This is a genomic window from Bacillota bacterium (genome assembly GCA_040754315.1).
Lineage (GTDB): Bacteria > Bacillota > Sulfobacillia > DUSP01 > JBFMCS01 > JBFMCS01.
Genome location: JBFMCS010000001.1, coordinates 1 through 52,532, shown reverse-complemented (window position 1 = coordinate 52,532; position 52,532 = coordinate 1). Strand labels below are relative to the sequence as shown.

The 52,532-nt window shown below is 59.3% G+C and carries 50 protein-coding genes, 1 tRNA gene and 2 pseudogenes; 47 read left to right on the top strand and 6 right to left on the bottom strand.

Annotation, left to right across the window (positions count from 1 at the left end; all coding sequences use genetic code 11):
• Nucleotides 1-230, top strand: a 230-nt coding sequence (locus tag AB1576_00265; protein ID MEW6080230.1) for a zinc ribbon domain-containing protein, incomplete at its 5' end; no start/stop codon positions are given.
• A 25-nt stretch (nucleotides 231-255) separates the two neighbouring features.
• The gene (locus tag AB1576_00260) at nucleotides 256-1,233 is read left to right on the top strand and encodes an MBL fold metallo-hydrolase (protein MEW6080229.1); all 978 of its coding nucleotides are present in this window, start codon (nucleotides 256-258) and stop codon (nucleotides 1,231-1,233) included.
• 425 nt (nucleotides 1,234-1,658) lie between these two features.
• Here the strand turns inward: AB1576_00260 and AB1576_00255 are convergent, their stop codons facing one another.
• Entirely contained in the window at nucleotides 1,659-3,209 is a 1,551-nt protein-coding gene (locus tag AB1576_00255; protein MEW6080228.1) for an amidohydrolase, read from the bottom strand.
• A gap of 332 nt (nucleotides 3,210-3,541) precedes the next feature.
• On the opposite strand from AB1576_00255, the gene AB1576_00250 reads away from it, so the two are divergent.
• The 9 genes and pseudogenes from AB1576_00250 (at nucleotide 3,542) to AB1576_00210 (ending at nucleotide 16,230) form a co-directional block, all read left to right on the top strand.
• Entirely contained in the window at nucleotides 3,542-6,409 is a 2,868-nt protein-coding gene (locus AB1576_00250; protein MEW6080227.1) for a diguanylate cyclase, read from the top strand.
• 812 nt (nucleotides 6,410-7,221) lie between these two features.
• Nucleotides 7,222-7,680: a hypothetical protein gene (locus tag AB1576_00245; protein ID MEW6080226.1), complete on the top strand. Its 459-nt coding sequence runs from the start codon at nucleotides 7,222-7,224 to the stop codon at nucleotides 7,678-7,680.
• 148 nt (nucleotides 7,681-7,828) lie between these two features.
• Nucleotides 7,829-7,927 (top strand): annotated as a pseudogene (locus tag AB1576_00240) (transposase).
• 528 nt (nucleotides 7,928-8,455) lie between these two features.
• On the top strand, nucleotides 8,456-9,196 hold the full coding sequence (locus AB1576_00235; GenBank protein ID MEW6080225.1) for a M23 family metallopeptidase: 741 nt from the start codon (nucleotides 8,456-8,458) through the stop codon (nucleotides 9,194-9,196).
• 7 nt (nucleotides 9,197-9,203) lie between these two features.
• On the top strand, nucleotides 9,204-10,079 hold the full coding sequence (locus AB1576_00230; GenBank protein MEW6080224.1) for a M50 family metallopeptidase: 876 nt from the start codon (nucleotides 9,204-9,206) through the stop codon (nucleotides 10,077-10,079).
• A 455-nt stretch (nucleotides 10,080-10,534) separates the two neighbouring features.
• Complete coding sequence (locus AB1576_00225) at nucleotides 10,535-11,329, top strand: IclR family transcriptional regulator (protein MEW6080223.1); 795 nt, start codon at nucleotides 10,535-10,537, stop codon at nucleotides 11,327-11,329.
• Nucleotides 11,330-11,939: 610 nt separating this feature from the next.
• The gene (locus AB1576_00220) at nucleotides 11,940-13,838 is read left to right on the top strand and encodes a TIGR03960 family B12-binding radical SAM protein (GenBank protein MEW6080222.1); all 1,899 of its coding nucleotides are present in this window, start codon (nucleotides 11,940-11,942) and stop codon (nucleotides 13,836-13,838) included.
• Nucleotides 13,798-14,532, top strand: a complete 735-nt coding sequence (locus AB1576_00215; protein MEW6080221.1) for a TIGR03936 family radical SAM-associated protein — start codon at nucleotides 13,798-13,800, stop codon at nucleotides 14,530-14,532. The genes AB1576_00220 and AB1576_00215 overlap by 41 nt, the downstream gene beginning before the upstream one ends.
• A 3-nt stretch (nucleotides 14,533-14,535) precedes the next feature.
• Nucleotides 14,536-16,230 carry an Rne/Rng family ribonuclease gene (locus tag AB1576_00210; protein MEW6080220.1) on the top strand — a complete coding sequence of 565 codons (1,695 nt, stop codon included), beginning with the start codon at nucleotides 14,536-14,538 and terminating at the stop codon, nucleotides 16,228-16,230.
• 7 nt (nucleotides 16,231-16,237) lie between these two features.
• Here AB1576_00210 and AB1576_00205 read toward each other — a convergent pair whose 3' ends face one another.
• Complete coding sequence (locus AB1576_00205; GenBank protein ID MEW6080219.1) at nucleotides 16,238-17,596, bottom strand: amidohydrolase; 1,359 nt, start codon at nucleotides 17,594-17,596, stop codon at nucleotides 16,238-16,240.
• 692 nt (nucleotides 17,597-18,288) lie between these two features.
• Between AB1576_00205 and rplU the strand changes: the two genes are divergently transcribed.
• The 19 genes from rplU to AB1576_00110 all read left to right on the top strand — a co-directional run bounded on the left by rplU (nucleotide 18,289) and on the right by AB1576_00110 (nucleotide 34,623).
• A complete protein-coding gene (rplU, locus tag AB1576_00200) occupies nucleotides 18,289-18,603 on the top strand; it encodes a 50S ribosomal protein L21 (protein MEW6080218.1) in 315 nt (104 codons plus the stop codon).
• A 2-nt stretch (nucleotides 18,604-18,605) separates the two neighbouring features.
• Nucleotides 18,606-18,935, top strand: coding sequence for a ribosomal-processing cysteine protease Prp (locus tag AB1576_00195; protein ID MEW6080217.1), 330 nt, complete (start codon nucleotides 18,606-18,608; stop codon nucleotides 18,933-18,935).
• Between the two features lie 4 nt (nucleotides 18,936-18,939).
• Nucleotides 18,940-19,221: a 50S ribosomal protein L27 gene (gene rpmA / locus AB1576_00190; protein MEW6080216.1), complete on the top strand. Its 282-nt coding sequence runs from the start codon at nucleotides 18,940-18,942 to the stop codon at nucleotides 19,219-19,221.
• Nucleotides 19,222-19,276: 55 nt separating this feature from the next.
• Entirely contained in the window at nucleotides 19,277-20,002 is a 726-nt protein-coding gene (locus tag AB1576_00185; GenBank protein ID MEW6080215.1) for a Spo0B domain-containing protein, read from the top strand.
• Nucleotides 19,989-20,987 carry a GTPase ObgE gene (gene obgE / locus AB1576_00180; protein ID MEW6080214.1) on the top strand — a complete coding sequence of 333 codons (999 nt, stop codon included), beginning with the start codon at nucleotides 19,989-19,991 and terminating at the stop codon, nucleotides 20,985-20,987. The genes AB1576_00185 and obgE overlap by 14 nt, the downstream gene beginning before the upstream one ends.
• Nucleotides 20,988-21,332: 345 nt before the next feature.
• A complete protein-coding gene (locus AB1576_00175) occupies nucleotides 21,333-22,526 on the top strand; it encodes a saccharopine dehydrogenase C-terminal domain-containing protein (GenBank protein ID MEW6080213.1) in 1,194 nt (397 codons plus the stop codon).
• A 107-nt stretch (nucleotides 22,527-22,633) separates the two neighbouring features.
• Nucleotides 22,634-24,139 (top strand): sodium:solute symporter family protein, encoded by a 1,506-nt coding sequence (locus AB1576_00170; GenBank protein MEW6080212.1) that lies wholly within the window; start codon nucleotides 22,634-22,636, stop codon nucleotides 24,137-24,139.
• Nucleotides 24,139-24,621, top strand: a complete 483-nt coding sequence (locus AB1576_00165; protein MEW6080211.1) for a hypothetical protein — start codon at nucleotides 24,139-24,141, stop codon at nucleotides 24,619-24,621. Before AB1576_00170 ends, AB1576_00165 begins: the two co-directional genes overlap by 1 nt.
• The gene (locus AB1576_00160; GenBank protein ID MEW6080210.1) at nucleotides 24,618-25,943 is read left to right on the top strand and encodes a hypothetical protein; all 1,326 of its coding nucleotides are present in this window, start codon (nucleotides 24,618-24,620) and stop codon (nucleotides 25,941-25,943) included. Before AB1576_00165 ends, AB1576_00160 begins: the two co-directional genes overlap by 4 nt.
• A gap of 87 nt (nucleotides 25,944-26,030) precedes the next feature.
• On the top strand, nucleotides 26,031-27,461 hold the full coding sequence (locus AB1576_00155; GenBank protein ID MEW6080209.1) for a trimethylamine methyltransferase family protein: 1,431 nt from the start codon (nucleotides 26,031-26,033) through the stop codon (nucleotides 27,459-27,461).
• 23 nt (nucleotides 27,462-27,484) lie between these two features.
• Nucleotides 27,485-28,159: a hypothetical protein gene (locus AB1576_00150; GenBank protein MEW6080208.1), complete on the top strand. Its 675-nt coding sequence runs from the start codon at nucleotides 27,485-27,487 to the stop codon at nucleotides 28,157-28,159.
• A 227-nt stretch (nucleotides 28,160-28,386) separates the two neighbouring features.
• Nucleotides 28,387-30,060, top strand: coding sequence for a long-chain fatty acid--CoA ligase (locus tag AB1576_00145; protein ID MEW6080207.1), 1,674 nt, complete (start codon nucleotides 28,387-28,389; stop codon nucleotides 30,058-30,060).
• Between the two features lie 128 nt (nucleotides 30,061-30,188).
• Nucleotides 30,189-30,854, top strand: a complete 666-nt coding sequence (gene nadD / locus AB1576_00140; protein ID MEW6080206.1) for a nicotinate-nucleotide adenylyltransferase — start codon at nucleotides 30,189-30,191, stop codon at nucleotides 30,852-30,854.
• 35 nt (nucleotides 30,855-30,889) lie between these two features.
• Nucleotides 30,890-31,147 (top strand): RNA-binding protein, encoded by a 258-nt coding sequence (locus tag AB1576_00135; protein MEW6080205.1) that lies wholly within the window; start codon nucleotides 30,890-30,892, stop codon nucleotides 31,145-31,147.
• Nucleotides 31,148-31,298: 151 nt separating this feature from the next.
• The gene (gene yqeK, locus AB1576_00130) at nucleotides 31,299-31,901 is read left to right on the top strand and encodes a bis(5'-nucleosyl)-tetraphosphatase (symmetrical) YqeK (GenBank protein ID MEW6080204.1); all 603 of its coding nucleotides are present in this window, start codon (nucleotides 31,299-31,301) and stop codon (nucleotides 31,899-31,901) included.
• 1 nt (nucleotide 31,902) lies between these two features.
• Nucleotides 31,903-33,201 carry an LCP family protein gene (locus AB1576_00125; GenBank protein ID MEW6080203.1) on the top strand — a complete coding sequence of 433 codons (1,299 nt, stop codon included), beginning with the start codon at nucleotides 31,903-31,905 and terminating at the stop codon, nucleotides 33,199-33,201.
• 3 nt (nucleotides 33,202-33,204) lie between these two features.
• Entirely contained in the window at nucleotides 33,205-33,561 is a 357-nt protein-coding gene (gene rsfS / locus AB1576_00120) for a ribosome silencing factor (GenBank protein MEW6080202.1), read from the top strand.
• A gap of 88 nt (nucleotides 33,562-33,649) precedes the next feature.
• Nucleotides 33,650-33,835 carry a DUF1540 domain-containing protein gene (locus tag AB1576_00115; GenBank protein MEW6080201.1) on the top strand — a complete coding sequence of 62 codons (186 nt, stop codon included), beginning with the start codon at nucleotides 33,650-33,652 and terminating at the stop codon, nucleotides 33,833-33,835.
• Between the two features lie 86 nt (nucleotides 33,836-33,921).
• Complete coding sequence (locus AB1576_00110; protein MEW6080200.1) at nucleotides 33,922-34,623, top strand: phenylalanine--tRNA ligase beta subunit-related protein; 702 nt, start codon at nucleotides 33,922-33,924, stop codon at nucleotides 34,621-34,623.
• Between the two features lie 6 nt (nucleotides 34,624-34,629).
• On the opposite strand, the gene AB1576_00105 is transcribed toward AB1576_00110, so the two are convergent.
• The gene (locus AB1576_00105; protein ID MEW6080199.1) at nucleotides 34,630-35,868 is read right to left on the bottom strand and encodes a DUF401 family protein; all 1,239 of its coding nucleotides are present in this window, start codon (nucleotides 35,866-35,868) and stop codon (nucleotides 34,630-34,632) included.
• A 134-nt stretch (nucleotides 35,869-36,002) separates the two neighbouring features.
• Between AB1576_00105 and AB1576_00100 the strand changes: the two genes are divergently transcribed.
• From AB1576_00100 to AB1576_00040, 13 genes and pseudogenes are all read left to right on the top strand, one after another.
• Entirely contained in the window at nucleotides 36,003-36,611 is a 609-nt protein-coding gene (locus AB1576_00100; GenBank protein MEW6080198.1) for an N-acetylmuramoyl-L-alanine amidase, read from the top strand.
• Nucleotides 36,612-36,839: 228 nt separating this feature from the next.
• Entirely contained in the window at nucleotides 36,840-37,661 is an 822-nt protein-coding gene (pheA, locus tag AB1576_00095; GenBank protein MEW6080197.1) for a prephenate dehydratase, read from the top strand.
• Entirely contained in the window at nucleotides 37,658-38,290 is a 633-nt protein-coding gene (locus tag AB1576_00090) for a spermine/spermidine synthase (GenBank protein MEW6080196.1), read from the top strand. The genes pheA and AB1576_00090 overlap by 4 nt, the downstream gene beginning before the upstream one ends.
• A gap of 31 nt (nucleotides 38,291-38,321) precedes the next feature.
• The gene (locus AB1576_00085; GenBank protein MEW6080195.1) at nucleotides 38,322-38,804 is read left to right on the top strand and encodes an adenosine-specific kinase; all 483 of its coding nucleotides are present in this window, start codon (nucleotides 38,322-38,324) and stop codon (nucleotides 38,802-38,804) included.
• 238 nt (nucleotides 38,805-39,042) lie between these two features.
• The gene (locus tag AB1576_00080) at nucleotides 39,043-39,867 is read left to right on the top strand and encodes a cell wall hydrolase (GenBank protein ID MEW6080194.1); all 825 of its coding nucleotides are present in this window, start codon (nucleotides 39,043-39,045) and stop codon (nucleotides 39,865-39,867) included.
• A gap of 29 nt (nucleotides 39,868-39,896) precedes the next feature.
• Nucleotides 39,897-40,925: a hypothetical protein gene (locus tag AB1576_00075; GenBank protein ID MEW6080193.1), complete on the top strand. Its 1,029-nt coding sequence runs from the start codon at nucleotides 39,897-39,899 to the stop codon at nucleotides 40,923-40,925.
• Between the two features lie 29 nt (nucleotides 40,926-40,954).
• Entirely contained in the window at nucleotides 40,955-41,698 is a 744-nt protein-coding gene (locus tag AB1576_00070; GenBank protein MEW6080192.1) for an SIMPL domain-containing protein, read from the top strand.
• A 115-nt stretch (nucleotides 41,699-41,813) separates the two neighbouring features.
• Nucleotides 41,814-41,889: transfer RNA gene (locus AB1576_00065), tRNA-Ala, on the top strand.
• Nucleotides 41,890-41,999: 110 nt separating this feature from the next.
• Nucleotides 42,000-42,185, top strand: a pseudogene (locus tag AB1576_00060) (arsenical-resistance protein).
• Between the two features lie 473 nt (nucleotides 42,186-42,658).
• Complete coding sequence (locus tag AB1576_00055; GenBank protein MEW6080191.1) at nucleotides 42,659-42,958, top strand: type II toxin-antitoxin system RelB/DinJ family antitoxin; 300 nt, start codon at nucleotides 42,659-42,661, stop codon at nucleotides 42,956-42,958.
• 3 nt (nucleotides 42,959-42,961) lie between these two features.
• Nucleotides 42,962-43,300, top strand: a complete 339-nt coding sequence (locus AB1576_00050; protein MEW6080190.1) for a type II toxin-antitoxin system RelE/ParE family toxin — start codon at nucleotides 42,962-42,964, stop codon at nucleotides 43,298-43,300.
• A gap of 89 nt (nucleotides 43,301-43,389) precedes the next feature.
• Nucleotides 43,390-44,058, top strand: a complete 669-nt coding sequence (locus tag AB1576_00045) for an AbgT family transporter (GenBank protein MEW6080189.1) — start codon at nucleotides 43,390-43,392, stop codon at nucleotides 44,056-44,058.
• Nucleotides 44,059-44,169: 111 nt separating this feature from the next.
• Nucleotides 44,170-45,369: a M20 family metallopeptidase gene (locus AB1576_00040; GenBank protein MEW6080188.1), complete on the top strand. Its 1,200-nt coding sequence runs from the start codon at nucleotides 44,170-44,172 to the stop codon at nucleotides 45,367-45,369.
• Between the two features lie 142 nt (nucleotides 45,370-45,511).
• Here AB1576_00040 and AB1576_00035 read toward each other — a convergent pair whose 3' ends face one another.
• The gene (locus tag AB1576_00035; GenBank protein MEW6080187.1) at nucleotides 45,512-46,282 is read right to left on the bottom strand and encodes a Gmad2 immunoglobulin-like domain-containing protein; all 771 of its coding nucleotides are present in this window, start codon (nucleotides 46,280-46,282) and stop codon (nucleotides 45,512-45,514) included.
• Between the two features lie 248 nt (nucleotides 46,283-46,530).
• Here AB1576_00035 and AB1576_00030 point away from each other — a divergent pair, with 248 nt between their 5' ends.
• From AB1576_00030 to AB1576_00020, 3 genes are all read left to right on the top strand, one after another.
• Entirely contained in the window at nucleotides 46,531-47,901 is a 1,371-nt protein-coding gene (locus AB1576_00030) for a pyridoxal phosphate-dependent aminotransferase (protein MEW6080186.1), read from the top strand.
• A 197-nt stretch (nucleotides 47,902-48,098) separates the two neighbouring features.
• Complete coding sequence (locus AB1576_00025) at nucleotides 48,099-48,329, top strand: hypothetical protein (GenBank protein MEW6080185.1); 231 nt, start codon at nucleotides 48,099-48,101, stop codon at nucleotides 48,327-48,329.
• Nucleotides 48,330-48,491: 162 nt separating this feature from the next.
• Complete coding sequence (locus AB1576_00020; GenBank protein ID MEW6080184.1) at nucleotides 48,492-48,665, top strand: ATP-binding protein; 174 nt, start codon at nucleotides 48,492-48,494, stop codon at nucleotides 48,663-48,665.
• 236 nt (nucleotides 48,666-48,901) lie between these two features.
• On the opposite strand, the gene AB1576_00015 is transcribed toward AB1576_00020, so the two are convergent.
• On the bottom strand, nucleotides 48,902-49,759 hold the full coding sequence (locus AB1576_00015; protein MEW6080183.1) for a carbon-nitrogen hydrolase: 858 nt from the start codon (nucleotides 49,757-49,759) through the stop codon (nucleotides 48,902-48,904).
• A 435-nt stretch (nucleotides 49,760-50,194) separates the two neighbouring features.
• On the opposite strand from AB1576_00015, the gene AB1576_00010 reads away from it, so the two are divergent.
• Nucleotides 50,195-51,574, top strand: coding sequence for an amidohydrolase family protein (locus AB1576_00010; protein ID MEW6080182.1), 1,380 nt, complete (start codon nucleotides 50,195-50,197; stop codon nucleotides 51,572-51,574).
• Between the two features lie 98 nt (nucleotides 51,575-51,672).
• Here AB1576_00010 and AB1576_00005 read toward each other — a convergent pair whose 3' ends face one another.
• Entirely contained in the window at nucleotides 51,673-52,302 is a 630-nt protein-coding gene (locus AB1576_00005) for a carbon-nitrogen hydrolase family protein (protein MEW6080181.1), read from the bottom strand.
• Nucleotides 52,303-52,532: the final 230 nt, after the last annotated feature.

Below are 52,532 nucleotides of genomic sequence, written 5' to 3'. Positions count from 1 at the left end.
ACTTGACGCTGAATGACCGAACATTTGTTTGTGAGTGCGGTTACACCGCAGGCAGAGATTGGAATGCCGCCTTTAACATTGAGGCGGAAGCGTTAAGAATCCATACTGGCCGGAGTGGGTTCACGGACAGTCTAAACGGGCGTGGACAGGATGTAAGACTTTTCGGAGCAATCCTGGATGAAGCGTCAAAATTGGCCGAAGAGAGGCGGCCTTCCAAACTTGCGATTTAGGTGGGTTTGGTAAACCAGGCTCCCCATGCGGCATACCTCGTACGGATGCGTGACGGTTCTCTACGGTTACCCCGACAGCAAGTTCCCCAGGTGCACCTCCCTCTTGGTGGCGGGGAAGTACCCTGCCCTGATAGATCCTGGCGCGGGTGTCGAGGTACTGGGGCACCTGGCGTCAAGGGTTGCCACTTTGCTCAATACCCACTGCCACTACGACCACCTGCGCTATAACTACCTGTTCCGGCACGCAGAGCTCCTGACAAACCCCCAGGAGTTCAAGAGGACCAATTCCCTGGAGGACCTCGCAGGCGTGCTCGGAGTTGACCGCTACTTCGGCCCGGGCGCCGCGCGATCCTGGGCCCGGAGGGCCGCCCTGGGAAGCCTGCCGCCCTCCCCCTTCTCATCGGCGGGGCGATACGAGTGGGGCCTGTCAACAGGGTGGGCCAGTGGTGAGTATCCTATGGATGTCGAGTTCAGCCTTGGTGACACCACGGTCATCATGGTGCACGCCCCTGGGCACTCCGCAGGCTTCTGCTGCCCTTACTTCCCCCGGGAGGGAGTGGTCTACACGGCTGACTTCGATCTCACGGCCTTCGGGCCGTGGTATGCCACGGCAGACGGGGACCCGGAGGAGTTCGCCGCCAGCGCGCGCCGGATCGCGGGCATAGATGCGAAGGTGTTCGTGACGGGGCACCAAGAGGGCGCCGTCGGGGCGGCAGAGTTCCGCCGGAGACTCAAAGGGTATCTCTCCGTCATCGACCAGCGGGATGACAAGGTGATACGCTTCCTGGAAGATGGCTTGGGCCCAGAGGAAATGGCCTGCCGGGGGCTGGTCTACGCGCTGAAGTACCAGGAGAGGGATCCCTGGGTGAGAATGTACGAGCGCCTCATGATAGACAGGCACCTCGAAAGGGTGGCGAGATTGAGGCCGGATCTATTGAGCCAGGATGCTTTGGCCCGGATGCTCAAGTCCCATGGGGACCATGGGTCTAATCCCTGGCTCTAGCCGGTGACCTGCCGCCCGGGCTCGCGTACGCTAGTATCCTGTGATCCTTACGGGCCCTGAGCCCGGATTCACGGCCTTTGCCTCCTGGTCTCAAGAACCCGCAGGCGAGCCCTGAGGGATGCCTCTTCCCCCTCCTCGGTCAAGGCGGGGTCCATGAAGCACCTAGAGGTCTCACAGGGGAGTCCCTCACACCAGCCCGAGTGTCAAAACCCCTTCTGGTTTAGACAGCAATCGTACACTGGGCACACGCTGACCCCGGCTTCCGCGGTCCAGTAAGGGTTTCCCTGCACCCTGGTGCAGCCTGGGCTCCTTGTCCATGGCCTCGCAACTGCCACAGTCAAGACCTCACGCGGCGGCGAGGTCTTCATCACTTTTTGGCCTTCACTCCAGGATTCCATTCTCAGGGCCTCCAGCCCGGCAGGGTTTCACCTCTTTCCGGGAAAACCCGGGCTTTGCCATACGAAGTCGCCCCTCCTAATGGTAGCCGCCACCTTGATGTCCTTGATCCTTGCGGGGTCAGCCTTGTGGATGTCCTGGGAGAGTATGGCGACGTCTGCCTGTTTCCCCTGCCTTATGCTTCCCTTTACACTTTCCTCAAAGCCTATGTAGGCAGACCCTATGGTGTAAATGGCGATGGCTTCATGAAGCCCGATCCGGGACTCTCTCACGCTGTGGTTCAGGCAGGAGTGGATGCCCAGCAAGGGGTCTATGGGGGTCACAAAGCTGTCAGAGCCTGCTCCGATGATGAGTCCCTGGTCCAGCAGCCGGCGAAAGGGGTTCTTCCTCAAGGCCCTCTCCTGCCCCAGTTGCCGCTCGTAGGCTTTGTAGTCCCAGAAGTGGTCGAAGGCGGGCTGCATGGCCAGTACCACCCCTAGATCACAAGCCTTCTGGGCCAAGGCGTGGTCGGGGATCTCGAAGTGCTCTATACGGTGGCGCCTGTCATGGCCTGGTGTGTCTCGCAAGGCAGTCTCGTAAGAGCTAAGGGCCTGTTCTATGGCGGCATCCCCCACACAGTGGAGCGCCACCTGCAGGTCAGCCCTGTGCGCCTCCGCCACAAAGGCATCCAGTTCCTCCTGGCGGAAGTAGAGGACCCCATGGGTGCTGGGGTCATCGGCGTAGGGTTCCCTCAGCGCGGCGGTATGGGGTGTGAAGTCGCCGTCCACGAACACGCATCCCCCGATCCGGGGCAGTCCCAGATCGGTAACGGCCTTCACCGACGTGGTCTGGTAGTACACAACAATATCCAGGGGAAGGTGCTCCTTCATCTCGAGCAGGGAGGTTACCTCCGGGTCCCACGGTTGCCTCCGGCCCTCCAAGGCGTGGACAGTGGTCACCCCGTTCATGACACACTTCCTCGTGACCTCCTGGATGGCCCTCTCGCGTTGCTGGGGGGTGAGGAGTCTTGACGCCAGGTCCTGGGCTACATCGTTAGCCTCTCCCCTGATGAACCCCGTCTTCAGGTCCTGGGCAAATAGGGACACGCCGCGACTTGACGCCTCGGATACCACCCGTCCTAGTCCCAGGGAGTTCACCAGGGTGCCGTGGCCCGTGGAATAGATGCAGAACAGGGGTGTACACGGTACAGCCCTGTCCAGTTCCTCCAGGGTGGGCAGGCGGCCTTCCCTCAGGCGAATCTCGTCAATCCCCCAGGTAACCAGCGGCTCTCCCGTGTCCAGGCATTCGCGCTCACAAGATAGTGCCTCCAGGCACTCCTTCACGGATGAGCAGTGCTCCACACTGGGGCGGACCAGGTGGTGTCCTGTCCAGGTGAAGTGGCAGTGGGAATCCACGAAACCCGGCAGGGCGGTTTTACCCTCAAGATCAATGTAGGCAGCCTCGGGGAAAGCCTCCTTAGCCTGGCTAGTGCTGCCCACCAGCGCAAAGTGGCCACCCTTGATGGCCACGGCCTCCGCCTTGGGGCATTCCGGGTCCATGGTAATGATGCTTCCGTTGTACAGGACCAGCGGGTGCTTCAAAGGGCATCTCTCCCCGGAAAGGTAGTTGAAGGGCAACGAAGATGGATGTAGTACTTATGGTGTTCGCCGCATTTTCGCCGGGGACCTTTGCCCGGCACCGTCGCCTGTCTTTTTTCACTTTTTTTACCCCAAGGCGTACTGCCGCCAGCAACGCTAACAGGGAGTGGTTGTGCCTTCCAGGGATTGCCTGCCTGCGATGGGTAAAGCCCAGCTAGTGACCGCTCGATTTACCATAGTAGAGAGTACCAGATCTCCCGGCGCCCAGCTGCAGCAAAGATACCTGGATAGCCGCCGCGACCAGACCCGCGATCAAACTGAAGGGCGGGTTCCTGTTGGAACATGCCGGTTTTTCACGTCCCTTGGCAATCTGGGTTGATGACGACCAGGGGAAGATGGAGTTCTTCAAAGAAGTGCTGGCACAGGGGGTTTGTTTCCCGGGCCAGTGTCTTGTTGTTTCCTGTCACCCCGAAGAGGTCAAGGCCTACCTGTCGGCAAATAACCAGGCCCCCCTGGTTATTCCCTGGCCCGGCCCCCCTTCCGGAGACCGGGCAGTCAAGGATTTCATCCGTGAGAGGTGCCAGGGATCCTGCCCGGGCGAGGTATTCCATGCCTTCTTTGATATGGATGTTGCGCTGGAGAGGTATGGGCCAGGAGGTGCCTTTGACTGGAAAACCCAGGTGGACGGCGCAATGTCGGAGGGTGCCCGGGTCTGGTGCATCTACGATGCCCGCAAGGCCTCCGAGTTCGCCCCTGGGCCCTCCAGCTGGCCCGGTGCCTCGGCGCTGCGCTGGGGGGGAGACCCCAGCCTCAACCCTCCCCTTGTCGCTCTCTTGGGCATCCCAGGCCTCCTCACCAGGGCGGTTACCCTCCTGGGGGGCGATGCGGGGGGTGTCTACCACACGCAGCGAGACCAGTTACGACTGGTGGCAGCTCATGGCTTGCATCCCTCCGAGATAGCCGGCTTCACCGTAGGCCTGCCCGGCGAATCGGATTGCGGGTTTTGGGATACCGCCAGCACTACCTGGCAAGGGGTGGGGGGTGGGGCTATTTGGGTCGGCGCCCGCCGCTCATCACTGGAACCCGGGGCACATAACCTCCTGGAGTACGCAGGAGAAGGCATAGTACACCACTGGAAGAGTGATCCCCTCGGTGGCTTTCACAGGGCAGTGAGAAGCATCGTTGCGCTCCGCCCTGAAGAGGAGATACCCAGCCTGGTGGCCGAGGCTCTGGCTGGGGTCATGGGGGCGGACGCCGCTGAGCTCTACCTTATCGGGGGTGAGGGAAGCCTCATAACCGGGGCCTACCCCGCCGATCTCAAGTGGTCAGGCTCGTGTTTCGTTGACGCTTCTGGCTTGATGCCGTCCTGCTACGTTCTGGGCCTTCCCTTCATCGCAGGAGATACCAAGGAGGCCCCCCCCCGGGCCCCTGCGCTAAATGGCTTGAGCTCCCCGGGCTACCGCTCGTGCATGGCTGTGGCGGTCCGCCATGAGGGCAGGCCCGTGGGGGCCATTCACTGCCACTCCAAGCGAGTGAACCACTGGGGGCCGGAAGACCTGGGCGTTGCCGAGGCCCTGGCGGACATCGTCTCAATGGTCTTGGAGAACTCTAGGCTCCATGCCAGGGTGAAGAAGGAATTCGAAGCCAGTATGCGCCTGCTCGGCACCACAATCGATACCAGGGACCAGTGGCTGGCTGCTCACTCCAGCGTTGTGGCAGGCTACGCGGTGGCCATTGCCCAGGAGATGAACCTGGATGCCGAGGATGTGCGGAGGCTGGAAATGGCCGCCCTGCTCCATGACATAGGAAAGGTGGGCATCCCCGATACCATACTGAAGAAGCCGGGCAGGCTGAAGCCAGAGGAACAGGCAATGCTCATGTCCCATGCTGAGACAGGGGCAGCCATCCTTGAGGAGTCCGGGTCCCCGTTTAACGATGTCTCTGATCTGGTCCTCCACCATCACGAGTGGTACAACGGGCACGGTTACCCGGCGGGTATCACCAAGCCGTCTCGGCTTGTCTCCATCCTGGCCCTGGCCAACGCCTTGGCTGCAATGACTTCACCAAGGCGTCACCGCAGGACCCTCAGCTCCCAGGAGGCCCTGCGGGAGGTTCACCTGGCATCGGGGACCCAGTTCGATCCTGAGGCAGTCGCCGCCTTGCTTAGGCTGGCCGAGAGGGGAGAGATCCCCAGGGTTGACACTGGTGAGAAGGACGGCATGGAGAAACCCCAGGCAGTGGCGGTCAGGGCCGTTCTTAGGGCTCGCGAGATGGGCGCCCTGATGAGCGTGGCGGAGATCCGGACACGCCTAAATGAGCCTGATGAGATCGTGGACGCCATCATGGACACCTTTCACAGGACCCTGGGATACCAGCACTGTTACCTCTACCTGCTGACCCCCTACGGTGCGGTCGTGCGTTCAGCAAGGGGATCGCTGAGCCCCCCCGTGGGACTTATGGTGGATAGGAGTGTTCTTAGGCCAATCCTGGAACCCGGGGGGATAACGCTGGGCCCTGGGCACACCGAAGGAGCCAGGTCCTGCGCCAGCTGCGTCTTGAAGGGGGCCGGTGGCGACTTGGGTGTGCTGTGCCTAGCCAGTGAGGACGACAATGGGTTCAATGAAGCGGATGTGAGCCTCCTTCGCACCGTATCAGGGCATGTAGCCTCGGCCATCGAGACAGCGCAGCTGGTCATCAAGCTGGAGATGGCAGCGGACACCGACTTCCTCACCGGAGCCCACAATCGCCGGTACCTGTCAAAGCGCCTGAGCAAGGAAATATCAAGGGCAAGGAGGCACGGGGGCCACGTCACCCTGGTCTTCATGGACATTGATGACCTGAAGGGGATCAACGACACCCACGGGCACGTTTCCGGTGACCGGGTGCTGCAGGCGATGGCTGCCACCGTGAGGTCTGTCATCAGGGACGAGGATATATTCGCTCGCTTCGGAGGGGACGAGTTCGTGCTGGTGCTCCCGGACACGGACCCCCAGGGTGCCGCCGAGCTCATAGAGCGGATTAGGGCCGCGATATCGGCCACCGTCGTGGATACCCCCGGGGCTAGGTTGCCGCTGCCCACGTTCTCCAGTGGCACCTCAGCCTATCCCACTGAGGTGTCCACTGCCGAGGAGCTGATCCAGGCAGCGGACGCCTGGATGTACCGCAAGAGGCTCATGTCCCGGAGGAGGGTCAAGAACGGCTGACAGGCGAGTCACCTCGGAAAGAGCCAGCCAGGTGCCCAAGCCTACCGGATCATCTCCTTTTTTCCCCGCGCCGGGTGGAGACAGATGGGTGTGGCTCAACGTACTACCTGTCTGCCGGAGTTGGGCAAGCGTTGGGCAACCGCAAGCCCCCCTTAAGTCCCATAATGGAATATGGCACTGCTACTTGTATGCGAGAGCCTTCTCTTCAGCATCAGCACTTCGGTTTGACCGGACTCGCGGCATAACCCCCCTCTTCCCAAGGTCGTAGGTTGGACTCTTCTTCGAGTACCCACAGCCCGTACACAATTCCATCTTCAGATAGGGATCTCGATAAACAACACTACGGCACTTGGGACAGAATTTCACCGGCCTCACCTTCCTTCAAATAATCAAAAATACCCGTTATGCGTTACGCCTTCAGAAGACCTTTCAGCCACGCTCTTGCCTTTGAGTAGTTTGTTCTGATAGTAGAACACCCACTGCCAAAATGGACCCTGTTAAGCCGAGGACAATTCTATGCAAGCAACTTCTCAAGAAGGAGATTGACTATTAGTGCGTGTAGAATATGAAGTTCTTTCTTTCCCAGGAATGGCTGGATTTGCCTGCAAAATCGAAGCATGATCATCTCCGAAGGGAGGGCAAAGCGCTCTGTAATGCGGGGGAGCATTTAGGTTCACATTCAATCGAATTGCCCAGGGCATTTTGGCGAAGGTGTCCCTAGCAGGACTAAGCCCACGCCCAGAGCGATAGCTAGCATTCCTGCAAATTTCGCCGGGAACCCAATGGCTTCGGCAATCTGAACCAGGCCCCGCTTGATAGCCGCCCAAAACGATGGGGATGATCTGCCTGCCTTCAAGCGTCAGGATGGACACGCGGTTAAGGCCCCTCCAGGACAGCACCCGCTGGTCGTAGACAATGGCACCGTGGGGTCTGAACGTGGGCTTCTTGGATTTGTCCCGCTTGTAGGCCTCAGCGGTTTTGCTGATGACACGGATCGCCATCTGGGCGGGGAGCCCGAACTGCTCCCGGATGTCGTAATAGACGAGTTCCTGAAGGCGGATCTTATTGGCCGAATGCTCCCGGAAGGCTGCTTCTGCACTGCGTTGCAGGCGGCGTTGAACCTCTCCATTGCCTCCAGGAGGGCGGCGGACTGTTCGGGCGTGGGCTGGAGTTTGACAAAGAACGCCAGGTTCATGGTTCCAGATGCGGGAAGGGGGGCCGCATTCCTCCCAGGGTCAAAGACCCTGGGCTTCCTGCGGCCGTATCCGTGATTCCAGGGTACTGTACGGTCTTGTTAAGGTGCCGCTAATAGCAGGTAGCCAACGGTAGTCCTGATCGATACGGGCAAGCGTTCAACCCATTGTGCCATCCGCTGCAGAGCACCAATCAGCTTCTCCGCCTTATCCATAGCCACCGAAGCTGATCGCGGCGAGCGCGGAGGATGTGGCCCTCCTTTACGGAGCGCGATGGAGCATCGAACTTGTATTCAAGGAAGCAAAACGCGTCTATGGTCTGGACGTTATCCATAGCGGAAAGAGAGGTCGTAGATGCCCTGGTGCTGGTGGCCATGCTCTCACCTTGGCGGTGAGTCGCCGCATACTGAACTTCTTACGCGAAGTTGCTCCCGATAAAGCCTGTCCCCTCACAAACGGGCGATGGGTGGAACTACTCCACTTCACCGCTGGTCGGTTGCTAGAAAATACCCTGAAGCGCTCAGGAATCACAGAAGACCCGGCCCACCAGCTCCTTTTTCACCTGTCCCGGCGGATCCGGTTCGTCCACTTCCACCAACTCGCGTTCCGGCTGAGGCGGAGTTATGGATGCCACCTGCGTAATCTCCTCGAACGTTTCCGGAGAGTACAGGGCTTACTTCAAGGGCGTTGACGTAAGGTCGTGTTGCCAGATGCACGAATGTCTAACCCTGGGCCATCTGGAATCGGTGGCAAAGGCGCTCTTCGTTCCCTAGATGCCTTGCCCGAGGTGGTATACCGGGGCCCCCCGTCCCATATACATCTTCAGAGACACACCTGAGAGGATGGTAGGGACATGGGTCACGCGAGCCGGAGGGTAAGGCGCTCCCTCAGGAAGGGCCTCAGGCGGTGGGGAAGGGCTCCCTACGATCTTGGCGACAGAACGGGAAGCTCCCGGTTTCTCAAGCAGACCGTTGTGTCCCTGGTGCTGTTAGCCTTGGTCCTGGCTATCCAGGAGTTGCCCCCCAGTGTGGCAGGGGAAACCCGGGATGCGGTGAGGTGGGTGGTCACCCGGGATACGAACTTGGTGACAGCGCTGCGGAGGCTGCCTACCGCGGAGACCCTGGCCCGGGGGGATAAGCCCCTCTTACCCTTCCTCTCTCCCCTTTTAGAGGAAGAGAAGGAACCGGAGACCCAAACCATGAAATGGCCCATGGAGGGCCGCATAATCTCCGGTTTCGGCTGGCGGTCAGACCTGGATACGGGGAAGGATCACTTCCATGAAGGCCTTGATATTGAAGCCCCCCTGGGCACCCCGGTCATGGCAGTCATGGATGGGCAGGTATCAGGGGTGGTGGAGAGCCCGACCTACGGGAACCTTGTCACCGTGCTTCATGGAGCAGGACTGGAGACAGCCTACGCCCACCTCTCTGAGGTACTGGTGCGGAGCCCTCAGCCGGTCAAACAAGGGGACATCATAGGGAGGGTTGGGCAGACAGGGAACGCCCTCACTCCCCACCTGCACTTTGAGGTGCGGGAAGAGGGGGTCCCAGTAGATCCTGCCGCCTACCTGGGCAAGGGCGAGCAAGGGCCGTAGACCGGCCGTGTACATCGGGGAGGTATGTGGGGTAAGGGTCAGGATCAACGGGGCCTTCCTGGTCCTGGCGCTTGGCTTCGTCCTGGCCGGCTTGGGCTCTCACGCCCTGGCGCTGCTACTCTCTATAGCGGGTCATGAGATGGCCCATTTTCTTGTGGCCTCAGGGTTTGGCCACAGGCCCACGGAGGTAGACCTCTACCCCTTCGGGGGTGCCCTGCGCTTTGAGGATGACTGGGGGGATACCGCCGTTGAGGCCGTGGTCGCCTTGGCCGGACCCCTTCACAACCTGGCAGTGTCGGCCTTGGCCTGGTGGCTTTCGGGCATCCCGATCTGGCGGCCTGGCTCCCTCACCTTGTTCATCGAGACCAACCTGGCCATCGGCCTCTTCAACCTGTTTCCTGTGCTGCCCCTGGACGGGGGCCGGGTGCTCAGGGCGATGCTTACCCCCCGCCTGGGCTACCGGGAGGCCACAAAGGTCCTGACTGGCCACGGCCGCTGGATTGCTGCAACCCTGGTGGCCCTGGGCGCCGGGATGGTGTGGACGGGCCAGATGGCTGGGGTCAACCTGGCGGTTGCCGGGGCCTTTCTCTTCATGGCCGCCGGCAAGGAGAGGCGTTCGGCGGCCTTTCTCATCCTCCTGGATGTAGCCAGGAAGAAAGAGGTCTTGCTGAAGAAGGGACAGATGCCTGTAAGGCAGATCATCGCGCACCGGGATGCCCTGGTGGAGGAGGTGGCCAGGGGTTTCTCGCCGGGTTGCTACCACCTGGTGGTTGTGGCTGACGATGACCTAGCGCCGCTGGGGCGCCTATCTGAACTCCAGATCCTCGATGCAATGCTTAACATGGGTGGAGGGGTGTCCCTGGGCCGCCTGCTGGGGCGCTAGTCGCCCAAGAAGAGATTGAGGGCCGCCGGTGGCCGCCGGGCGGCCTGTCAGGCTCTCACGGCACACCTGTGGGACGGGACCGGAAGACCTGAGGCAGCCTTTTTCACTTCCCCACGTTAAGGGCCTGGGGGCATGCCCACCTGCCCTGCCTCCAGGTCCTGGCGTTCCTCCCTAGGGCCTATTCACAGCCGTTCCAGCTCAGCCAGGGCGGGTTCGTAGATACACTTCCCACAGGGATGTCCAGTCGTTCAGGGCGGAAACAGGCTCGCCACAGGCCAGCATCTTTCCCTTCCTATCAGCGATCCTACCCGATGTGCTACGGGCTCGGCTTCAGCCCCGGCGGTCTTTGGACACCTGTTCTGTTTGCTCTTTATCGATAATGGAAGGATTCGTTGTGGCCGGGACAGAAGAATGAAAAGGCCTTCTGCGTGGCGAAAACGGGTCTGCGGGAGGGGATGGGGCTGAGCCAGAAGAATACCGTTCGTTCCGTGGAGCGCGCGCTTGACATAGTCTCCGCCATGACCGAGGTGCCGTCCGGTCAGAGCCTTACGGATCTCTCAAGGAAGACAGGGCTTTCTGTCGCCACCGTCTTCCGGCTGGTCAATACCCTCATGGCCAAGGGCTTTGCGGACCAGGATTGGGTGACGGGCAAGTACCGGTTGGGCTTCAGGATCATAGAAATAGCCGCGGCCCTGCTGGATAGCCTGGATGTTGTCCGGGTGGCCACTCCCTACGCGGAGGAGTTGGCCAGGGTGTCAAAGGAAAACGTCAATCTGAGCGTGATAGACCACGACGAAGCCCTCTGCCTGGTCTCTAAGGAGACGCCCAGCAACTTTCAGGTCAGGATAGCGCTGGGGGAGAGGGTGGCCCTGCATGTGGGCGCGCTGTCCAAGGCGCTCATGGCCTTCCTGCCTGAAAGGGAGATGGACAGGATCATCCAGGAGAAGGGACTTGAAGCCTATACACCAAACACCATCACTGACCCGAGGGCTTTGAAACCCGAAATGGCAAAGATACGCCAGCAGGGCTATGCCTTCTCAGATGGTGAGGGCGTAGTGGGCGCCAGGTCGGTAGCAGCGCCCATCCGTAACCACAACGGACAGGTTATTGCCGCCATAGCCATACTCGCCCCCGCCACCCGGATGGACGATAGGGCTACCCAGGAGTTCACGGAACTCATATTGAAGTATTCGAATGCCATCTCCAGGGAGATGGGTTATCCGGAAGCCCGGGGCCTCCGGGGTTCCTAGGGTGCCCGACGGGCTCCCTGGTAGGAGCCCTGCTCTAAGACTGCCTGGCCTTCTGGTGCCTCGGCAATGAGGCAAGTGTCACCAGCGCCTAGAGGCATGCGCCCTGAAGGTTGTCGCCGCCCCCAGCCGGTTCACTTCCGGACTGGGCTCGGCGAGGTGAGATGCTCGCCCAGGTTTCCCAATGGTTTTGAGTGATCCGGGCTGGGAGTATTGGGGGCCATGGCTGGCAACATGCCCGTGTCCTCCGGGGGAGCCCCGGATCCTCTAGTGTCATGTGGGCTTGACCCCCGGCTGGTTACAGCGCCGGGACCGCATAGCCCTCCTCACTCAGAACCCTTTCCAAAACCTCATCCTCCAGTAGTTCACCCCCCGTCATTTCACCAAAGGCAGGGTTAGGGATGGTGTTTGACGCGCAGGGTCCCGTGGCCAGCCTAGACCCACAGGGCACTCACGTAGCCCGGGGGCCTCCACAGCCTATAGGTTCTTGGGGTGCACCGGAACCGGGGCAGGCGCCGCCAGCCCGCCTCCGTGGTCAATACCAGGAAAATGGGTTATAATCGTACAAGAAGATGACTGGCAGAGGGGGCACAGCGGCACACCGCGCTCTGACATGGTTATACAGGGCCACGACCGGGACAGGCTTCTTCTGTCCGTCACCAAGCCCACTCGCTACCTGGGAAACGAACTCAACTCGGTCCACAAGGACCCCGCTAGCGTTCAGGTGAGGTTCGCCTTGGCATTCCCCGATGTGTACGAGGTTGCCATGTCTCACCTGGGCACCCACATTCTCTACCACGTGCTGAACTCCAGGCCCGATGTCTACGCCGAAAGGGTCTTCGCGCCTTGGGTGGACATGGAGGAGAGGATGAGGGAGGCATCCATCCCCCTGTTCTCACTGGAGAGCTGGACGAAGGCTAGGGAGTTTGACGTGATCGGTTTTAGCCTCCAGTACGAGATGGGCTACGCCAATGTCCTGAACATGCTGGATCTCGCAGGTATTCCATTGCTTGCGTCCGAGAGGGCCAACACCGACCCCTTGATCCTTGCGGGAGGCCCGTGCACCCTCAACGGGGAACCTATGGTGCCCTTCTTTGATGCCATGGCCCTGGGAGAGGGGGAGGGCCTGGTCTTGGACTTGGTTGACGCCTACCTCTCCTGGAAACAGTCAGGGCGCCCCGGTGGCCGCAGGGGGCTCCTTAGTGACCTAGCAGCAATTGATGGGGTGTACGTCCCCTCAATGTACAGGGTCGGGTACTGCAAGGACGGTCGCGTGTCCTCCATTGAACCCGGGGAGGGGCTGCCGCGTACAGTGAGGAAGAGGGTGGTGGAGGACCTGGACATTGCCCCATTCCCCCTATACCCCATCGTGCCCAATATGGACGTGGTACACGATCGAGTGGTACTGGAGGTATTCCGGGGGTGCACCAGGGGCTGCCGGTTCTGTCACGCCGGCTTTACCTGCAGGCCTGTGAGGGAACGCTCACCAGAGACCCTCTTGGACCAGGCCAGGCGTATCCTGGCTGCCACGGGACATGATGAGATATCCCTGTCCTCCCTTTCCAGCACGGACTACTCGGGAATCAAGACCCTTCTTGACCTCCTGGGGGAGTTTGAGGCCAAGGGTGTAGGGGTATCGCTTCCCTCCATCAGGGCGGACGCGTTCTCGCTGTCCTTGGCCGAGCAGGTCCGGAGGGTTCGCAAGTCCGGCCTTACCCTGGCGCCGGAGGCAGGAAGCCAGAGGCTCAGGGATGTCATAAACAAGGATGTTGTCGAGGCGGACTTCCTGGAAGCCGTGGCCCAGGCTTTCCAGTCGGGTTGGAACAGCCTGAAGCTCTACTTCATGGTGGGGTTGCCCACGGAGACAGGTGAAGACTTGGATGCCATGGTGGACTTGGTCAAGAGGGTGCGGGAGATCCACAGGGCCCAAGGGCAAAAGGACCGGCTCCGGCTGACTGTGAGTGCCAGCGTGTTCGTTCCCAAGGCCCATACCCCATTTCAATGGGAGGGGCAGATCCCCCTGGACGAGGTGAAGCGCCGGCAGGAGCACCTGGCCAGGCGGCTGAGAATGCCTGGGGTCAAGTTCTCATGGCACGATGCGGAGGTGAGCTTCCTGGAGGCCGCCCTTTCCAGGGGAGACCGGAGGGTTGCCCGGGCCGTGGAGGGGGCGTGGAGGAGGGGTGCCCGCTTCGATGCCTGGACCGAGCATTTCCGGCTAGACCGCTGGCTGGAGGGCTTCGAGGAGGCTGGGCTTGATCCCGCGTTCTTCGCAAACCGGCCAAGACACTACGACGAGGTGTTCCCCTGGGACCACATAGATGTGGGGTTATCCGAGGAATTCCTCATGAGGGAACACCGCAGGGCTATGGAGGGCCAGAAGACCTCAGACTGCAGGGAGGAGCCGTGCAAAAGCTGCGGGGTGTGTCTGGAGCTAGGGGTTCCCATGGATATCAAGGGAGGAGAGAGCACCGGTGGCTCAGCGCATCAGGGCCCGGCTGAGGAAACTCCATGATGCCCGTTTCATGTCCCACCTGGACCTGAGGAGGGCCCTAGAACGGGCGCTCAGAAGGGCGGGCATCCCTGTGGCCTTGACCCAGGGCTTTAACCCTCACCCCAGGTTCTCCCTGGCCACCGCGTTGCCTGTCGGTGCTGGCAGCGACGCCGAGTACGCTGAGTTCTTCCTCGAAGGGCGACTGGGACCGCTGGAGTTCGCCAAGGCACTCTCGGGATCGCTGCCTCCGGGGATCGAGGTAGCCGAGGTTATGGAGGTGCCCGAGATGGGACCTTCCCTGGAGGCACAGGTTAGGGCTGCCTCGTACAGGGTAAGTGCCCGGTGCGATGAGACGCTGGCGCCTGTGGCTCTCGAGAAGGCCATAGAGGACTTGCTTTCTATGGATACGATTCCGGTGAGGAAGAGAGGGAAGGAGGGTAGGACTCACGATGCTAGGCCTCTTATGCATTCCCTGGAGGTGCTTTCTCTGGATGGAGGCGAGGTGACCATCAGGATGGTCCTGGGGGTGGGGCCACAGGGCACCCTCAGGCCCAAAGAGGTTATGAGTCTCCTGTCCTCCCGGCTGGAGGACAGGATAGACCTGGGTCACATTGATGTGCATCGCGAGGACCTATTGCTGAAGGGCAGCCCTTGTAAGAGCCAGCGAAGTTTTTGTTCTAAACCGCATCTAATGGATGCTTATGAGGAGAGATGAAGTTTGGAAAAGGAGATCTTGGTCAGCGTCGAGCATGATGAGACCAAGGTAGCGGTTCTCGAAGACGGCTCTCTCGTGGAGTACTACATTGAACGCCCCGTTACCCAGAGGGTGGTTGGGAACATCTACAAGGGAAAGGTCGACAATGTGCTCCCTGGGATGCAGGCAGCCTTCGTGGATATCGGCCTTGACCGGAATTCCTTCCTCTATGTCGATGACGCCCTCATGCCCAAGAACGAGGATGATGAGGAAGACATCGGGGAGGATCTCAAGAACCTCACCATCAAGGATATCCTCCATGTGGGCCAGGAGATCATGGTGCAGGTCGTTAAGGAACCCATAGGCTCCAAGGGCGCCAGGGTGAGCCGGCATATCACCCTCCCGGGAAGATACCTAGTGTTCATGCCCAGCGTGGATTATGTGGGGGTGTCCCGGAGGATACAGGAAGACAAGGAGAGAGACCGGCTCCGCAAGATGACGGAAGGCATCCGTCCTTCCGGGGTGGGGCTGATCGTGAGGACGGTCGCCGAGGGGAAGTCCCGGAAGGAACTGGAGAGCGACATGAGTTTCCTCAAGCGCCTGTGGAACAGGGTTCAGCAGCGCTCCAAGAACAGCAAGGCGCCAGCGCTCCTGCACAGGGATATTGGACTCGTCTACCGGATCATTCGCGACCTGTTCACTGAGGATGTGGAGCGCCTCTACGTTGACGACCGGAACGAGAGGGACAGGATACTGGACCTTCTCGATTACATATCCCCCGCCCTTAAGGAACGGGTGCAGCTGTTCAGCCAGAAGGAGCGTAGCCTCTTTGACTTCTACGGGCTCGGGTCCGAAGTGGAGCAAGCGCTGAAGAAGAGGGTCTGGCTGAAGTCCGGGGGCTACCTGGTGATTGACCAGATGGAGGCACTCACAGCCATCGATGTGAACACCGGGAAGTACGTGGGCACAACCAATCTTGCGGATACCGTGTTCAAGACCAATATGGAGGCAGCCAAGGAGATCGCCCGCCAGCTGAGGCTTAGAGACATAGGCGGGATCATAATCATTGACTTCATAGACATGGAGAAGGCGGAGCACCGCCAAGAGGTGCTAAAGGTCCTGGACGAATGCCTCAAGCGAGATAGGACCAAGGCCCACATTCTCGGGCTTACCCAGCTGGGTCTGGTGGAGATGACCAGGAAGAAGGTAAGGCAGGGACTTGAGGCTTCGATGCTGCGGCCCTGCCCCTATTGCCAGGGAAAGGGAAAGGTGCTATCTGAGGAGACCATGGCACGGAAGGTCCGCGAGGAACTCAAGTCCATCCTCAAGCGTTCCGAGAGTGAGGCAGTTCTTATTGAGGTGAACCCTGCCGTGGCCTCCCTGCTGATAGGAGCGGGCGGTTCGAACCTCCGGGAGCTGGAGAAGGAAACGGGGCGCTGCGTCTACATCAAGGGGTCGGATGAGGTGCATATGGAGAGCATTAATCTCAGGGCGCTGGGGACTCGCAAGGAGGTTGAGGAGAAGGCCTTTCCTGTACATGAGGGACAGGTCCTGGAGTTGAAGGTTGAGGAGCCCCACGTATCCAATCCCTGGGACGGCATCGCCCGGGTTGAGGGCTATGTCATCGACATCGAAGGAGGGGGCAAGATGGTGGGGGACCGGGTAAAGGTTGAGGTGACCCGGGCCTTCCGGACCTATGCCAAGGCGAGACTAGTATAGGGTTGACTCAACGCTCGCCCAAGAGTGCACGGTATAGTGCCGGCGCTCTTGCGCTTGCCCTTTTGGCGAGGCGGCGGCAGGTGGACGCTCCCCTGGCAAGCACCTCTTCCTCGTCAATGGTGAGGAGCCTCCCGTCCTTGACTACCTGGATGCCGTCGACCCAGACTGCCTCCACCTGGGCCTCGCTGGCGCACAGGGCCACCAGTGAGGCGCCTGTCCCGGCGTGCAGCGGTGTCATCCTGGGTGCACGGGCGTCCAGCAGCAGGATGTCACCGCGCTTGCCTGGCTCCAGGCTCCCGGTGATCTTGTCAAGCGCTAGGGCCGATGCGCCCCCGGACGTGGCCATTTCTACCGCCTTCGCAATGGGAATGGCCCAGGCTTGCCTCTCCAGGGTGTTCTGGCAGAAGATGGCTGTCCTCATCTCCTCAAGCATGTCCATGTCATCGTTGAAGGCAGGGCAGTCTGTGCCAAGGCAGACCGGGATACCCTGGCGTATCATATGGGCGGCGGGAGCGGCATGACCGGTGGAGGCATGGGATGAGGGGCAGTAGGCCACGCTGCAGCCGGAGGTGGCCAGGAGGTGGAGGTCGCCTTCCTTAAGGTGATTGGCATGGGCCGCCAGGGTCCTGGGGCCTAGTCCTCCCATTTCCCAGAGGTAACCCACGGGGGTCTTGCCGTGGGCTTTCTCTATGACACCTACCTCCTCGTCCGATTGGGACAGGTGCATGTGGATGAGGAGCTCCTCGTCTCGTGAGAGCTTGATGGCTTGCCTAAGCAGGCTGGGAGATACGGTGTCAGTGGCGTGGGGAGCTACGGCCAGGGTGATCCTGGACGTCCTTCCGGTCCAGGTCTCCAGGAAGTCCAGGGTTTTCTCCCAGGTGCTCTCCGAGGGCAAGGGACCACCCTGGTCAATCAGGGTTGATCCCAGTACCGCCCGGATGCCCGAGTCCAGGCAGGCTTGGGCGATGTGGCTCGCGTGAAAGTAGTGGTCAGCTATTGTGGTGGAGCCACTCTTGAGGCACTCGGCGATCCCAAGAAGGGCCAAGGGGTAGATGTCTTCAGGCGCGAGGAGCTGCTCCAGTGGCCACGCCACATCGTAGAGGGCATCCAGGTTAGGAAGATGACCGAGCCCTCTTGTGAAGGCCATCGCCACATGGGTGTGACTGTTTATGAGCCCGGGCATGATAATGCGGCCCTGGACATCCAAGACCTCGCGCGGCTTCCACCTGGCGTCCACCTTGGGCGAGGGACCGACATCCATTATCTGCCCGGCTGTCATCACCAGCGAACCAGGGGCGTGTACCTGTGTCGAGGCGTTCATGGTAATCACGAGCCCTCCGGTTAGGAGGAGGTCAGCAGGTTTCAAGTCCGCTCGGCTCCCTTCCCATCTTGGCGGTTCAGAGGACCTGGCCTGCTATAGTATACGTCTTGTGTCATGGCCTTTCCTCCCAGGGGATGTGTGTCAGGCCGCAAGCCGTCATGGACCACACTGGAGCGCCATCGCTTGGTCCCGTAGTGGTGTCCAAGGCGGGGGTTGCCAGGCTATTGTACTTGCCTGGCAGGCACCAGTTATCCGCCACAGCCGTGAGAGGCAACTACTCATGCGCGTAGACAGCCATCTAGAAGCGGCACGTGCACGCCGAAGCCTTGATCGCAGGTCGCATTAGGTTGAACGGCGCCTTTGGATTTAAGAGGTCACCGGCTTGTCTCGTTCCACTACGCAGACAGGCCAACGTACACATGCAAGTGCTGGTGACGGCCATCGCCTATAATACCGGTTACCTGGGGAAAACAGTTGACCTGCGGGGCCCAATCTAAGCGCCGGCACTAAAACCTCGTTGAGCTAAGGCTCGCCACATTGCCCGTTATCCATGTCCGTGTATCCGGTGCGTCTTTGGCAACTGTCCCCAGGCCAGCGACAACGGCCGTCCCCTTTCGTTGACTTCGGGTGTTCCCCATGCTAAAATGCGAGATGTAGAACCGCTCGGGATGGGTCAGCGAAAAAGGGGAGAGAAGCCCCTTACCCGATCCGGCGAGTCCCTTCAAGGGGTGATCTGGATGTATGCCGTGGTGGAGACCGGAGGAAAGCAGTACAAGGTCACTATAGGAAACGTCATCTGGGTGGAGAAGATCGAGGCTGAAATTGGAGCCAGCGTGGACCTGGAGAACGTCTTGACAGTGGTCAAGGACGATGGGCAGGTCCTCATCGGAACCCCACGGGTTTTCGGGGCTAAGGTCAAGGCAACCATAGTCAATCACGGGCGTGGTCCAAAGATACTGGTGTTCAAGTACAAGTCCAAGACCAACTACAGGAAGCGCCAGGGCCACAGGCAGCCCTTCACCAGCCTGAAGATCGAAGCTATAGAGGCTTGACAATGATTAGCGTGACGGTTCACCGGGATGAGGAGGGCAACATCTCCTCTTTCTGTGTGGATGGCCACTCCGGGTACGCTGACCCAGGTGAGGACATTGTCTGCGCCGCTGTGTCCGCCCTCAGCCAGACCGCAGTCCTGGGGCTGGAGACCGTCCTGGGACTCAAACCTGATGTGAAAAAGAGGGACGGATACCTGGCGGTGGCGGTGGACCAGCCCAAGTGCTGCAGGGTCTTACTGGAAGCCATGGTGCTGGGCCTGAAGGATGTAGCCGGAACCTATCCCCGTCATGTGAAGGTCTTAGACGAAGGTCCGCCTAAGGATAGGGGGTGAACTCATGAACCTGCAACTATTCGCTCATAAGAAGGGTATGGGGAGTTCCAGGAACGGGAGGGACTCCAACGCTAAGAGGCTGGGCGTGAAGTGCCATGATGGGCACCGCGTCAAGGCTGGCAGTATCCTGCTGCGCCAGCGCGGCACCCGTATCCACCCGGGCACCAACGTGGGCATCGGGCGGGACGACACGCTCTACGCCTTGGTTGATGGCGTGGTATCCTACGCGCCAAAGGGCAAGGAAAAGACAAGAGTAAGCGTGATGAAGCTGGAAGCGATCCAGTAGCACATCCAAGGCCATGACTGGTAGGGCTGGCGTTCCCGCTCGGCCTGGGAGGTAGATGTCACTGCTGGGGAAGATGCCCTTCTCGTCACTGGTAGGCCGCCTGTGGGCGGCCTTGGTGATCTTGGTTCTCCTTCTTGCTCCATTGCCCGGGTGGGCCAGGTGGCTAGTGGCCATACCTGGCCTGGCCTGGCTTGGAGGCGAGATCCTCTCCGTGTCCCGGGGGCGTTTTCCGGGGCCTAGGCCTAGACCCATGGTCATGGTCATGGCCAGGTCCATGCGACACTCATTTATGAACCACCTCCAAGTGATATCGGGCTGGCTCCAGATGAACAGGCCTGATAGGGCGGCTTCATACCTGGTTACCGCTTCGGAGAGGATCACAGAGGAGGGAAAGGTCTTCTCCCTCTCGGACCAGCGGGCTGCCGAGGTGGTGCTCGAGGGGCTCTACGCTTTGGCCTGGAAGGGTGTCTCCTACCGGGTACGGGTCAAGGAGGAGGGATTCTTGGGCTGGCCGCTGGAGGCCCTCACCTTTGCCTTGAAGACCGTGGCCGACAAGGCGCTACCTGGCCAGGACATCCTGCTGGAATTGGACGAGGCATCCAGGACGGCTGTGGTGGTGTGCCAGGGCATGGAAATGACCCTCGAGGACAGGAACATGAAAGAGGCCGCTGGCCAGGCGCTGGCTGGGTGGCGGTGGCACTTCCTGGTAAGCAAGGGTGGCGACCCGGAAATCACCCTACGCAAGACGAAGGGCCGGTGGTGGCGCGGTGTTCGTAGATAGAGCGAGGATCCAGGTGAAGGCTGGAGACGGCGGGAATGGCGCTGTATCCTTCAGGAGAGAGAAGTTCGTTCCCCGGGGGGGCCCTGACGGCGGTGACGGCGGGCGCGGGGGCAGTGTCATTCTCGTGGTGGATTCCCGGCTGAAGACCCTGCTGGATTTCCGGAGACGGCAGCACTTCAAGGCTGGCCGGGGCCAGGACGGCGCGGGCAAGAACCGTTCAGGGAAAGACGGGGAGGACCTTATAGTCAGGGTGCCTCCAGGCACTGCAGTGAGGGATGCGGAAACCGGAGAGGAAGTCGGGGATATGGTCCAGGAGGATCAACGCCTTGTGATTGCCCAGGGGGGTAAGGGGGGCCGGGGCAACGCACGCTACGCCACGCCCACACGCCGGGCGCCTCGAACGGCAGGGCCGGGCAAGCCCGGAGAGGAGCGGGTACTCAGCCTGGAACTGAAGATAATCGCCGACGTGGGACTGGTGGGGCTGCCCAACGCGGGGAAGTCCACCCTCCTGCGCCAGGTCACCGCTGCTGATCCCAAGATCGCGCCCTATCCCTTCACCACCCTGAGCCCAAACCTGGGGGTGTTTGGTGAGGGGGAGGAAGCCTTCGTCATCGCCGACATCCCAGGCCTTATTGAAGGGGCTCACAAGGGAAAGGGGCTGGGTCACGAGTTCCTCAGGCACGTGGAGAGGACCCGGGTGCTTCTCCATGTGGTGGATGCCAGTTCCGCCAACCCCGTGGGCGACTACAACACTGTGGAGAGAGAGATCGCTTTGTACAGCCCGGGTCTCCTGGAGAAACCCAGGCTGGTCGCAGCGAACAAGGCGGACCTGCCCGGATCCAGCGAGGGCACAATGAGGCTCCAAGAGGAGCTGGAACACCGGGGCATCCCGGTTCTTCCCATATCCGCACTGACGGGGGAGGGCGTATTCCCCCTCGTGAATGGGCTCAAGCGGCTCCTTGACCAGGACACCCGAAAGGGCTAGGTCGTACGGCTCCGTACCCGGAATGGATGTGCTCTTCAGGGAATTCGAGAGGGTGCCATCCCACTATTGGGACATGGGCGCCTGGCAGCACCAGCGAGGTCTCATGACTGGGACAATTCGCACAACTGAGACGAGCGGGATTCCCCTGCACCCACCTGCCTAAACCCCTATTGAATGGGGGTTTTGCCTTTTCCTCTAGGAATTCGTTCCAAGGCTGGCTTATCGAATATGATAAGACCCTCCGGCCCGAGCAGGCGTGGAGGCACTCACGGGTAATGGCACATTTTTTGCTCTCCTGTTTCGAGGGCAAGAGGCAGACCGTTAGGAGGTAATAGCGTGAGAGTCATGGTGCTAGGCGTCGGAGGAGTAGGTACTGTCATAGCCAAGAAGATGGCAGAGCGTGACGTATTTGAGAGGATTGTCTTGGCGGATCTAGACACGACCTGGGCCGAGCGCCTCGGGGCTCAGATCAACGACACCAGATTTGAGGTGGCCAGGGTCAACGCCGCTGGCGTGGAGGAGATGGCCCAAGCCTTCGCAGGGGTGGACATGGTCATAAACGCTGTGGTGCCCAGGTTCAACCTTCATATCATGGAGGCCGCCCTGAGGGCCCGGGTGCACTACCTGGACATGGCCTCTGACGGGCTGGTGGAACTCCCAGGGAACGTCCACATTGGCAAGCAGTTCTTGTACGATGCCAGGTTCAGGGAGATCGATCGCATGGCGATTCTCTCCATGGGGGTGGATCCTGGCTGCACAAACGTATTCGCGCGTTACGCAGCCGACAGGCTCGACCGGGTGGATGAGATCCTTGTCAGGGACGGTGACAACGGCGAGGTTCAGGGTTACAGGTTCGCCCTCTACTTCTCCCCTGAAGTTGCCATTGATGAGTGCATAGTCCAACCCCCCATGACCTTCAAGGACGGGGAGTTCATCCTGGGTGTTCCCCTGGAGACCGGCATCGAGGAGTTCACCTTTCCTGATCCCATAGGGGCCCTCAAGGTTTACACGGTAGCCCACGAGGAAGTAGAAATGCTCCCTCGAAATATTGGGAAGGGGCTTCGCTACTGTGACTTTAAGTATGCGCTGGATGACCAGCTGGTCCAGGTTCTGAAGACCCTTAACCTTCTGGGCTTGGATAGGACGGAGCCCGTGGAAGTGAAGGGTGTCAGGGTGGTCCCCAGGGATGTCGTCACGGCCCTCCTGCCTAAGCCGGTGGAACTCAGCGGCAAGATCCATGGCTGGTCATGCGTGGGCACCCTCGTCCGCGGGGCGAGGAACGGTGAGGAAAAGGAGTTCTACCTGTACACCATGAACAGCCACGAGGAGGCATTCCAGCGGCTGGGAGTCACCTGCACGGTGTACCAGACCGGTATTCCGCCTGTTGCCACGGCCGAGATGATAGCCGATGGCACTATCAAGGGCTCTGGCGTTGTGTGCCCGGAACAGCTGGACCCGGATCCCTTCTTGGAACGCCTGGCAGAAATGGGACTGGCCATATACATAAGGGAGAGCACTCTAAGGAAGAAGGGGGCATGAGACAGTGACAAAAAGAAGCTACTGAGACCCAAGAGGGGGAGTCGATACCCGCACTTCCATTGTTCGCCCAGGTCTCCTGGCAAATCCAGAAAAGGGGAGGTTAGACCGTGGGCATAGGCACAAGCACCGCTCACATAGTGGACTGGATCATCATAGCCATTTACCTCGCAGGCATGGTCTACGTGGGGGCAGTATGGTCCAAGAGGATCGATGACTTCGAGGACTACATGCTGGCGGGGCGCATGATGACATTGCCCCTTCTGGTTGGAACGCTGATGGCCTCGTATTTCGGCGGGGTCTACATGTATGCGGATGCTGGCTTCTTCTACGCGGAGGGGCTGATAGCTCAGATAGCGTACTACCCACCCTACGACTTCGCTGCCATCTTCCTCGTATTCTTCCTTGTGGCTCGCCTGAGGATACTTGGGGATCTCACGCTGCCGGATGTGCTGGGAAGGTTCTACGGCAACGTGGCCCGGTTCTTCGCTGCTTTGAGCAGCATCTTCTACTGCCTGCCCATCCCGCATCTCATGGCCCTGGGTGTCACCTTTGATGTGTGGCTGGGCTGGCCCATGTGGTTGGGCGCCCTGGTGGGGGGCCTGGTGGTACTAGCCTACACCCTCATGGGTGGCCTCTGGGCGGTGGCCGTCACCGACATGGTCCAGTTCACTGTGATGTGGCTGGGCATGATCGTCGCCCTGCCCATCGCCCTCTACAAGATGGGCGGCTGGAGCCACATACTGGCCATGAACCCTGAGTGGCACCTGGACCCATCGGGAGGCTCGCTCTCCTGGGTAATCATGGCTGTCTACGCCACCATGGGCCTCACTGTCATAGTGGAGCCCGTATTCTACCAGAGGTTCTTTGCTGCGCGGGATCACAAGACAGCGGTCAGGGGTTTCGTTGCCCTGATCACCATCTGGATCCTCATTGACAAGGTCCTGGTGGCCTTCGGGCTGGTGGGCTGGGCTGCCTTCCCCGGGTTCCAGATAAAGCAGGACTACGCCCTCATCACTACGGTATTGACGTTCCTTCCCTACGGGCTTCAGGGCCTGTTCCTTGCGGGGGCGCTGGCGGCCATCATGTCCACCATCGACTCGTACCTACTGGTATCCGCGGCCAACCTGTCCCACGACATCGTGAGAAAGATCTTCCGGCCTACCATGAGTGACAAGTCGGTCCTCAAGCTTACCAAGTGGTGCCTGGTGGGGATGTTCGTGGTCTCGTTCTTCATGATGTTCGTGTTTCCCAGGATACTGCTGGTAGAGGTCCTGAAGTGCGCCGTGCTCACCTCTGTCTGCCTGATACCCATCCTGGGGGCCTTCTTCTGGCCCTTCAGGAAAAGCATGGTGGGCGGGGCCATGGCAGCCCTGGTAGGGTTCGTGTCTGCCTGCGTATACATATTCCTGGTGTTTGCCAAGGGCAGCCTGCTGGAGGGCTGGGACACCTACATCTGGACGGTCCAGGTATTCGGAGCCGAGGTGAACCTGTGGGCTGAGATGGCCATCTACTTCTCCTTCCCCCTGGCGCTCCTGGCCTACCTCATAGGCAACATGTTCGGCAAGCCCATAGACACCAAGGCCCTGGCCCAACGGAAGGAGGTTGCCAGCTGATGGGAACCGCTGACTGGGACTTCAAGGACTACCTGACCGTTGGCGGAGTAGCCTTCATCTTCCTTGTGGTTATGTTCTTCTTCGCGTGGTTCATATACGACCTGAGGACGAAGGTCCTAGATAAGAAGGGCCACGCGGCCCCTGTCCAGGACCCCAGCATTGACCAGGGAGCCACCTGGTTTGACCGGGAGCTCTTCATCCTGGCATTCCTGGGGCCCTTCTTCTGGTACGGGGTGTACTTCATCCTGTACTGGTCCTGCCGGGTGTACAACCAACCCTTCATCGGCGTTGCCTACTGGTGCCTCATCGGCATATATGGTGTGTTGTTCATCATCTACATCACGGTGTCAGAGTGGCAGCACGTAGAGACCGTGTACGACCAGCCCAGCTTCTACCAGGCCATCTTTGGGCACCCCTTGACCGAGCGGCTCAGGCGGGCGAATAACAAGGCCAGCCACGAGGAAGGGGGTGGGCAGCCGTGAAACGGTTAACCGTTGCTCTCCTTTTCCTGTTCGTGGCGGCTGTACCCCTGGCTGCCGCTGCCACCGGTGCCCGCCAGGTAACCTTCGAGTTCCAGGAGATCTGGCTGGACCCCGAGGACATCTATGAGGAGGATGGCACCGTCTATGCCGACGGGTACCTGGTCATGGAGGCGCTGAACCTCGATGAGCTCACTCTTTCAAGCCTTCCTCTCCTGAGGCAGGCGGCGGGGGGCAGCCTGACCATAGAGAACCTCAGTATGACCTACCTGGACGACCAGCGCATTGCCCAGATGGACCCTGGCGGTGACTACGGGTTTGACGAGTACACGGTAAAGATCGCTGCCACCCTGGTCCTGGATGCCACGGCGGCCAAGGCCGTCCTGGGGTTTTCCGACAGGGAGATAGCGAACCTGGAGGACACCTGGGAGGAAAAGGGCGATGAGGTAGTCACTTCCTGGCTGGATGCCATCTATGACGCCTATGACAGGCTCGACTGTGCGTTGGCCTATGAAGACGACCTAGTGCTCTCACCGGAAGACGGCGGCATCTTTGAGGTGGATGTCTCCGGAGGACCGGGAGGGGTTGAGGTGGAGATCCTGGCTGTAGGCTGGGGCTTGGAGGCCCTGGCTGGTCGGCTGTTCGAGGCCTGGACCAATGTGGGTTACTGGATGTATGACCTTGTCCTCTCGGGCACCATAGGCGCGGATGCCAGTGACCTGTACATGGAGACCGCCGTGGCCTATCTGCTGTACGAGTACAGGTACCCCTATCCCGACAACTACACGTGCTGGATCTGGGAGGCCTGCTCCCTTCTTCCCCCGGGGGAGGATGCCGCGGCCATCCTTGGCCACAGTGAAGACTACCTCGAGTACACCGTAGACTATGAAGGGGTACCCACGGGCTGGACCCTCAGGGATGGCGAGGCCATAACATTTGTCATCCCCAGCGGCTGGCAGCCAAAGCCATGGTGGGAGCCCTACGGGCCCACGGAGCTCGCCGCTTCCTGGGAGAGGGAGCAGGGGACCCGTCTCCCCTTCGCCCTGGGAACCCGCAGCGCCCACTACCTGTGGAAGGACAATGTCTTCAATCTTCACGGTCCCATGGACATGGTCAGGTGGAGCCAGGAGCACAACAGCCTGGGATGGGCCGAAGCCAGCGGGATGCCCTTTGGCGCCCCGTACCTTGAGATCGTTCCCGGCAACTACTACTTCCACAACTCCGGGCTCATAGCGGGGAGTATCACCTTCCTGTACATCCTCCTGTTCATTGGGTTATACCTTGTGATCAAGGCCTTCCGGGATCTCCCGAACAAGAACGTCTGACCTGGCGAGGGGGGGGTACGTCTCGACCTCCCCCCTCTTTCACCCGGGGCCAAGGCCGCGGGGCTCGCAATGGGGGGTGTGGGCCATATGGAAACCGTCCTATCGGTGCTCTCTCCTGAGGAGAGGCACAGGATTCACCAGGCCTCCCTGGAAATACTGGCGGAGACTGGCGTGGAGTTTCCCAGCGATACCGCACTTCGATGCCTGGCGGACTCAGGCGCAAAGGTGGACTTCGGCGCTAAGAGGGCCCTGATACCCCCGGGCCTCGTCGAGGAGGCGCTTGGCAGGGCCCCCTCCAGCGTCACCCTAGGGGGCTTGAACCCTGAGATGGACGCGGCCCTGGACGGCAGCTGTTGCCATGTGGGTACCGATGGCTCTGGCAGCTATACCCGGGATTTCGACACAGGGCAGCAGAGGCCGTCGACCCTCAAGGACCTGGTACAGGCCACCATTATCGCCGAGGCCCTGGATCCAGTGAGGATTTACTGGGGGCCGGTAATCGCGGGGGATGTGCCCGCAAACGTCAGGCCCCTGAAGGAGTTCTTCGAGGCGGCCCGGTGGACGGGCAAGCACATCCAGCATGAGATCCACCGCCCCCAGGAGGTGCCATTCGTGTTTGAGGCCCTCCAAGTGCTTACCGGGGGAAGAGAGCAGGCGGCGGCCAGGAGGGTGTTCTCAGTGGTGTGCTGCCCCGTCTCGCCCCTGAGACACGACGGGCCCATGACTGAAGCGGTTATGGCCCTGACCGAGTACGGTGTCCCCGTGGTGCCTCTTCCCATGCCCATGGCGGGGGCCACAGCCCCTGCAAGCCTCATGGGAACCGTCATCGTCAACAACGTGGAGGTACTGAGCTCCTTGACGCTGCTGCAGTCATGCACCCCCGGAACCCCGGTAGTCTATGGGGCCGCTGGGTCTGTCATGGACATGAGACGCGGGACCTTTGCCGCAGGGGCTCCGGAAGAGGGCCTCATAAACGCGGCGTGCGCGGAAATGGCTGGCTACTACGGCCTGCCCAGCATTACCACGGGACTTGTTACCGATGCGGTGGAGCCAGGTGTGCAGGCTTCCCTGGAGAAGGTAACGAACGGCATCATCCCCATGCTCGCTGGGTCCGACGGCGTCATAGGCATCGGGCTCCTCCAGTCCGACCAGTGCCTGTGCCTGGAGCAGATGGTGCTGGACGCAGAGATGTGTCTCCAGATAGAGCGGGTCCAGAAGGGGATAGACACAGGTCCTGGCATGAGCCTCGTGGAACTCATCAAGAGCGTTGGTCCGGGGGGCAACTTCCTGGCGGAGGAGTCTACTTGCCGCCTGGTACGCCTGGGGGAGCACTACATACCCCAGCTGTACCAACGGCTCTCTCATGATGCCTGGGTCCAGGAAGGTAAGCCCGGCATACTCTCCATGGCTAGGGAACGAGTGAAGGAGATCCTCCGGGACCCGCTCCCTGGATTCCTGGATGAATACCAGGTAAAGGAGCTGGAGAGGATTCTCCAGAAGGCAGGGCTGGTACTCTAGACAATACCGGGGGTGCAGCACGAATGGAAGATAAGCCCTCCTTCCTTCGGAAGCTGGAGCAAAGGGAGGAGCATCGCAAGCAGAAGCGCCTTAAGGCTTTCCCGCCCATGACAATCGAACAGCTGTCGCTGTCTGTGGACCGCATACGCCCCCGCTCCCTGAAGGGAGAGGAACGGCGGTTTGCTTTGGACGGCCGCCTGGTACACCTGGAGGTCGTTGGCAACGTGCTCTGGGGGACCCTGGACGACAACACCGGGCGGGTCCTGGTGGAGTTCGAGAACATGATGCTCAACACCACCATCGAGAAGGGCCAAGTGATGCAGGTCATAGGACGGTTGAAGCTCTCCCCGGACAAGAGGATCTTCGTGGAAGCAAGGGGCATAGCCGTGATTCCCCCCGAGGCTCAGGCCTACCCTGGCCTTGCAGGGATACCCCTGGAGGTCCCCGAGCCACATGAGGGTGAGAGGGCTGTGTCTGTCTACTGGCAGGAGGGAGAGCCTGTTTCCCGGGCCAGGCTCTCCATGAGGTACCGGCGCTACCTCTTGATCCCCGCTCTTTTGCTGGTGCTGTCTCCCTACCTCTTCAAGATCTTGCTCTTGGGCCCCATGGGTCCCAGCGTGGGCTTCGTGATATTCGCCTACGTTTTCATAACGGGGAAACAGGTCATTACGGAAACGACACCAGACGCTGCCCCGTGACCCCAATCTTCGAGGGTTGGAGCACATGGATAGGTTCTTAACAATAGTTAGGGAATAATGAGAGAGTACCAAATATTGTGACCCAAGTGGCAGGAGTCCCCTATCTCGCGGCGAAAACCTAGGAAAGCTCCCCCTCTTGTGAGTCCACGAGGCCATGCTTTTGCCTGCCGGTGGCTCGTATGGACGTGGCCGAGCCGGTCATCCTACGTTGGGAGGAGATGGAGGGAATGGATAGCCCCTGGTTTAGGAGCTACGAACCCGGCGTGCCCCCGGCCATCGCCTACCCGGAGCTCACTCTCCACGAGCTGCTGGCGCAATCAGCGGAGAGGTATCCTCACAACACAGCGATGCTGTTCTTAGGCACAAGACTATCCTACAATGAGCTTAAGGGGTCGGTGGAGACATTCAGCGCTGCCCTGGCGGCACTAGGAGTCCAAGAGGGGGACCGCGTTGCAGTGCACCTGCCCAACTGCCCGCAGATGGCGACATGTTTCTATGGAGGGCTGAAGGCAGGCGCGGTGATGGTACCCTGTAATCCCCTGTACACCGAGAGGGAACTGGAGTTCCAGCTGAAGGACAGTGGGTCGGAAACCCTCGTCACCATGGCTAGGTTCTATCCCATGGCCCGGAGGATCAAAGACCGGATAGGCATCAGGAACCTCATCGTCACCGGCATCAAGGAGCACTTCCCTCCCTTCCTTCGCCTCCTTTATACCATCTTCAAGGAGAGAAAGGAGGGAGAACGTGTTCACCTGGAGGAGGAAGACCACTGGCTCGGGTCCCTGATGGCCAAGCACAGGGGGGCTCCTCCACCGGAAGTCAACACGAGGTGCGAGGACGTGGCCTGCCTCCTGTACACGGGGGGAACCACGGGAACCCCCAAAGGGGCAGTATTGTCCCACCGCAACCTGGCGGCCAATGCTGCTCAGACCCGCTCCTGGCTGACGGACTTCGAGGACGGCAAGGAGATCATCATGTCGGTGCTTCCTTTCTTCCACAGTTACGGCATGACAACCTGCATGAACCTGGCGGTGACCACAGGGTCAGCACTGGTCCTGGTGCCCAGGTTCGACCTGAAGATGATACTCCGGAGCATAAACCGGTACAGGCCCACCATATTCCCAGGGGTTCCCACCATGTACGTGGCCATTAACAATGCCCCGGATGTCTCCAGGTATGACCTGAAGTCCATCAAGGCGTGCATCAGCGGGGCAGCCCCCCTCCCCGTGGAGGTCCAGGCACAGTTCGAGCGTCTCACCGGCGGGCGCCTAGTGGAGGGCTACGGGCTCTCCGAGGCATCTCCTGTCACTCACTGCAATCCGGTGTACGGCCACAGGAAGGTTGGGTGTATAGGGATTCCCTTCCCGGACACACAGGCAAAGGTGGTGGACCTGGAGACGGGAGAGGACCTCACCGCGGGGGCCACCGGTGAGCTGGCGGTGAAGGGCCCCCAGGTAATGAGGGAATACTGGCAGCGGCCTGAGGAGACCCAGATGGCCATCAAGGATGGCTGGCTGTTCACGGGGGACATAGCCAGCATGGACGAGGATGGTTTCTTCAAGATCGTGGACAGGAAGAAGGACATGATAATTGCGGGGGGTTTCAATGTCTACCCCAGGGAGATAGAAGAGGTGCTCTATGGGCACCCCAAGGTTAAGGAGGCAGTGGCCGCGGGGGTCCCTGACAGTTACAAGGGGGAGAGCATCAAGGCCTACGTGGTGCTGAAGGAGGGCCAGGCCGCCACTGTCGAGGAGATGCTAGAGTACTGCAGGGAGAACCTAGCCAAGTTCAAGGTGCCAAAGAGCCTGGAGTTCCGGGATGCCCTGCCCAAGACCATGGTGGGCAAGGTGCTTCGCAGGGTGCTGGTGGAGGAAGAGGGGAAGAGGCTCCGAGGTGCGTAAGGCCTGTGGGGCCTGGAAGACTCTGCCTCCCAATGCTTTACAGTCCAGCGAAGAAGAGGAGGAATCTGGGAGCCAACGGCGTAAATACGTAGTACTGGATCCCTGATGGTAGGGAGGAGCGGTTAAAGATAGAAGTCAGCTTCGGGGAACGCGCTAGGGATGTAGGCGGGCCGCCATCCAGAGTCGGGATAATGGGAGGCACGTTTGACCCTATTCATCACGGGCACTTGGTAGCGGCGGAGGCAGTGAGAATCGGGTTAGGGCTCGGTAGCGTGGTCTTTGTACCTGCTAACAACCCCCCCCACAAGGTTGACCGGATCATCAGCCCGGCTTCCCACCGGCTGGCTATGGTGTGGCTGGCCACTCTGTCGAACCCTTGCTTCCAGGTGAGCACCATGGAACTGGACAGGGATGGTGTGTCGTATACCATCGATACCGTGAAGGACCTGAGAGAGGGATTTGGACCCCAGGCAGAGCTATTCTTTATCACGGGAGCGGACGCGGTCTTGGAGATCATGAGCTGGAAGAACGCCCGGGAACTACTGGGGATGTGCCAGTTCGTGGCGGTTACCAGGCCCGGTTACAGCATGGCCGGGATGGAGTCCCTGAAGGACACTCTAGGCTGCCAGCTGTTCACCAGGATCTGCCGTTTCGAGGTGCCGGCGCTGGCAATATCGTCGAGCGATCTGAGGAGAATGGTGAAGGGGGGGAAATCCATAAGGTATCTGGTGCCGGAGGCGGTGTCGCAGTACATTGAGAAGAACCGCCTCTACATGGACGGTTCATACAGCTAGCCGGAAATACTAAATAAGAGGTGACATTTCTTAAAATGACCAAGACTCTGTACGTGGGCAATCTTCCGTGGAATACCTCTGAGGAGGATCTGGCCCAAACCTTTGCGCCTCATTGTGAGGTAGTCAGCTGTAGGATTATTACGGACAGAGAGACAGGGCGGTCCAGGGGGTTTGGCTTTGTGGAGGTCAATGACGAAGAGGCGAAGAAGGCCGTTGACCTCATGGATGGACAGCTGCTTGCGGGTAGGCCGTTGAAGGTAAATGAGGCGCGTCCGCGCCAGAACAGGTTCTAGACAATAGGTTATTCCAACGCCTCCTCTTTCGCTCTCACCGGGCCATGGGGAGGCTTGAATTATTCAGTTCATATGCAGGGTTTTCCCGCAAGAGGTAGAAACCTTCTCCAGGGGGTGCTTCGCAGTAGAAGACCTTGCTGGACTGGCAGCATTGCTGGAGGGCGTTCTTTCGCCCGGGAGGTTCCGCCACAGCCTGCGTGTAAGTGAGACCGCAAGGGTGCTGGCGGAGCGCTGGGGGGAGGACTCGACCGCAGCGGCGCTGGCAGGGATTGTGCACGACTACGCCAGGGATATCCGAGACACGGAGGTGCTAGAGGTTGCCGGCCGCCTCGGGTTGCCAGTGGACGAGGTGGAGAGGGCCTGCCCAGCGCTGCTTCACGGGAAGGTCGGGGCGGCGCTCATCCGAGAGCACCTGGATATCAGGGATCCCGGGATCCTCAGGGCTGTGGCGCTTCACAGCACGGGGGGGCCTGGAATGACCCCGCTGGAGATGATCCTCTACCTTGCGGATCACATTGAACCCGGGAGGGACATGCCCGGGGCCGGGGAGGCACGGGTGGCTGCCACACACGATCTGGGCAGGGCGGTCTTGCTCTCCATGCGAGGAACCCTAGAGTACCTGTTGAAGGAAGGACACGTCATCCATCCCCGCACCATTGACGCATGGAACTGGCTGCTGGGGGAGGGAGAAACAAAAAAAGGTCGGTCTACGTCAACATATGCTGAAAGAGGTCAACCGGAAGAGGGGTCCTAGCATGGCCAAGGCTAGCGGGTGGGAAGAGGATACCAAGATATACAGTACGGCAAGGCGCAAGAAACGCTCAAGGTACAAAAACCTCATCTGGGTCATCCTCGCTTTCACGGCCATTGCCTCGGCTGTGGCGGTGGTGGTGGCGGCCAACAGCCTCTATACCTTCATGACGGGGATAGCGACGGAGGAAGAGGTGGAGATGCCCATTCCGGGGGCGGGTGAGAGGATAAACGTCCTCGTACTTGGACTGGACGGGGGAGTGAACGGCAAGTATACCTTCGGGGCTCAGAGAACAGACACCATGATGCTCCTCAGTCTGGACCCCGAGATGGGCTCGACAGGCATACTCTCCATACCCCGGGACACCCGGGTGCAGATACCGGGGAGGCCGGCGTACGAGAAGATAAACCACGCCCATGCCTACGGAGGGGCCCAGCTAGCTGTGGACACCATAGCAGACTTCCTGGACGTGCCCATTCACTACTTCGTGCGTATGGACTTCCAGGGCTTCGTCGAGATTGTGGATGCCCTGGGTGGCGTGGAGATGGTCATTGAGAGGGACATGGTCTACAGCGACCCTGAGCAGGATCTCTACATCAACATCAAGGCGGGCCAGCAGGTGCTTGATGGCAAGGAGGCCCTGCAGTTTGTGCGTTACAGGGAGTATACCGATGCCGACATCGGAAGAGTCAAGGCCCAGCAGCGGTTCATCGACGCCCTCCTGGCCAAGTTCTTCTCCACCAGGAACGTGCTGAAACTGCCCTCCCTTGCCAGCGACATGTCCAAGTACATCGACACTAACCTGCAGTCCAAGGAGATCTTGTCCTTCGTGGGGTTTGTTGGGCAAATCGAGCGGAGCGGGATCAAGATGGGGATGATACCAGGGAAGGACGCTGTGATAACTGACGGGGGTTACACCCTGAGCTACTGGGTGGCTGACCAGGCCGAGACCCGGCGTATCGTAGATGAGTTGGTCCGGGGGATCGACAGGGAGGCCAACTCCGGGGTGCGGGTGCGCCTTCTGGGAACTCCGGAGGGACAGATGACCATGGAGAAGGTGGCCGAGCACCTAAGGGGAGAGGGCTACCGCGTCTCCACCGGCATCGGCGAGGCGGTCTCCAAGGACAGCACCGAAGTGGTGGTGTTGAACGGGGATACGGCTCTGCCAAAGACCATAGCCCGGTCACTGAGAAGGCTGGACCTGGAACCGGTAATCTACGACAGGCGCTCGGAGAACGCTGAGTGGGATCTTGTCATCACGCTGGGAAAAGATGCCTTGCTGTTGCCAGGGAAGGGAGCGTGACAGTTGGATCCTCTCGAAGTTGCCAGGGAGGCGGCCAAGGCTGCTCAAGACCGGAAGGCCAGGGATGTTATGGTCTTGGATGTGCGGCCTGTGACCTTGATGGCCGACTACTTCGTGATATCCAGCGGGGGCACGCCTGTGCAGGTTAAGGCGATAGCCGACAGGGTCACGGAGAGGCTGAAAGAGCAGGGGCTTGTGTTTCTGCATCGGGAAGGTTATGACCGGGGGCGATGGATTCTCTTGGACTACGGCGACACGGTTGTCCACGTGTTTCACGATCACGAACGGGCCTTCTACAACCTGGAGCGCCTGTGGGGAGATGCCCCACTGGTTGAAATGGAGCCGGAGCCTGTGGAGTAAAGAGCCCCCTCCCGGGAGGCCTTGATCATGAGCGGGATAGGTATTCTTTTGGGCCGGGAGGCACACCCTATCCCCGGGGGTGAGAGTGATGACAGATGTGAGGTGCACGGTGAGAAACTGCGCCTACTGGGGAACGAGCAACGTGTGTGAGGCCCGGGCCATTAAGGTATCCACCGACAGCAGTAGGGGGTACGACATGGAGATAGGCGAGCTGGGGGAGCGAGAATCCACCTCATCCCGGGAGACGCAGTGCGTGACGTTCAAGCCCCGCTGACGTGACCGCCCCTTAGGACGGTCCTATGAAGATTGCTGCTGTGTGGTTGGCCAAGGGGTGCCGGCGAGGAGGAAGGAGGCCGGGGATTGTTATTCCGAGTGGATGAGGCGGTGTTCCGCCTCTTTCCCACTTTCCGGGTAGGGATTGTTGCGGCACGCGGGGCAAGGAACGGCCCATCCACCAAGTCAAGCAAGGAGGCGCTGGATGCTGCCCTCAGGGCAGCCCAGGGCGAGCTGGGTCCCTTGGACCCCCGGGCGCACCCAGCCATCGAGGCCTGGAGGGCAGCCTTTGCCGAGGTTGGCATCAACCCAAACAAGTACCCGTCGTCCATTGAGGCATTGGCCAGGCGGGTGTCCCAGGGAGGCGCGTTGCCCGCCATCAACGCGGCGGTGGACCTGGCAAACTCGGCGGCCTTGACATTCCTTGTGCCGGTGGGCTGTCATGACCTAGGGCGCCTCGAGGGAGACCTGGAGGTGAGGCTGTCCCGGCCGGGAGAGGTTTTTCGCCCCATGGGTGGAGGAGATGCCGAACCCGTGGATGCCGGGGAGGTCGTTTACGGGGACGGCCTGGAGGTCAGGACAAGAAGGTGGGTGTGGCGCCAAGGGGATGGTGCCAAGGTCACGGAGGACAGCGCCGATCTGTTCTTTCCCATAGATGGGTTCGGGGAGAGCACCCTGGATCGAGTAACCAGAGCCCGGGACTACCTTGCGGAGGCAGTGCGGGAACACCTGGGGGGTCACATCACCGTGGGCATGGCCCACCGGGATTTCGCAGAGGTCCATCTCTAGCCTGCGCTACCATAGTCTACCGATGACCAGGATGTTCCACAGGGCTATCGCGGCAACAGGAGCCAGGAGAGGCAAGAAGATGGCCCTGTATACCTTGGCCAGGTCGGCCTTGAAGTACTCCACCGTCAGGATAAGGCAGAGGTGAACAGGGGATACCATGACGCCCATGAAGCCCACCGCGTAGGCTACCGCCCCAAGCCGCACGGCATCTATCCCCGTGCCCAGAAGGTTGATGATAAGGGGGTAGGACAGTGCAACGCAGGCTGGGGAATACCCTGTGAGGAGTCCCGCGACGAAAGGCAGGAAGAACACCAGTATAAGTGGGCTTACCCCAGTACCCTGCATGTACGCGGAGAGGTCCTCCACGGCCCCGCTGGCCTCCATCATGTCCTTCAGCGCCATGACCCCTATGACCAGGAGAAGGGTGCCCGGGGAAAAGGCCCTCCTGGCCACCGAAAGCGCTTTCTTCATGCTATAGCGGTACACGAGCAGCAGGGCTCCCACTACCACCACCAGTGATGTGGCCAGGTGGAGCCCGAAGACCACGCTCAATGCTAGCACAGCAAGGATTGGCCCAGTGGCCTCTGCCAGCGCCAGAAGGGCCTTCTTTCTTTCTGAGTGAGGCGCTGTCTCCTGGGCCGCTACCGGCCTCTTGAGCCCTGAGAAGGCCACGGGTATGCCAGCCAGGAGGGATGCCAGGGATCCAGGGAAGAGTGACTTCACGATGGTTGTCACGGGCACCCCCAGCATCGTAGCGGCCAAGATCATGCCGGGATAGAGGGGAACCGTGTACTCACAAATGTGCCTGTACCAGTAGTTGATGAAGCTCTTCCTGACAGGGCTCACCTCATACTGGGAGCTGACCGCCTCCACGAGGGGGGCCGAAAACACGGCTCCGCCAGCGGAAGGCAGGAAGCCCACCAGAGCGGGCATCATGGCCATGACCGGCCGGTAGTCAGGCACCAGGACCTTTAGGCCGCTGACCATTCGTTTCATAAGCCCCTCGTCACTCATGACCTTCTCCATCACCATAATCAGGTAGAGCGTGGCCATGAGGAGCAGGGTGGGGGCGGCAATGGCGCTAGCCGCCGCTACTGAGACGGCTGTGAGCAAAGCCATGCGGTAAAGGGCTGCCAGGTACGCTGTGGCTGCAAGCATTGCTACGCCAAGGTTAACCTTGAACCGCAGGAGCACCACCATAAGGACAAAGACTGAGGAAACCTTCAGTACTTCCAGGTAGGCCACCTCCCAAGCACACCTTCAAGATATTCTAATGCACCAGGGCTTTATCCTCCTTGCCTCAGAAAACCCTGTGCACTCACCGGGTCTCGCCTGCGTAGTTATGTAGGGGACCTTGGTGAGAATTGGAGTGATGCCAGATGAAGCGGGTGTTCCTGGATCCTGGACACGGCGGGTCTGATTCCGGGGGGGTAAGCAGGAACGGAGTGCTTGAGAAGGACATTGCCCTGGATGTTGCCTTGAGGCTCTCTAGGTGTCTTATCCGGTACGGGACGGTTGTCTCCCTTTCCAGGGAGAAAGATGTCTACGTATCGCTGGCTGACAGGAGTGTAATGGCCAACCGGTGGAATGCTGGGGTTTATGTGGGTATCCACTGTAACACGTCGGAGGATGAGACAGCGCAGGGCACGGAGACCTGGGTTCCTGGCCCCGGCCATGGGTACAATCGCTTTGGTCCCAGCATGGTCTTGGCATATATGATCCAGAGGTACCTTGCGGCCGGTACAGGAAGAAGGGATCGAGGGGTGAAGTTCCTGGATGTCCCTGGGCAGGAATTCTACGCATTACACTCCACCAGGATGCCCTCATGCCTTATTGAGATGGCCTTCATCACCAACCCGTACGAGTCCGACCTCCTGGAAAACCCATGGTACAGGGAACAGACGGCCATGGCCGTGGTGTGGGCCCTCTTGAAGTTCCTGGAGATCCCGCCCTTGGAGGCCTGTGAAGGATGGGGGCTCGGGACGTAGAAGTCTAATTACCACGTCATGGGAAGGGGGTATAACTGTGTTAAGGAGACTGTGGCGGGCACTGGTTAGGGCAGTGTTCGGTTCCGGCGAATCCCCCAAGCGCTCGTGCTGACTGCCGTTGCCGCCCCGGGAGGGCAGGAAAGACCCTAGTAGAGACAAGAAGCAAGCGCGGGCCCGCGTGGGCTCTAACTGTGGGACTCGTGAGGCACAATAGCGGGGGGAGACCGTGTGGACACAAGGATCGTGGCGTTCCAGGGGGAGCGGGGGGCCTACAGCGAAGAGGCCGTCGTCAAGTTCTTCGGTGAGGTGACTGTCATGCCCTGTCCCAGCCTGCCGGAGGTGTTTGACAGTGTGGAGTCAGGCGCGGCCCATGCAGGGCTGATCCCTATAGAGAACTCGTATGCGGGGAGCATTAACGAGAGTTATGATCTCCTGCTGGGCCACGGCCTCACCATATTCGGTGAGGAAATGCTCCTGGTCAAGCACTCGCTCATGGCTCCCGCTGGCACCGGCCTCCACGAGATCAACCGGGTGTACTCGCACCCTCAGGCCTTGGCCCAGTGTGCCAGGTTCATCAGGGAACTGGAGGCCCAGCCTGTGGCGGCTCACGACACCGCTGGGAGCGCTCGCATGCTTTCGGAAACCCGGGAGAAGAGGGCAGCTGCCATAGCCAGCCGCAGGGCCGCGAGGATCTACGGCCTGGAGGTGCTCAAGGAAGATATACAGGATAATCCCGGAAACTCCACCCGGTTCTATGCCATTGGGCGAGGGAGGGAGGAGAAGGGGGAGAGGAACAAGACGGTCCTGGTGGTGATGACGCAGCACGTTCCCGGGGCCCTCTTCTGGTGCCTGGGCGCCTTCGCGTACAGGGGCATCAACATCATGAAGCTGGAGTCCAGGCCTAGCCGGGACAAGCCTTGGGAGTACGTTTTCTACCTGGATGTGGAGGGGCACACCAGTGATGTGCCGGTTCGCCAGGCCATGGAGGAACTGCGGACCAAGACCACCATGCTCAGGGTACTTGGGTCCTTCCCCTCCGGGTCGCCGTGAACAGGGAAGTCATAGAGAGGCTCGAGACGGGTGGCTCTGAGATACAGTTCCAGAGACTTGGTGATCACTACGAGATCATACTGAACGGGGTCTTCATCATGGCCTCGTACAATGGGCGCTCGGAGAGGTCCATGGTAACGGAGGCTGTCAGGGTTTTGGGCTTCGAGCCCGAGAGGGTACTGGTGGGCGGGCTTGGCATGGGGTTTACCCTGGCTCAGGTGCTGTCCTATCCAGGGATCCGGGCTATCCGGGTGTATGAGACGGAGGAGGCCATCATCCGGTGGAACAAGGGGGCCCTGAGGGACCTCAACGGGAAATGCCTGGATGACCCCCGGGTAGAGGTTGTTCATGGGGACTTCCTAGGGGGCATCCAGACGGGGCCTTCATGGGACCTTATCCTGGTGGACCTTGACAACGGGCCTGAGATGACCGTTCGGGAGACAAACGGCTGGCTCTACTCAGCCCCGGGATTGGAGCAAATGAAGGTCCGGTTGAAGATACCCGGTGCGGTGTCTATCTGGTGCCCAGGGCCCAATAGAATGCTGGAGGACCTGTTTGGACAGGTGTTCACCGAGCACTTCTGCTTCACCGAGGAAGACTGTGTGTATGTGGGGGTTAAGAGGCCATAAATACGCTGGGGGTGGCGACTTGGCAGGCGAGATCACACTTGAGGTAGTCCAGATCGAGAAACCCGGTGAGATGAACATGATCCTGGGACAATCACATTTCATCAAGACGGTTGAGGACCTCTACGAGGCGATGGCCAATGCAGGCGGGGGCATTCGTTACGGTATTGCCTTCTGCGAGTCCTCTGGGCCTAGGCTAGTGAGGCACGCAGGGAACGACCTGGAGCTGGAGAGGGCAGCCGCTGAGAACGCCATGAGACTGGGGACAGGACATGCCTTCATCATTCTCATGGACAAGGGCTTTCCCATTAACGTACTCAACTCCATCAAGGCTGTGCCGGAGGTCTGCGGCATCTACTGCGCTACAGCCAACCCTGTGCAGGTCATCGTGGCCCAGACGCCCCAGGGACGCGGCATAATGGGGGTAATTGACGGTGGCGCCAGCGCGGGCATTGAAGGCGAGGAGGATATCAAGGCTCGCAAGGATCTTTTGAGAAGGTTCGGTTACAAGCTGTAGTGAGAGCACGGGCCTGGGAAGTCGAACCCCGGGCCCGTTTTGATTCGCGGTACCGTGAGCAGGGTGCCCTCCAGGGTAACCGGCTTGAATTTGGCAACTGGCTGGCAGTTGACATATTGTAAAAGCGCGTGTTATTAATACTGTTACAAACAACGGGCAGGTAATACCCTGGTAATGGGGAGAAATTGCCTTGCTATCGGCTTGGTAAGCCTTGTCTGGAGGTGTCTATGTGAGTCTCATGTCGAGAAGAAAAGCCAGGTTTGCGGTGCTCATCACCCTTTTGGTGCTGGTGGTGAGTGCCCCGGTGCTGGCAGGAGTAGACGTAACGCTGAACGGCGAGCCGTTGCTCTTCAGTAGTGCGGTTTTGGTGGAGGAAGGCCGGGTCCTGGTACCTGTGGACGCTCTGAGTTACTACCTAGACGGTTCCAGCTCCTTCGATCCGGTGAGCGGTTTCTTGAGGGTGTTTTGCGGCGGGACCGTGATACAGATGAAGGTGGGAGATAAGAAGGCGACTATCCGGGGCGAGACGGTGGAGATGGACGCGGCTCCCGTGGCGCTGGATGGGCGGGTACTGGTTCCCCTCAGGTTCATCGCCGAGGCGCTCAAGATGAAGGTGGCGTGGAACGAAGAACTACGTACAGTAGAGCTAATGGCCGAAGAGGTGGAGGCTGGGGTCAAGCCCTACCCTGGTGAACCAATCGTTTCGTATACACCTGAGGAGTTTGACCTCCTTGTACGCTGTATCAGCTCGGAGGCAGGAAACCAGCCCTTCGAGGGCATGGTGGCTGTGGGTGCCGTGGTGATCAACAGGATGCTTAGCCCTGACTTTCCTGATACCATCAATGACGTGATTTACCAGCCGGGGCAGTTCAGTGTCGTTGCCGACAATCGCATAAACCTGCCTGTCAAGGAGGGTGCGGTCGAGGCCGCCAAGAGGGCACTGGCGGGTGAGGATCCCACAGGAGGCGCGCTGTACTTCTACAACCCGGTCATGGCCCGTGCCAAATTCGTGTTTACCCGGAACGTGCTAAAGGTCATCGGAGACCACCGTTTCTGCGACTAGCCGTGAGGGACTGGGCAGACGCGGCTGGCGTGATACATGTCCATACGGTTCACTCAGGGGATAGTTCAGCAACCCTTGAGCACATTGATAGCTCGGCCCTGTGGGGCCGGGCTGTCTTTGTCATAGTGACAGACCATGACACCATGGAGATGAAGGATCAAGAAGGTTGGAGGGGCCATTACCTTCTTCTTGTGGGTGAGGAGGTGTCTCCTAGGAGGGGAGATCACTACCTGGCCCTTCGCGTGCGTGAGCCCATCGCGTCATCTCTTGGCCCACAAGAGGTGATTGACGAGGTAAAGAGGCAGGGGGGGCTTGGCTTCATAGAACACCCCCATTTTCAGGGCAACTTGGCCTTTGGTGCCAGTGAGAGCCCGTGGCGCGACTGGTCCGTGAAGGGCTTCAACGGGATGTCCATCTTCAACTTCACCACAGACTGGGGCGTGCGGTTGACACACTTCAAGTTCCTGCTGTTCCGCGTGTTTCCGTTCCTGGCGGTTGACATGCCGAATCCCAAGACCATTCAGCAGTGGGACCTGCTGAACAGGGAGCGAAGGGTGGTGGGCATCGGCACCATGGACGCTCACAGGTGGGTCAAGAGGATCAGGGGAAAGGATGTGGAGGCCCATCCCTTTCGCTACTGCTTCAGGTCGGTGAGGACCCACGTGTTGCTGCCCTCGGGGTTCACTGGGGATGTCCAGAGGGACGCGGGGATGATCTACGAGGCACTTGAGCAAGGACGGTGCTATGTGGCCAATGACTACCTCAGGGATTCACAGGGCTTTCGCTTCTCCACCGCGTCCGGAGACCCCATGGGGTCTGTGACAACGGCACCAGCCCGGTTCGAGGTTACAGTTCCGGCGTGGGGGAGAATAAGGCTTCTGAGGGATGGTTTGCCCATTGCGACCGCCTGGGGGCGCAGCCTGACCTTCAATGCGGGTGAGGCCGGCGCCTACAGGGTTGAGGTGTCTACCTGGCACCGGTATAGGCTGAAGCCATGGGTGTTCTCCAACCCCATCTACGTTAGGCCAAGGAACTTTGGCGATACCCCTTCGTCATAATGGGCAAAGGTGCTAAGGGGGTAGTCAAAGTGCTAAAGGGGAAGTACCTTACGGTGCTCCTGGTTGCCCTGGGAGTCGCGGTTCTGGTTCTTGCTGGGGCAAATCCTCCGGTCAATCCTGCGGATGCTACTGAAGGGCCCATGGAGTATGTAGTGACGGTAAGAGGCGTTGGGACCGTTGATGCCAGGCCTGATACGGCCATAATCAGGCTGGGAGTGGAGACGGAGGCTGCCAAGGCCGAAGACGCGATGGAGGCCAACGCAACGGCTCTGAATAAGGTTATCGATGCCCTTAAAAAAGCTGGAGTCAAAGACGGGGATATAGCTACGGGCAACTTCTCGGTCTGGCCTGTCTATCAAGAGCCCCCGCGAACTCTCGTCGATGAAAAGCCCAGTATTGGCACGGCTGGCTACAGGGTGAGTAACATGCTGATGGTGCGCACGACCAACTTGGACACGGTGGGTTTGCTGGTTGATACGGCGACCGCGGCTGGTGCCAATAGGGTTGAAGGTATCAGTTTTGACAAGAAAGACGCTGATGGGGCCCGCGATGAAGCTATGAAGGTGGCCATTAAGGATGCCAGGCGTAAGGCAGATGTCATGGCTGGGGCTGCCGGCGTTAAGATAGGCGAGATCGTCTCCGTCACTGAGGAAGGTAGTGGATATGGGATCATGAGAACGGAGAGGATATCTGTCGCTATGGATACAACCATCATACCGGGGGATATGGAATTCACCAGTATAGTTGTGGTGGTCTACCGGTTTACAGAGTAAAGAGGCTGTCTTGACTTTGACTACCAGCGCTCGCCAGCGCTCGGGCCTCGATTGACTTTGATGGCCAAGTGAGCTATAATCGGAAGTGCTGTGAGAAGCGAGATAGGGTTTAGGTGGGGCCGTAGCTCAGCTGGGAGAGCGCATGAATGGCATTCATGAGGCCAGGGGTTCGATCCCCCTCGGCTCCACCAAATAATCTACCATCTATTGATACAGAGAATTTTAGCGGTGGGTGGTTTTGTTTTGCGTCTAAAATGCAGTATTCAAGCCATTTTCGCGTAAGTGCGAAATGGCTTATATTATGATTGTTGCGTCCAACTTCTTTGAGTTGGCCTTAGCGGTCGCCATTTCACTGTTTGATGCGACATCGCATGTGGCGCTGGCGACCATCGTAGGAGTGCTTGTTGAAGTGCCTGTTATGTTGACGCTGGTGCGAATAGCCAATATAACCAGTCATTGGTTTATGGAGGAAAAGCAACATGGATAAATCCTAATTTGAGTGGAAGACCTGCATCAGGTATTGGACATCCTGGCGAACCGGTACTGCCCGGTAATCAAGAAACTGAAATCTTCCAACCGTCGCTATCTGGAGTTTGTGTCTTCTTTGGATGTGAACTGGCGCATATGATCCTTTCTCATCATGGGCAAAAAGATTGGGGGTCACCGGAAATACCACGGACATTTGCCGCGTTCGCCCTGTTCCATGCCGACTTGTGCCGGCGAGGCTGAATCAGTTCGCGCAGGTGGCGGGCAGGGGGGCGAAGGCGGACGGCTGGACGGAATGGGACCGCCTGCTGGAGCGGGATGTCTTTCTGGGCATGGCGGAATAACAGTAGTGGTGGTGGGGACATGAAAGAAATATTTGTACGAACCACTGAAACGCTGAAATTAACTTGGATAATGTATTGCTAATCGTTATACAATAGAATATAATAAAGAAAAAGGAAAGGTGGGACTATTATGGCTATTAAAACGGCAAATGTCCTCGCTCGCGTTGAACCTGAAATAAAAGAAAAAGCGGAAGCCATCATGTCAAAGCTGGGAGTTCCGGCTTCCGTCGTAATCAATATGCTCTATAAGCAAATTGTTATGACCAAGAGCATTCCGTTTCCCCTGTCGCTTCCTGCTGTTCCGAAGGCGCTGGATGAAATGGACGCCACCGCATTTGACGCAATCATGCAAAACGGTTTGAATGAAGCAAAATCTGATCGTTCCCGTCCCGCTTCTGAGGTGCTTGCAGATTTAAGACGGGGATTGTAATTTATGGCAGATAGAACGTATCTGGTTAAAATCACTGCACAGGCAGAGGGACAGCTGCAAGAAATCATAAAATACATTGCCTCAGAGTTAAAAGCTCCGAAAGCCGCCCTGCGCTTACTCGACGATATAGAACGCTCGATTTTATCGCTTTCGCAGCTTCCGCATCGGGTTGCGCTAATTGAAGAAGAACCGTGGCATAACTACGGTATCCGCAAAATGCCTGAAAAAAACTTTCTCATTTACTTTTGGATTGACGAAGAAAATCGCAGGGTACAAGTTACTGCCGTTATTTATGCTAAACGTGACCAACTAAGTCAGCTTTCGCAGATGGATATGGAGTAAAATACCGCATATTATGAAAGCATAATTATTAAGCGGAAACCGGAATTGAGCCCCGTCTATGACATTGATCGCAAGCGAAAACCCTCCGCGTGGAAGACTCCGGTGAGTTCACCACCAGGCACAAGCTGGCCCTTCTCACTCTTGCCGTTACCTTTATCATGTTGCCCATTGGAATGGCCAAGCTCGGGTGGTGGATAAACGAATTGGTGGCCTTGTTCCTTGCCATGGCCATTATCGGGGGAATGCTGGGCGGTCTTGGGATCAACCAGGTGTTCGAGAAGTTCGTTGAGGGTGCCCGGGAGATGGTGTACGCTGCAATCATCGTTGCCTTCGCCCGGGGCATACTGGTAGTCCTCACGGACGGGCGCATCCTTGACACCATAATACGGGCGCTGTCCATCCCGCTCCAGAACATGCCCCTGCACCTCTCCGCGGTTGGGATGATGCTCGTCCAGTCGGCCATCAACTTCATCATACCCTCCGGCAGTGGCCAAGCCGCAGTGACCATGCCCATACTGGCACCCTTGAGCGACCTCATCGGCTTGACTCGCCAGACAGCGGTCCTAGCCTACCAGATCGGGGACGGCTTCTCCAACATCCTCTGGCCCACATCTGGTTACTTCATGGGTGCCCTGGCGGTGGCAGGTGTACCCTGGGACCGGTGGTTCCGGTGGATCCTGCCGCTCTTCGGCCTGTGGTACATCGTTAACATTGTGTTCATGGTAATCGCGGTCTCCATAGGGTTTGGCCCCTTCTAAGACACAGGGGTCCTGGCCGGATCGCCTCTCGCTGGCGCCCAGGCCAGGATCCTATAGGTGGAGGGTGCGCCACAGGGCCAGGGAAGGTCTTGGCGAAAAGGGGAGAGGGGAATGGACAGAGACCATGTGGCCCGTGCCCTAGCCTGCTTGGATGAGGGTGAACTCATGTGGCTCTCGCAGAAACTGATATCCATACCGAGCTACCACGGCTTGGAGGACCCCGAGAAGGACGTGGCGGAATTCGCCAGGGACTACCTGAAAAGTAACGGCGTTAGCGCTGAGAAGGTTGACGTGCTCGGCTGCAGGGGTAATGTTATAGCTGCCTTGGGGGACAACACTGGAGGTTCCACCCTGATGCTCAACGGTCACCTGGACACCGTTGGGGTCGAGAACATGACAATAGACCCCTTCGAGGGTTTTAGCAAGGATGGCAACATCTATGGGAGGGGCGCCGTGGACATGAAAGGCGCCGTGGCGGCGATGATCATGGCCATGGTATGCCTAAGGCGCTCTGGTGCCAGGCTGACGGGACGGGTCCTCTTCACCGGTGTCATTGATGAGGAATGGTGGAGCGAGGGCACAAGGCACTTGGTGAAGAACGGGCCCAGGGCCCGCTATGCCATCGTGGGTGAACCTACCGGGAATGAGATCCACACGGGCCACAGGGGGCTTGAGTGGCTTGAGGTAAAGGTGCATGGCAAGTATGCCCACGGGGGCACTCCCGAGCGGGGCATAAACGCCATAACCAAGATGTCCAAGGTCATCATCGCTATCAACGAAAAACTGCTCCCTGACCTGCGTACTAGGCTTAATCCCATCACAGGACCCGCCACCTGCAACCTTGGGTTCATAAAGGGTGGCACCCAGCCCAGCACCGTCGCTGGGGATTGCCTGCTGCAAATGGACAGGCGGTGGATCCCCGGGGAATCCACTAGGTCGGTGATGGACGAGATAGAGGGTTTGCTCAATGGGATCGCTGCCAAGGACCCCGAATTCAAGGCCTCGGTGAACAACATGAGGGATATGGAGGCTAATGAGATCGGCCATCCCCCGTTGTGCACCCCCGATTCTTCGCTGCTGGTAGCTGCCATGAAGGATGCATGCCGTTTTGTACTGGGAGGGTGCGAGATCAGCCGTTTCCCCGCTTGGACCGATGCAGGCATCCTAAGTTCCGTTGGGGAAATTGAGACCGTGGTGTTCGGCCCGGGCGACCTGGCCTGTGCCCACTCGGAGGTGGAGTACTGCCCTGTGGACAGTATAGTACAGAGCTGCAAGGTCTACATAGCCACAGCCATAAGCCTTTGCACCTGAAGAAGGCGGAGTTGCCGGCAGCCGCTCCTCGCTGGTGGGGGGTCCCGTGAGTGTCCGCTGCCTGGTGGCTGTGGCTCTCTCGCGTGAGACTGAGACGTTACCGGTTGGGTCCACCGGTGCTAGGGGCGTCAGGATGCCCCCGCTATTCCACGGTAACGTCGATGGAAATAAGGTCCTGCACGGAACCGTCCTTGGCGCTGTACGTGAAGACCTCAAGCACAGCGGGCCCGTTTTCTGCAGTGTCCAGGGGTATCACTGCCTCGAAGTAGCCCCAGTCGCCCATGGCCCCCGTGGCAAAGCCCTCGTGAAGAATACTTGAGTTCCTCATGAGCCTGTAGTTGACGGTACCCTCAAAGGCACTGCACAGCCCACGAAGGCTGAATGAGCCCGCTACAACTTGGCCTGGGCGGGGTTCGAAAACCTTAATCCAGGTACTCTCGGCAACGATGGGTTCCACATCAGAGCCAAGTACTCTCATGATGTGCGGTGGGGAGTCTCCCTCTGCTCGGAACTCTACTGGGACCTCCAGCCGGGGCACGGTCACCAGGTCAAAGGGGTATGTCTTGGCCTGTGAGACGGTTTCTCCGGGGGAGGGCTCTTTGAAACGGCACAGGGCCACCAAGTCGCCGCCGGATACGGATAAAGAAGATATCCGGGCTTCGTAGCCTCCGGTGGGCTTCTCCCCCAGGGTCAGCAGAAGATACGTACGGTCTCCATGGTCACGGGCTTGTCCTGCAAACAGGCGCAGGGAGTTTGCCACCCACTCCTGGATTTCCTGGGGAGCTGCCTGGAGAACCACCGTATGCGGGCCGTCTTCAAGGTCTGGCTCCTGGGGCTGAGCCCTCTGCATTGAACATCCTGCCAGAATTGCCGCTACCACGAAGACCACAAGAAGGGTCATTCTCAACTTCACCCTCTAGCTCCCCCTTTGCATGCTGTATGCCAGCCGAGCCGTCCCGGGAGTCATACCATACTCCTTCCTAGCCTATTCGACACGGGGACTGCGTAATCATCTGCCCCTGAACTGACGCAGCCTCCATGTCCCTCCAGGGAGAGAAGGGTTTCTACCGCTATGCATAGAAGACTTCATCGACTGCCAACCAGGGAGGTCCTCAGGACCCGGCGGGCCGTTGTGCTTCAGCCAAGAAGGAGGGGGTAGTTATGGCAGGCATCAGCGCTCTGCAGGAGAGGTACCTATCCAAGAAGACCCGGGCCCTGTTGACTCACCCTCAGGGAATGGGCAACTATTTCACCTTTAAGACTGCCATTGACATTCTGGGTCTCAACTGGGACGATGTCGCGCCTGGTGGGATCTATGGGGTAACAGGCGAGGGCTACTATGACATGGGGTACATGGCCAACAACGTCGGGCCATCAGAATCCTCCCTCAGGGCCCTTCGTGAGACCAGCACCTTCGAGAACGTGGCTGTGTATCCTCCAGACTGCCTACCGGAGTTGAAGAGCCTTGTGGCCGCCCATAAGTTCGGAAGGCGACTGGGTCCTGACTTCGAGATCTTGGGGGTGGAAGGGGCCCAGGGGGGCATCGGCTACACATACCTTACCTTCCTGGACCCAGGCGATGAGGTGATCTGCACAGACCCGGGATACTTCCACTTCGTTCCTGGAGCTGAGCTGTGCGGGGCCCGGGTTATACCCATTGAACTTAACGAGGGTAATGGCTACAGGCTTAAGCCAGTGGAAGTGCTGGAAGCCATCACTCCCCGGACGAAGATGATTGTGTTGTGTGACCCGGTGAACCCCTTTGGCACTGTGCAGACCCGGGAGGAGCTCTTGGAGATCGCCAGCATCGCGAGGGAACGCAACATACTGATCTTTAACAACATAACCCATAACACCCACCAGACAAACCCCAATGCCACCCATATTCCACTTCCGTCCCTGCACGATGCGGACAACAGCATGGACCACGTAATATCTGTCTCAGGGACCTCGAAAGGCTACGGCATGCCTGCTTTGAGGGTGGGCTTCATGGCTGGGCACCCTGAACTCATCCGCGGGGCCTTCCTGACAAAGATGGAGATCACGAAGATCCACATCAATTATCCTGGGCAGTACGCTGCCCTGGAGGCAATGCGGGACAAGGAGTACCTGCGCCGCTCAACCGAGACAATCCGGCGCAACTGGAACCACCTCAAAGAGACCATCCAGGGGATAGAAGGCGTGGAGTTCCCTGTGGAGCCTGATTTCGGGTTCTGCACGGTCATTGATGTGAGCGGTGCCGGGGTGACGGCACAAGAAGTAACCATTGGGCTGCTGAGCCATAGGATAGCGGTGATCCCCGGCGATGGGCTTGGAAACGTGAAGGCTGGGGACTACATAAGGTTGAACTACTCCCACCGCGACATCACGTGCTTTGAGGTATTCCGGGAGGCCTTGCCCAAGGCCATAGCCGAGGCGCAGGAGGGCCGGTACCGCGAGGCTGTCATCCGGTTCTTCGAGAAGGCGGGCTCGGCCCGGGGCCACAGGATAATAGGGCAGATCAGGCAGAGGAGTGGCCATATCTGCTGTTGAGGTGGTGAGCCGGCCCCGGTTCCGGCTCTTTCCCGCGGGCCGGTAGTGTGATGTTGCCTGATCATCTCTGTGGGGGCGCCCCCCTGCAAGCGGTACTGGGGGGTGTCCCTTGATTCTCTGCCCCGAAAAGCCCGGCATCCTCCTCATGACCCTGCGGGATTCCAGCCTGGCGGGAGTTGGAGAGCGCCAACCTGAGGTTGAGGGACAAGATGAGCGCCCTCTGCGCACTAGAGGCCAGGAGCGTCGAAGTGATGAAGACGCTCCCGCCTCACCTGGAAGCCCCCTGCTGTACGTGGAAAACCCGACTTGCCCATGCTAGTCGAACCCCCCAGCTTCGGGCCAAGGAACGGATGGTGAGGGTGGAGGATGCAGCGGAGCGCCTAACCGGCCTGGAGATCCGGGCCGAGGGGGACGGCGTAGTTGACTAATTGCACGTGGCTGATGGGAACCCGGTAGGGAGGGGCGACTCATTGCTGCCGGTGAACACGGCTCGATACAAAGGCCCTCAGGAACCTTCTTAAAAACGCCATCCGGGTGTCCCCAACTGGTGGGGTGGTGACGGTGAAGGCACGGGAATTGCGCTCCGTGGGGTGTTCCAGGTGGAGGATTCTGGGCCGGGGGTGCCTGAAGAACACCGGGAAGACATATGGGAGAGGTATCACCAGGTCCGGGGTCCTGGCACCCCGGGGTCCCGGGGAAGCGGTCCGGGCATAGCAATTGCCCGGGAAATAGTAAGAGCAGCATGGTGGCACAGTCTTCAATGAGAACCGGCCGGAGGGGGGAGCGGTCTTCGGATTCCAGGTATCCCTGGTTAGAGTAAGCATTCCTGTTAGGTTTGTGAATGGTCTTTGATGACAAAAGAGCCTCCTGGGAAGATGGTGTTAGCAAGATACACCAGATAAACACCCAGGAGGCGAGAAACCGGATGAAAGGGCACAACGAGAAACTCGCTCAGGTGACCGGCAGTGTGGTCGTAGTAGGTATCGACGTTCTTCCCGGATTACTGCCCGCTCTTGACGATTCTGAGGATTTCCTGGTAGACCTCAGGCCGCCTATCCCTGTGAAACTGCAGGAGATTACGCGCCTCAGTAATCCTCTCCAGGTCAATGTCCCCCGTCACTATTTCGTCCCCGGACCCTCCTTTGGCAATTACCATACCTAGGGGGTCCGCAATGAAACTCCCCCCGTAGAAGCTCATTTCGTCCTCTACGCCTACCCGGTTGACCGTGGCAACGAAAAGGCCATTCATTATGCCCTGCGCCCTAATGGCTGTCTCCCATGCTTCTTGGGAACTGTAACCTGGGCGGTCCGGCTCAGATCCGATGGCGGAGGGAAAGAATACTATTGCCGCACCCTTCAATCCTAGTATGCGGGCGGTTTCGGGGAACCACTCATCCCAGCAGATCCCTATTCCCACGCAGCAGTGGGGCGTGTCGAAAACCGGGAAACCCAGGTCGCCGGGGGTGAAGTAGTACTTCTCGAGGTACTGCGGGCCCTCGGGGATATGGATCTTTCTCATCTTACCGGCGAATTCGCCGTCAGTGCCGAGGAGAACCGCAGTGTTGAAGTAGACGCCGGGCATGGCCTCTTCATAGACGGGAACGATCATGCAAATGCCATGCTGCCGGGCGAACTTGGAACAAGCCGCGAGGGTTGGCCCGGGAACCGGTTCAGCCAAGCTGTAGTTCCTCACGTCCACCGTTTGTGGGAAATACCTGCTAGTGAAGAGCTCTTGAAGGCAGACAATTTGTGAACCCTTCTTCACCGCCTCAGATGACATCGCCAGCGCTTTTGCGAGATTGGCTTGACGATCTGTGCCGCAAGACATCTGGATTAGTCCTATCTTTACCGAACTCATTCTAGCTCCCCCTTGATTAGGTTCCAGGACTGGCCGAAAAGCCAGTGCCAAGCACTCCCGTACTACCTGACTCTATCCCCAAAGGTTCTCACGTTTAACTGACCCTTTGAATGGCAGGTTATGAGGCCTGCCTCGCCGTCCACGTCGATCTATCACTGTTCTTTCGACTTGTTCCAGGCTACACCTCCTTGGGCCGGGCGCTCAGCCTGATCCCAAGCCCCAGCGGACCCCCATTCTCCCAGGAACCCCGGAGCCAGCCTTTCCGGCAGGTGTTCCCAATTGGCATTCCTTATGGCTTTTGGGTGCCCCACTCCTTAACCCGGAGGGAGGTGAAAGCGCCATGACTGGGGAACCTCACAGGCGGGCTTCAAAGACAACAACGGGCGTGTTGTCTTGCGTTACGGCAGCACCACTTGGAAGGGGAGAAGATGACTCATGATCTATGATCTAGTGATCCAGAACGGCCGGTTGATGGATCCTGACAGAAACCTGGACACCTGGGGAAACGTAGCAGTCTCGGATGGGAAGATCAAGCGCATCACCAGGGAGTCAATTCAAGGACGAACTACCATTGACGCCAGGGGGAATGTAGTCTGCCCGGGCTTCATAGACATTCACGCTCATGTAGACGGCAACCTTTACCCGGCGCAATGCATGGTGCGGCAGGGAGTCACAACGACCGTGGGAGGTAACTGTGGTCTTAGCCCCCTGGCAATAGGGGCATTCCTTGACAGCGTGGAAGTCAATGAACTACCTTTGAACTCGGCCACCTTCATTGGGCATTCCTTCAGCATGAGAGAGGCGGCCGGCGCTACCGACAGGTACCAGCCAGCCACCAGGGAACAGATTGAAGCTATGAAGGGCATGCTCCACAAAGCCCTGGAAGAGGGAGCAGTGGGACTCTCCTTGGGACTGGAGTACTCTCCTGGGGCCTCTCAGGAAGAGGTATTGGAGCTGGCTCGGGTGTGCGCGCTCTATGGCAAGCCAGTGGCCATTCATACCCGGTACGATTCCTGGCGTGGTGTCGAAGGATTCGCTGAAGCGGTCAGAATCTGTGAGGAAACCGGTGTGCCCGTCCAGGTTAGCCATGTTGCCTACATGGTAGGCATGGGACAGATGACCGCTGCCCTTAGCATCCTGGATGACGCCCACAACCGGCACTTGGATCTGACAGCCGATTCTGGGGTCTACTCTGCTTTTGCCACGTTTGTCGGGTCAGCGGTCTTCGACGACTGGCCAGGGAAGTACGGGTGTCGCCATGAGGACATGGTAGTCGCAACCGGCCCGCATTCGGGACAGCGTTTCACTGGAGAGATGTTCGACAGGTTGAGGCGGCAGACTCCGGACATAGCTGTCATCGCCTTTGTAGGGAAGGAGTCTGAGATAGGAGAGGCCTTGGTGAGGCCCTACATGATGGTGTCAACAGATGGGGCTGTGGGAAATCCCAGTCCTGGCACGGGACATCCCCAGGATGCCGGGACCTATCCCAGGCTCCTGGGCAACTATGTTAGGGAAACCGGCCTCCTGTCCCTGCTGGATGCGCTTCGAAAGATCACCATCATGCCCGCCGATCGCCTGGGGCTGAAACATAAGGGGCGTTTGGCTGTGGGCTGTGACGCAGATATTGTAGTATTCGACCCTAAGAGTGTAAGGGATCTGGCCGAGTACCCTGTTTCGGGGAAGCCTGACGCGCCTCCAGAGGGTATCAGCCACGTGGTGGTCAATGGCAAACCGGTGGTAATGGACGGCCACCCCCTGGAAGGCAGGGCTCCCGGGCGCGGCATAAGGGTGACGAGCGAGGTCTGGGAAGGCTAGAGACAAAGCAGATCTCTACGGGCGAGCATGAGGCAGGCCAAAACTCCAGCCCTGCTTTATTATGGCATGGCCGGTATTGTCCCGGGGTGGGATGCTTCCTAACCGCCATTGCCAAAGTAGAGCGATAGGGGGCGCCTGTTGCCTAGATATCCCATGGCCTCCCGTTCTTCTGCCACCCGCGAGAGGTCTATGTCGACGATGAGGAATGCCTTGGAGGGACCTGCTCTTCCCAGCACTTCCCCGGAAGGCGCCACAATTTGACTACCGCCGAAGAAGGTGTTTTCCCCCGCGTGTCCCACGGGGTTCGCGTTTACGACGTAAACCCCGTTTTCCTGGGCCCTTGCCCTAGTGTACAGGTCGTGTTTATCCTCATACGGGCTCATATCGGCAGAAGGGTAGAATATGACGTCGGCACCCTTGAGGGCGAGCGCTCTAGCGGTCTCGGGGAACTCCATGTCATAGCAGATGCCGATTCCAATGGTACAAAGTGATGTGGAGAATACTGGGAGCTCAGTACCAGCCCGGAAAACCGCCGGCTCCGGTGGCCAGAGATGAGTCTTGCGATACTTGCCCAGAAACCCTGAGGGGCCTACCATGACGGCGGTATTATACAAGTGCTCGCCAGCAACCTCCGCTGTTCCAGCGATGACTGTAACGCCCGTGCGTGCACACAGCTCCTTGAGATACTCTGTAGAGGGGCCAGGGATGGGTTCTGCACGTTCCCGCATCATGCCAAGTTCGTACCGTTCCAAAAAGCATAGCGTTTTATCAACTGCTAAGACGCCGGGCGAACAGCGCTCCCGACAATTTGCGCCGGGGGATCGCACCCCGGTGCCGGAGCCAGACCATCTCGCGGCGGGCCGTGTGCCTCTGGCAGCGGTGCCGCCGAGGATAGGGGTATTCCCCTGCCCCGACCTCCCTCGGAGGGACGCCGACCGCGGAGCGTCTCGCTCCGCAG

Excerpts from the sequence above, each read along its gene's own strand:
- AB1576_00115 (MEW6080201.1), top strand. The coding sequence starts at position 33,650 with ATGACAGATGTGAGGTGCACGGTGAGAAACTGCGCCTACTGGGGAACG.
- AB1576_00235 (MEW6080225.1), top strand. The coding sequence starts at position 8,456 with ATGGGTCACGCGAGCCGGAGGGTAAGGCGCTCCCTCAGGAAGGGCCTC.
- rplU (MEW6080218.1), top strand. The coding sequence starts at position 18,289 with ATGTATGCCGTGGTGGAGACCGGAGGAAAGCAGTACAAGGTCACTATA.
- AB1576_00185 (MEW6080215.1), top strand. The coding sequence starts at position 19,277 with ATGTCACTGCTGGGGAAGATGCCCTTCTCGTCACTGGTAGGCCGCCTG.
- AB1576_00150 (MEW6080208.1), top strand. The coding sequence starts at position 27,485 with ATGGAAGATAAGCCCTCCTTCCTTCGGAAGCTGGAGCAAAGGGAGGAG.
- AB1576_00220 (MEW6080222.1), top strand. The coding sequence starts at position 11,940 with ATGGTTATACAGGGCCACGACCGGGACAGGCTTCTTCTGTCCGTCACC.
- AB1576_00135 (MEW6080205.1), top strand. The coding sequence starts at position 30,890 with ATGACCAAGACTCTGTACGTGGGCAATCTTCCGTGGAATACCTCTGAG.
- AB1576_00010 (MEW6080182.1), top strand. The coding sequence starts at position 50,195 with ATGATCTATGATCTAGTGATCCAGAACGGCCGGTTGATGGATCCTGAC.
- AB1576_00030 (MEW6080186.1), top strand. The coding sequence starts at position 46,531 with ATGGCAGGCATCAGCGCTCTGCAGGAGAGGTACCTATCCAAGAAGACC.
- rpmA (MEW6080216.1), top strand. The coding sequence starts at position 18,940 with ATGAACCTGCAACTATTCGCTCATAAGAAGGGTATGGGGAGTTCCAGG.
- AB1576_00175 (MEW6080213.1), top strand. The coding sequence starts at position 21,333 with ATGGTGCTAGGCGTCGGAGGAGTAGGTACTGTCATAGCCAAGAAGATG.
- AB1576_00125 (MEW6080203.1), top strand. The coding sequence starts at position 31,903 with ATGGCCAAGGCTAGCGGGTGGGAAGAGGATACCAAGATATACAGTACG.
- AB1576_00005 (MEW6080181.1), bottom strand. The coding sequence starts at position 52,302 with ATGCGGGAACGTGCAGAACCCATCCCTGGCCCCTCTACAGAGTATCTC.
- AB1576_00080 (MEW6080194.1), top strand. The coding sequence starts at position 39,043 with ATGTCGAGAAGAAAAGCCAGGTTTGCGGTGCTCATCACCCTTTTGGTG.
- AB1576_00050 (MEW6080190.1), top strand. The coding sequence starts at position 42,962 with ATGGCAGATAGAACGTATCTGGTTAAAATCACTGCACAGGCAGAGGGA.
- AB1576_00040 (MEW6080188.1), top strand. The coding sequence starts at position 44,170 with ATGGACAGAGACCATGTGGCCCGTGCCCTAGCCTGCTTGGATGAGGGT.
- AB1576_00260 (MEW6080229.1), top strand. The coding sequence starts at position 256 with ATGCGGCATACCTCGTACGGATGCGTGACGGTTCTCTACGGTTACCCC.
- AB1576_00100 (MEW6080198.1), top strand. The coding sequence starts at position 36,003 with ATGAAGCGGGTGTTCCTGGATCCTGGACACGGCGGGTCTGATTCCGGG.
- AB1576_00145 (MEW6080207.1), top strand. The coding sequence starts at position 28,387 with ATGGATAGCCCCTGGTTTAGGAGCTACGAACCCGGCGTGCCCCCGGCC.
- AB1576_00055 (MEW6080191.1), top strand. The coding sequence starts at position 42,659 with ATGGCTATTAAAACGGCAAATGTCCTCGCTCGCGTTGAACCTGAAATA.
- AB1576_00165 (MEW6080211.1), top strand. The coding sequence starts at position 24,139 with ATGGGAACCGCTGACTGGGACTTCAAGGACTACCTGACCGTTGGCGGA.
- AB1576_00015 (MEW6080183.1), bottom strand. The coding sequence starts at position 49,759 with ATGAGTTCGGTAAAGATAGGACTAATCCAGATGTCTTGCGGCACAGAT.
- AB1576_00195 (MEW6080217.1), top strand. The coding sequence starts at position 18,606 with ATGATTAGCGTGACGGTTCACCGGGATGAGGAGGGCAACATCTCCTCT.
- AB1576_00225 (MEW6080223.1), top strand. The coding sequence starts at position 10,535 with ATGGGGCTGAGCCAGAAGAATACCGTTCGTTCCGTGGAGCGCGCGCTT.
- AB1576_00155 (MEW6080209.1), top strand. The coding sequence starts at position 26,031 with ATGGAAACCGTCCTATCGGTGCTCTCTCCTGAGGAGAGGCACAGGATT.